The following is a 57,671-nucleotide window of genomic DNA, read 5'->3' as shown; positions in this document are numbered from 1 at the left end:
CAGCCGAACTTCCGACTAATTGCTTGATAGTGTGGATTTGATTCGTGCGTAAGCGGATTCTAGGGTTCACGTTATAGAGCTGGAAATACTTGGTAATGATGGCCTGTATATAGGATGTTTCTTTGTAAAAAATCATAGGGATATTTTTATAATCATTTAAGGTAAGCAGATGATTGGGGCGACTTTCGGCAAGTTGCACCAACGGATCGTCCGGGCCAACATAAAGATGATATTCGGTTTTCAATAATGTAGTAAAGTCTAACAATTGGGCATCTGATTCATTTTCAATGAGGAATGCAATATCTAATTTTTGTTCTTTTAGCATTTGTTTTAAGCGAAGAACGCCGGATTCATAAACTTCAAACTCTATATGGGGATAGGCTTTTTGAAAGTGGTTAAAGATGATCGGAAATATAAAGGGACTCATCATAGGGGCTACGCCTAAGCGAATAAATTGGCGACCTTTCTGTAACAGCTTGATGCGCTCCTCCAAGTTAGCTGTGTGATTTAATAGGGCCGTTACTTCCATATAAAATTGTTTGCCTGTTTCAGTTAAAGTTAGTTGTCGTTTACTTCTATCGAAGAGCGAAAGTTGTAATTCGGCTTCTAAATTTTTTAAAGCCACGGAAAGGCTGGGTTGTGTAATTAATAGTTTTTTGGCCGCTTCGTGGACCGATTTAGAGTTAACGACGGTATAGAAGTAGTTCAGCTGTGTCAGGGTAATCGTATTCAATAAATCCAAAACAGAGCCCTCCTTTAATTGTATGTGCCAAGTAATTGTATTTTATAAATTATGATAGTTTAAAACTATCGAATGATTATTTATTAGTATTTTACACTATATAACTTCAACTGTATACTTTGAGCTATAAGCAAGAAAAGAAAGCAGATTAAGCAGTCCGTTTAGCATACGGACTGTAAGACATTGAAAATTTAGGTATTGGCAATGAAGTACCAGGTAAAATGAGGAGGGTATTATGCACGCTATTGAAAAGTTATTGGCTAAAAAAGCCGGTTTGGATTCGGTTAAGACCGGCCAAATTATTAATTGTGAGATTGACTTAGCCGGTATTAATGATTTGTATTTGCAAACAGTTCGTTCCTTTTTTGAAATGGGGGCAACTAAAGTGAGTCATCCGGATCGCATTGCCATGTTTTTAGACCATTATGCACCGGCATCAACGATTACGCAGGCCGATAATCAACGCCAATTTAGAGAGTTTTGCGAAGAACAACATATTGAAAAACTAATGGATATCGACCAAGGCGTTTGCCATCAGGTTGTGGCGGATAAAGGCTGGTCCAGACCGGGGCGTATCATTGTTATTACCGACTCCCATACAACAACGCATGGTGCCTTTGGTGCTTTTGGTACCGGCGTAGGGGCTACCGATTTAGCGATTATTTTAGCAACCGGCCAATTGTGGTTTCGTGTACCTGAAATTATTAAGATTAATTTTGAAGGGACTTTACCGGAAGGGGTGTATGCGAAAGACATTATTTTGCATGCCATCGGTCAATTAAAAGCAGACTTTGCCGTATACAAAGCGGTTGAATTTGCGGGACCTGTTATTGATGCCTTGAGTGTGTCCGAACGCATGGCATTATGCAATATGACCACTGAAATGGGTGCTAAAACTTCCTACATCCAGCCGGATGCGGTAACCAAAGAATTTTTGGCAAGCAAAGGCTTAGTAGAAGGTAAAGACTATGAAGTTTACACAACTGATGCGGATTTCAAGTATGCCGATGAAATCACTTTTAATGTGAGTGATCTTACACCGCAAGTAGCAGCACCATCCAGTGTAGATAATGTGTTTGATTTGAAAAAATATGAAGGCCAGGCGATTAATCAGGCTTATTTGGGTTCTTGTACCGGCGGCCGCGTAGAAGATTTAAAAGTGGCTGCTGAAATTGTGAAAGGTAAACACATTCCCCGTCTTGTTCGTTTTGTCATTGTACCGGCCTCAAAAGGTGTATTTTTAGAAGCTATGGCTAAAGGCTATGTACAGACCTTGGTTGAAGCGGGGGCTACGTTCGTAACACCGGGCTGTGCGGCATGTTTGGGTACGCACGAAGGTATGATTTCATCCGGTGAATATTGTATTACGACAACCAATCGTAACTTCCCGGGCCGCATGGGCTCTACAGATGCTCATATTTTCTTGGCCTCGCCGGCAACCGTGGCGGCATCGGCTATTAACGGTAAGATTACTGATCCCACACCATACTTATAATTCGTAGGTAATGGTATACAGTGAAAAGAGTAATAGTCAGTGAGGAGAATAGTTATGGACAAAATTATTAAGGGCGAAGTATTTACTTTTGGCAACAATATTGATACAGATCAGATTTATCCGGGGCGCTTTGTAGAACTTACCGATTTGAAAGATATCGTACCGCACACCATGCAGGGCGCTGACCCAACGTTTGCGAGTACATTTAAAGCCGGCGACATTGTTGTGGGCGGTACCAATTTCGGTTGCGGCTCTTCCCGTGAGCATGCGGCGATTTGTTTGAAAGGCATTGGAGCCGGCGCCGTAATTGCGGAATCATTTGCACGAATTTTTTATCGGAACGGCATTAATCTTGGATTGCCACTCGTAGTGTGTCCCGGTATTAGTAAAATGGATTTAAATCATAAAGAAATCTCGCTAGATTTGGAAGCAGGTACGCTCACCGCAGACGGTAAGGTTGTGGCTCAAGTGGAACCTTTCACGCCGTATGTGTTATCTATTCTTGAAGCGGGTGGCATCAAGAATATGATTCGGGCAAAACTGAACGCCTAATATATAGGAGGTATGGGTATGTTGGAAGATAAATACTTTCCGGGATTTAAACAACAATTTATAGAAACCGAGCCCGGTCTTAAAATTAATACTTGGATAGGCGGCCATGGGGATACGGCGGTACTTTTATTGCATGGTCATCCGGAAACGCATTTAATCTGGCGGTTTTTGGCGCCACGCTTGGCTGAGCAATATACGGTGGTTATGACGGATCTTCGTGGTTATGGCGACAGTTCAAAGCCAAAGGGTTTACCTGATCATGCTAATTATTCGAAACGAGTTATGGGGGAAGATCACTTTACGGTGATGAATAAGCTTGGTTTTGAAAAATTCCATCTCATTGGTCATGATCGTGGTGCTCGTGTTTGTCATCGCATGATAGTAGATAAACCGGAGCGCATTTTAACATGCACCATGATGGATATTTTACCGACTTTGGAAATGTATGCCGACACGAATGAAGAATTTGCCACTAAATACTATCATTGGTTTTTCTACATTCAGCCAAACGGTTTTCCGGAAACTTTATTGGGGGCGGCACCGGAATATTTCATTCGTTTTAATTTAGAACGCAAAATCGGACCGACTGCACGGGCTAACTTTCCGGAAGACGTAATGCAGGAATATATTCGTTGTTTTTCAAATCCGGCTACAATTCATGGCATTTCGGAAGATTATAGGGCATCAGCCACGATTGACCGTGAGTTTGACAAAAAAGATATTGACGATAAGGTAATTATAAAGACGCCGTTATTAGTTATGTGGGGTAAAAACGGCGTAGTCGGTAAGCTGTGGGATGTGTTAGCCGGTTGGCAAACCAAAGCGGAACAGGTTGAAGGCTATGGTATCGACAATTGCGGGCACTTTGTACCGGAAGAGCAACCGGATATGGTTAATCAGTATATTTTTGATTTTTTAGCAAAATATAAATCATAACTATTAAGTGTCTTGAATTTAATAGCGTATTTTATCGGTTAAGAAAAGCTGTCAGACCAGGCGGCTTTTCTTTTTTTACCATAATTTTGAGGATAAAACTATTGAGAAGTGGTATCATATACATAGAAACGAAATTATTCAATATAATAGAATGCAATTAATTACAATGTAATAGAATACAATTAATTGCAATATAATAGAAGGTAATTGATATAATATAAATCAGCAAGAATGCTGAACGTGTTTTTAGAATTAAACTCGTAGTATAAGAAATAAGGACACAACATGGATAACGAAAAGAATTTACGCATATTAAGCATTAATCCGTTTGCCTTGGCGCAGATGGATAATCCGACGGACGAGATGAAGTTGACGGCGTTGCGCAAAAACGGCATGGTGCTGCAGTTTATCAAAAATCCGACGCCGGAAATGATAGATATGGCTCTGTCGAACGCACCGCGGGCCATTCAGTACATTGAAAACCCGTCCCATGAAATACTGGAACAAGTGGTAAGCAAGGGCTGGAACAATTTGGGCCTGATTGAAAATCCCGACGAATCGTTGATTCGCTTGGCCTTAGCTGAGTCGGGATGGGCCATTCAATATGTAAAAGATCCGAGCGAAGAACTTCAGATTTTGGCGGTCACGTCGAATTATGATGCTATCAAATTTATTGAGAATCCGTCCAAAGCGGTGCAGCTTGCTGCGGTAGGTCAGAATTATCAGGCTCTCAGCTATATTAAAAATCCGGTACCGGAAGCCATTGATTTGGCGGTCACTTTAGACCCGCAGGCCGTACGCTTGTTGGGTACGGTGACAGTGGATCAAGCACTCCATTTTATCGGCATCAGCAGTTTGATTACGAAGTATTTGCCACCGGATTACATGATTCCGCCGATTTACTTGGAAGAACGGTTGAAAGAAATTTTGGCTGATGAAAACACGAGCGAACAGTATGTGCGTGATTTACTTAATTGCACGTACATCGGTAAGCATAATAAAGGCTTTGAAGCGGATGTGGTCGGTCTTATCGACCAATTTGGTACGCAAAAAGCACGCCGCATTGCGGTGGATGAGCTTTTGAAGTTCTAAAGACTTTTAATACGGCCCATCTCAGTTGATGAGCGTCTAAAATTCTAAACTATTGAGAGCTAAGTAACTGAGATTTTAAAACTGTTCAAATTTTAATAGAGTTCGGACGCTTATGTAAAAGCTGTCCCGGATGAAAATCATAATTTAAAATATATTAAATAAGGGAAAAGGAAACATATATGAACTTTGTAGAAACAATGAGAAGTGTTGAGTTGGTATTATCGGCCGGTCAGGTACCGCTTTTAGTCGGTGAAACGGGGATTGGTAAGACCTCCTTGGCACATCGTTTGGCCGTTAAAAACGGCTGGTCCCTCGTAACCATCGACGGCAACTTATTAAAAGAAGGCGAAATCGGCGGTTTACCGACGGTAGACAGTTTTTCACGCAAAATGAATGACGGCACGACGGTTACGGAAAAAGTGACAGTCTATGCCATTCACTATAAATTAAAACAGATTGCCGACTATATGGCGGCCGGCCAGCAGGTGCTCTTGTTCATCGACGAAATCAACCGCTGTGAACATGCGGTGCAGCAGGAATTGATGAACCTTATTTTGAACCGTGAAATCAACGGTTTTAACCTTGGCCATTCCGTACACATCGTAGCGGCCATGAACCCGACTAACAGTTATGATTACCAGACGGTGGAAATGGACGTGGCCCAGCAGAACCGCTTTGTGTGGCTCCAGATGGAACCGGATTACATGCAGTGGCTCGATTGGGCGGCGGAAGCCAAATTGGAACCGATGGTTATGGAATTCATCAGCACCTATCCGGAATATTTGCACAAGATGAACGAAGACGATATTTATGCAACGCCGCGTAGTTATGAACGTGTATCCGCATTGTATGCCATGTACAAAGCGAATAAAGAAGCTATCGGTAAAGATGTGTTCTTCAACGTTATTCGCGGTAATGTGGGTAAGGTGATTGCGCAGGAATTTGTGAGCTTCGTAGAAGCCGACCATGAACCCTTACTCACTTATGATGATGTATTTAACGGTGAAACTATGGCAGAATCCGTTCTTGAACGTCTCAAAAAGGAAAGCCATACTCGTTTGTATTTGACGGCTAAAAACTTAATGCGCGTTATTGAATTGCGGGCGAACCAGTTGTTTGTAGACGAAGCAGCGGCTCAGGCTGTTATTAATCGCTTTATGGACTTTTTAAAAGCCTATCCGGAAGATTTACAGATGGCTGTGATGAAGGATATTCGTAATACCTATCCGCGTTTTTATAAGGAAGCCATCAAAAGTGATGAGTTCGTCAATAACTTTTTTGATTTACAGCGGAGCTTATAAGCTATGAATGGTGAAATAGATATTGTAACCAGACGCACATTGAAACCTGATTGGCAAGTTAATGCCGAAAAGGATAAGAACGGCGGAGCCAAGCCTGAAGCCGGCAATCTTAGTAATCAGGATCCCCTTGAAGCGGAACGAGTGGCTCTATTGGAGATTACCAAAAAACTGGTAACTGCATGGCAGCAAGAGCGTGATGCGCTCCAACGGGCCCAGGAAATTAAGGATAACGCGTATACGAATTCCATCGGCTATGCCATTACGGAAGCGGCGGCGTTGGCGGCGGGCAAACGTGATTTGACGGCCGGAACGACCGATTTTACCGTCGATAAAGACTATGAAAACCGCTTTTTTAAACTGGTCTCTAAATTAAACTTGCGCCTCATCGAAAGTGACTCCTTCTTCGGCTATTTCTTTTTACAGGTCGGTCAGGAATTACGTTTCGGTATGACCAGCGGCACGGGCATTAATTTTAAAGGCAGTCGCTATGTGATGTACTTTAATCCGCTCATTTTTCTCGACATGACGCCGGCGCAAATGATTAGTTCCATTAAGCATGAAATTCTTCATGTGATTTCGCTCCATTTGGTGCGCGCTAAGCGCCTATATCAGCGGTATTCGCCATTGGCTATTAATTTGGCCATGGACATCGTAGTTAACAACTATATCGACCCGTTGCCGCCCAATGCGATTGACGTAAAGTGGCTCAATAAGAACTTCGGCACCACCGTGGTGGCCTTTAAGCCGTTGGAATACTATGTGGACGAGATTCAGGCACACATCGATATTGCCCGTGAAACGGACGGTGAAACGGAAGTTGAGGATACGTTGAGCGATGCGCCGATGAGTAATTCACCGGATGTGGCCGACACCTTTGATGCGGCTAAGAGCCATGATTTGTGGGGCGAATCGGACCAGGTCGATGGCGATTCACAGCAACAGCTCACGAATAAGATGGTTGAAAACTCTGAAAAAGGAGAATTGGCCGGTTATTTGTCGGGTCTTTTGAGCGATATGAAAAAACACCAAGCCTCGTTGCCGTGGTCGGTGTATTTAAAGCGCCTAGTCGGCTCGGTGGCGTGGGGGCATAAAAAAACGACGACCCGTCGTAGTCGTCGTCAGCCGGAACGTTTGGAATTGCGCGGAACCTTGCGCAAACGGCGTGCTAAAGTAGTAGTGGCCCTTGATTGCAGCGGTAGTATTACGGACGGCGCCTTTCGCCAGGCCATGCTTGAAGTATTGGAAATCACCAAGAGCTATGATTTTGAAATTACTGTCGTGGAATGCGACAGCGTCATTCGCCGGACCTACACGGTAAATGCTCTAAAAGATGTGCAGCCCCGAGTAACCGCCAGAGGCAGCACGCTGTTTACTCCGGTTGTTCAGTATGCCAATCAAATGCAAGCGGACCTGCTTGTTTACTTTACGGACGGTAAAGGTGAAAAGCATTTAAAAGTGGATCCGAAACATTATAAAATCCTTTGGGTTTTGGTGGGCGAAGAAGCTAAACTGTCGCTCAAAAATCCATGGGGCCTTGTGAAACATTTGGCGCAGACCATTAAAGATTATGATATGACGGTCGACTATGAGCGTGTAGACGGCTTCTCCATGAATAACCAGGAAGGTTTCTCCATGGCCAATCAGGAACGAGATTGGGAAAAATAAGATATGTAGGTTACGTTTAAGTGACGCCTTAGCGAGCCGAAACTGAGACATAAAAAATGCCACCGAAAGTCGGTGGCATTTTTTGTGCGTTTTTTTACCCAATCCACAGTCCCACACTTACCAACAGATGATAGAGTGTAACGCTGATAGATGTAAATTTCATGGCTTCGTTCATTTTCACCACATCCACATAGCGTTGTAAGATGGCGGCACTTTTAAAGGCCGGGAAGAGGGCGATGATGGCGAGCAAAGATGCGGACGGCAAACGACCTAAGAATACCCACAAGAATAGCCAAAGTACGCAAAAGATAAATAAGGTTCGCAATAAGCGTATCCCTTCATCTTTGCCTAAGAGAATAACCAAGGTACGCCGTCCGTGCGCTTTATCATTGCTGAAGTCGCGCAAATTATTGGTCATCATAATGTTGCCGATGAGGATGGTGGACGGAATAGCGGGAATTAAGAAATCCCAGTATAAGGTACCCGTCCACGTATAGGCCGTAATATAGACGATGGCAAAACCCATGGCTACGCCGGATGCCAGTTCGCCGAAGGGTGTGCGCGAAATCGGTTTTGGACCGCCGGAGTAGAATAAGCTGATCAGAATGCAAACGGCACCGGCCGGTAATAACCACCAGGATACTTGCGAGGCCAAGAAAATGCCGAGCACAAGCGGTGTCAGGGAAAAAATATAGCCCAGTTTTTTTACCTGCTGCGGCGAAATTCCTTCACGTACGATGGTGCCGCTGTTGCCGGCTGCCTGATTAAGGTCGAGGCCGGATTTGAAGTCGAAATATTCATTCCAAATATTGGCGGCAATCTGTGAACTCATGACACAGATTAGAATTAATAAGGTGTAAAACAGGCTTAGCCCGAAGCTGTGAACCGCCGTGTGCTCAGTTGCTGCGTAGGAAGCGCCGAGAATAACGGGGCTGAACGCGGCCGTAAGGGTACGAGGCCGGGCTAAGCGATAAAGTTGTGAAGCAGTCATACAAAATTAGTCCTTTCGACCGAAAAATGGTCCAATTGATAATTGAGGTGGCGATGGTAGTTGCGCCAGCAAAACGCCAAAGCACATGGCTACGAGTCCCCAGATTTCCTGATAATTAAGCCGTTCATCCAAAATTAAATAGCCTAAAATACCGGTGAATACGATTTCAAGACTCAAAATGAGCGAGGCCTCTGTCGGCGGCAATTTGCGTTGCCCTAAAAGCTGCCCTGTAAAACCGATACCAGCGGATAAAACGCCGCCCCAAACGATGAAAAGCCAAGAGTCGGCGATATTTTGAAAAGTTGTAGTTTCCAAAAATAGGGACGCTATGGCCGAGAATAAGGCACAGCCGAAGAATTGGCCCATGGACAATAAGAACGGATTATACTGTTTGGACACCGTATTTAACAGCAAAATGTGAATGGCCCAGAATAAGGTGGAGATTAAGATGATGCCGTCGCCGTAAGATGGGGTGAAGCTATCTTTTAAGCTCAATAAGCCGGCTCCGATGATGGCACAAATAACCCCGCCTAAGGCGGTCAGGCTGAGGCGCTCACCCACAAATAGACCGAGTAAAGGCACAAGCACTACATATAAAGCGGTTAAAAAGGCGGCTTTTGACGCCGTCGTATAGGCGATGGCATATTGTTGCAAACTGGCACCTAAAAATAGCATAAAGCCAAGGGCCAAGGACGGCCATATGATTGAACAGCGCGGCTTTTTCAGAGGTGCTCCGGTTTTTATAATAAAATAAAACGGACTTACGGTTAATACTCCCAACAAAAAGCGTATCGCATTGTACGCATTGGGACCGATTACATCAGACGCAAGACGCTGGGCTACGAAGGTGGAGCCCCAAACAAACGCAGTGAGTAATAAACATAAGCGAGCTTGTAACATAAAAAGAGGATTCCTTTCTATAAATGTAGAATTATATAAAGATAACCCTTAACAATTGTAACTAAAATAAACTTAGTTGTAAATTGTTACCCCCAAAGGTTTATTAACTTTTGTCTCAAGAAGTGTGGTATTTACTGAAGTTTTACACTTCCCATAAATACTCCATTACCTCTAGTATATCGGGTTAAAAGTTTATGTCAACTTATTTATATATTTATTAGAAGAGATGAGGAATGTACTGTGATTAGTAAAGCTTTATTAACGGATTTGTATCAATTTACCATGATGCAAGGGTTATTTAAGGAAGGTCTGCATCGTACTCCTTGCGTTTTCGACCGTTTTTATCGTAAAAACCCCTTTGATGGTGCGTATACGGTAGTGGCCGGCTTAGAGCACGTCATCGATTATTTAAAAAATCTGTCCTTCAACGAAGATGATATTGCCTATTTACGTGAAACCGGTTTATTTGAAGAAGATTTTCTCGACTATTTAAAAGATTTTCGCTTCACCGGCAGTGTGTATGCCGCACTGGAAGGGACTGTTGCCTTCCCGGGGGAATTGTTGCTTCGCATTGAAGCACCTAAAGACGAAGCGATGCTCATTGAAACGCCTTTATCCATGTATCTCAATCATGAATCGCTGATTGCCACGAAAGCGCGTCGTATCCGTAGTGTGGCCGGCAATGACAGCCTCGCCGAATTCGGTATGCGTCGGGCTCAAGGGACCAATGCCGCCGTTTACGGTGCTCGTGCCTCTATTATCGGCGGTTTTAACGGAACTAGTAATGTGTACTCCGCATCACAATACGGCATCAAACCGGTAGGGACTATGGCTCACAGCTGGATCATGAGTTTCCCCGATGAGTTAACGGCCTTCCGTTCCTATGCGGAACAATACGAAGATATGTTGGTACTCCTCGTAGATACCTATGATACGTTGAAACAAGGTGTGCCAAATGCCATCCAGGTTTTCAAAGAGGTTAAAGAACGTCGCGGCGGTACCATGCCTAAGGGTTACGGCATTCGTCTCGATAGCGGCGACCTGGCTTACTTATCACAGGAAGCTCATCAGATGATGGCCGATGCGGGCTTCCCGGATGCTACGATTTTTGCATCTAACGATTTAGATGAATATACCATCGCTGATTTAAAAAGTCAGGGCAGTACTATTTCTGCTTGGGGCGTAGGCACAAAATTAATCACTGCCGACGGCACCTCCGCATTGGGGGGCGTGTATAAATTAGCCGGTCAATGGAAAACCGACGGCTCCTTCGTACCAACTATGAAGTTTTCAGATAATGTAGAAAAAGTGACGAATCCGGGCCGTAAAAAGGTATTGCGCCTCATCAATCGACGTAACCGCAAGTTAATCGGTGACCTCGTTTGCCTCCTCGATGAAACGATCGATACGACCAAACCGTATACCTTCCAAAATGCCATGTATCCTTGGAAACGAACCCATTTAGCGGCTAATAGCTTCGACGTGGTGGAACTGTTGGTGCCGATTTTTGAAAACGGCAAATTAGTCTACGATGTACCAAGTTTGCCTGAAATCGTAAACTACGCCAATGAACAAATTAAATTACTCTGGCCTGAATATTTCCGCTTGAATCGTCCGCCGATTGTTAAAGTGAATATCAGTCAAAAATTACACGAACTAAAACAGCAATTATTGCTTGAAAAAGTAAAGCATAATAATCCGGAATTTTCGGAAGAACAAGACTAGATACAGTAGCGCACTATCTATGCGATGTATAAAGAATCGGTTATAGCCACAGGAAAAGTCTAAGAGAATAGTAAAGACTAAGGGAATAGAAAGTAGATATAAAGGAGTGAATCAGATGAAACACAAGTATCTGAAAGGGTTGGTATTGGCTGCATTATTGGGGTTGGCCACACCGGCGATTTCGGGCGTTTCGGCAGCGGAAGTTACAAGCAGTACACTGGCGCCGATTAGTTTACCTTACGGTATCGTACAAAGCAGTGATGCGGTGAAAACAAAAGTGTCACCTGATGCGGCCGCTATTAAACCTCAGCTCGTAAGCACGGTGATGACTACCGTTGATAATAAAACGGTTCGTTTGCCGGCGGGCGTTACCGTATTTGACTTAAAACGAATGATGACGCCAATGGGGATGCTTGACGGTACAAAATCTATTTCCGCTAAGGAATTGAATGCGGAATATGTTAAAGACATTCGTGATATGGCCGGTAAGAAAGAGCTTAACATCGACTCTCTGAAAAATTTTGACGGCTCGATTTATCGCGACTGGAACTTATATCAATTGCGCGGGGAAGATGCGGAAGGTGTTCACACGGCCTATGTAGTAGATTTGGCATTGGGACCTGATTATATCAAAGGTGAACGAGCTAATCTTAAAATCAGTAACGCTTTGTGGGATGCGGCGGATAAATCGGTAGCGAATGCTAAAAAGTCTGCTATAAACAGCAGAGACGGTGTACAAGAGCGCGATTCAATGAAGTTTGCCAAAACGGCGGCCATTGCAGCAGCCTATATGTCGCAAGTATCTAATACGGGTGATTCGAACGATCAATTAGGTCATACGTGGCAGGTGGTTCGTGATTTGGGCGACGAACTGACGAAGCAGCAAGAAGCTATGCTTGCGCCGTATCCGGCTGAATATGATGCGGACGCGTTCTATACGGCTATGGTTAAAGGTACCGAGGCTGTACCTGTGATGCGGGATGCAGCATCATTCAATCAGTTTGTTGACAAACATAAGAACAATTTGGTGAAAGCCTTAGTGGCGGATCTGGATAAGGCGGCCGGTGAATTGAAAACAGAAGCTGAGACGAATGATCGTGCCAAAGAAAAATTGGAGCTTAATCGGAGCCTTCGCGACGGTTTGAAAAAATTCTTTGCTACGTCGGACATTAAAGCGGATTATTTAGACCAAATGAAACAGTTGAACTCCATCTTTGGGCCGGTCCTATACTCTCAGGCTCGTGAAGTTTTTACCTTTGACAGCTATGAAATTCCGCTCGGTGGTTTGAATTTAGTTCGTTTTGACAAAGAGGGTCCGGTGATAACGGTATTAACCACGAATGACGGGGATTTCGATTATTGGCAAAAACAGTGGCAACGCATGTATAACTTAGAGCCTCAAGTCAGAGCGTTTACCGCTGATGCGAAAAATGCCGCTATTCCGGCTAAAAAACCGACAACGCATATGAAGGCCTTAGGTCATGACGGAAATATCGTAGTACCGCGTGACTTAACGGTTAAAAAGCTATCTGATACGGTGATTGTACCGGCTTTATGGAATTTCTTTGAAAAAGATATGAAAGAGTCGGTAGCGAAAGGACCGGAACTGCGCGACTGGGTAACGGATAAATTATTGGTTGGTGAAGAACGCTTAGATAGTATTAAGCGTTATGAAATGCAAAAAGAACGCTTGCAGTATTTTGAAGATTATCGCCTCGGCGAAAAGACCGATGTGTACCAGTGGCAAATGAAGGATAGTGAAGGTCGCAAGACGGCCACTGTTTTCGGCTTAGTCTTGACGCCGCAAACGACGAAGGGCTATTCAACGATGCTTCAAAAAGACCTTATCGATTTACAGTTGCCACTCCTTAACTCCTATTGGATGCAAGGTGACGGTCGCTTAGAGAACAACGTCTTGGGCGCTACTATTTTTAGCGGTATATCCGATTATGCGTATACTTCGGTAACGATTAAAGACCAGACGCCTTGGGCTTTATTGCCGCATTATACGCATCCGGCTTATATGGCTTCGGCTCGCGTATTTGTGAATGCGAACGGTTTTGAATTGCCGTACTATTTACAAGGCGCCGTTGTACTGACACAGCCAAATCCGGTAGCCTATGTAATGCTTACGTCCGATTTGGAACGTGATGAGTTTGCGCCGCGCTTTGTGCAGTTTATTCAAGAATTATAGACGACTGTAAACTATTGTAAACCTTTATGCATTCAGAGAAAATTTTATAAACGCACAAAGAACCTGATTATTTATAATCAGGTTCTTTGCATATAATAACTATTAGCTTGTCATATTGGTCCCGTTAGTTTCCGGAACGGTTAGGTATAAAATTAGCTCAGTAGGAAACCGGCTATATAGGGGGGTAAGCATTAAGGGGCTAAGCATTAAAATGTATTTTTCGTGGTTCGTTTCGGCCACTTTAGGGGCTCCATGTCAACGCCTTCCAAGGTAAGGAGTTTAACTTTGACGGCTAGTCCGCCGGTGTAGCCTGTAAGGTTATTGTTGGCACCGATGACGCGGTGGCACGGTACGATGATGGGAATCGGATTATGGCCGACGGCACCGCCGATGGCGCGGGCCCGAATTCCGGTATTGTCATCGTTGGGGTAGAGCTTTTTAGCTAAATCACCATACGTAGTGAGTTCACCGTAAGGAATATCTAAAAGAGCTTCCCAAACCTTTTGGCGAAACGGTGTGCCGACGAAACGGATTGGTGGCAATTGATTTGGCGTTTTACCGGCAAAGTATTTGGTGAGCCATTGTTCCGTCGTTTTAAAAATCGGCAAGTTCTTATCGGTAATTTCGTTTTGTTCGGTAGCTAAGGTGTACTGTTGGCTCGGCATGCTGAGGCCAATCAGGTTTTCACCGTCGCTGTACATAGTGATAATACTAATGTCGGGGAATGTGGTACTATAGCTGTATACCGTGGTACGTGTGTTCATGGCAGGAAGCCTCCTAAGATAAATATGTTAACCAAATGTGTAATATTGTTTTCAAAATGAGTGGATGGCATTTTGAGATAAACATTCTAGGCTATTTTGTCCATTTGATATTGTACATCGTCGTAAACTTAATTTATAATAAGTCTATAAGCAAATTATACAAGTTTACGCGTGTGATTGTCTATGAAAGGAGTTTTTTATGAAACCTGTATTTACTGAAAACGCACCTAAAGCCTTAGGCCCTTACTCTCAAGCTATTAAAGCTAACGGTCTTGTATTCATTTCCGGTCAGGGCGGCATCAATCCTGAAACCGGCAAATTGGTTGAAGGTGGCGTTGAAGCTGAAACTTTACAAGCTATGAAAAATATCGAAGCTATTTTGAAAGAAGCTGGCACTGATTTCTCCAAAGTCGTTAAAACGACTTGCTTCTTGGCTGATATTAACGATTTTGCTAAATTTAACGCTATTTATGCTGAATATTTCGTTAGCAAACCAGCTCGCAGTTGTGTAGCTGTTAAAGAATTACCGGCTAACTTCTCCGTAGAAGTTGAAGTAATTGCTGTTGCTGAATAATCTACTGTAATCCTTAACAAAAAACTCCGGTACATGCGGTGGTGCGTGTATCGGAGTTTTTTTGTCCATGTTAGTTAGCACTGCGTATATTAAGTTTTGAGCGGAGTTTTTGGCAAAATAACCTTGCTACGGCTGAGGTTTTGGATTTAACCATTCGCTCCAACTGAGTTCAAAGCCTGTCTGATAATTCTGCTGTACATAGCGATAGAACTTGTTAATCATAACAGCTTTTTCCTCGTAATAGGGAGCCTTCCAAGTATCTTTATCGGATGTAGCAGCCACATTATTGCCACCAATCAACTGCTGGCGCGCTAAAATATCGGCTAACGGTACATCCGGGTTTTTCATAATGTCATACATAGCCATAAAGGCCGTGGTACGGCCTTTGCCGGCTTCACAGTGGAAGTGGAGCCATGCGTTCTTAGGCAAGGTTTTGTAAAAAGCGATAAACCGATCGATGGAGGCTTCATCCGGCCAGGTGTGATCGGTAGCGGTAAAGCGCACATAGCGTAAGCCCAACTCTTTGGCTACTGTTTCCTCGGTTTTGGCTGATGTAACCGTAATCGTTTGCTCGTTAAAGGCGTTTTTATCAGCATCTAAAGAAGCGATAGGAAGGGCTGTATTTACCAATTTATTGGCGTAGTCCCGTTCTTCATTGATGATAGTTTGATAAGATTTGCCCACATTGCCCCAGTTGCGTTTGCCATAGTGACTCACAGGAATTCCGTTTACAAAAAGGTGGGTTTCCTGACGCAAGTCTACTACATAAATCGGACCGTCGGTCTTGGTGCGCAAGGTATTGGCGATTTGTGCCAATTGTTCTGCTGATGGCTGAGAACTGCCGGAGATATTCAAGGTATCCAGGCCCTTGCGGGTAGGTAAATTGGTATCTGTTTTAAAACGGTCGCGATACGTGCGAAAAGCCGGAGGTAAGGTAGCCGTATTTTCGTTATCTTCGCGCCACATATACGTCGTATAAGGGTTAATCAAACGTTTATCGGCATATAACTGATTGGGATTTATCGCCGCTTGAGTCTGCTTGGCGACAGCTTTTGAAGTTTTTTGATGTTCATTTTTACTCTCTAAGAGCGTTTCCTGTGTCGGCAATTGCAGACGGGGGATGGCTTCTTTTGGCAAAACGGCTTCGCTCGCAAAAGCTGTGCCGTATAGCGTCGTGCCGATGATGGTCATCATGGCGGCGCGTTGCCAAATGGAGTTTGATTTTCTTTTCATAGGCTTATTCTTTCTAAGATGTAAATTCTAAGATGTAAATTTTTAGGATTTGAAATAAATAGCGCATTCTGAGAAATAGCTCAGAGTGTTTTAAGTATAGCACATCTTACAATTTTGTATATATCGAATATGGTGAAATTCGGGAAGGCTACGGAATAAAGCAAAAAAGCCTGCAAATCTGATTTCACAGGCTTTCTTGTGTGTTGTGTGTGTTGTGTGTTGTGTGTTGTGTGTTTGTGTGTTTGTGTTTTATGTGTTTGGTTTTTAAGTGTGTTGTGTTAGAGAGGTATTAAAAGCGGGAATAGCTTTTAAAAGTTAACATCCGTGTAGGATGTAGGAGCATTGTGCTCGTATTGACGGTTAGCGTCATATTTTTTCATAGGTTTTTGGCCCTTGTGGTGTTCACCGGGATGATGTTTTTGACCATCCATCATAGGAGGTTGACTCATAGGAGGCATACCTTGCGGACCACCTTGGCCGCCCATCATAGGAGGCTGACCCATAGGAGGCATACCTTGCGGACCACCTTGGCCGCTCATCATAGGAGGTTGCCCCATAGGAGGCATACCCTGTGGACCACCTTGGCCGCCCATCATAGGAGGTTGCCCCATAGGCGGCTGACCTTGACGACCATCTGGGCCATTCATCATAGGAGGTTGCCCCATAGGCGGCTGACCTTGACGACCATCTTGGCCATTCATCATAGGAGGTTGGCCCATAGGGGGCTGACCTTGACGCCCATTTTGCCCATTCATCATAGGTGGTTGGCTGTGGCGTTCCATGCGTTGACCTTGCTCGGAACGCTGTTCATTAGCTTGCGGTTGCATTCTGTTGTCGCCATTTGGCTGATACTGGCGTTCCTGACCACGATGGAATTGGCGGTCATAGGCATTTGGCATTTGACCGGCATCGGTGCGGTTAGCGCCGTAGTTAGCTTCCGGCATTAAGAAGATTGCGGTATTAGCTTCTACCTGGTTACGAGCCATGGAACGGGCGCGTAACATTCTGTCATAAATGGTAGGGCTATTGGAACCGTCATCTTGTACGGTGGCCGTTTGAGGGTCCTCTATACCGGCACTTGCGGTTGTTACGTGAGTTGTGGTTACTTGTTGTGTTGCAGCCGGCTCAGTAGCCATTGAGGTACCCCAAAGGGTGCCGCCTAGAACACCTAGCAAAGCAACCTTTCTCAATAAATTCTGAGTCGATTTTTTCATACTAAGACTCCTTTGCTATATTAACGAGAGATAGTGTAGCAGAACTTTTTGTAACTCAATCATGGAATAACGAAATCTTTTTAGTAACTTTACCGATTTCGTCTTCATCTAATTTTGAAAACTCAGATTGAACTTTTAGTTTTCTGCTATGGGTATAGCATACAGGGGAATTATGAAATTTGTATGTAAAATTCGTGAAATTACGGTGAAAATTGGATGTATAGGAAATGAACCGAAATATAAGATGTTATTTATATATATAAGAAAAAATTTTTCCGTATAACAGCAGGAAGTTTTTATTTAATAAACGTAAAAACCATGATACAATAGATACGGTTCAAATTTGGTAACCTGTTGGAACCCCATAATCGGGTAAAATTATAATAATGATTATGCGAGGTACTAAGTTGTGAGTTAAGCTTAAGGAGGTAGGTTATGACGGATGCAGAATATATGCAGGAAGCGTTAAAAGAAGCCAAAAAAGCCTATGACCTTGGCGAAATTCCCATCGGTGCCGTTATTGTTAAAGATGGCGAGATTATTTCACGTCATCATAATCGCCGTGAATTAGATCACGATGCCACGGCCCATGCGGAGATTTTAGTCATTCGCGAGGCTTGTGAAATACTTGACCGTTGGCAGTTGACCGGTTGCACGCTTTATGTTACTATAGAACCGTGTCCGATGTGCGCCGGAGCCATTATTAACAGCCGAATTGACCGCGTTGTGTATGGCAGTAGCGATTACAAAGGTGGCGCTGTAGAATCTTTATTTAATGTACTGACCCATCCGGGCTTGAATCATGAGCCTGAGATTTTAAGCGGTGTTATGGCCGACGAATGCAGTCAGATAATGAAAGACTTTTTTAAAGAGCGTCGTAAAAACAAGGAGAAGTACCCAAGAGGCTGAAGGGACCGCACTCGAAATGCGGCAGACCGGCAACGGTGCGAGGGTTCAAATCCCTCCTTCTCCGCCATTAGTTTTAATTAATAACTAAACATATAAAAGAACCCTATAAACAATGTTAAAAATACATGTTTATAGGGTTTTTATATATATTTATAAGATTCTTAATATCTTAATTTTGCTTAATTGAATTTTGGGTTATGCCGTAGTAAACTTATAAGTAAATAGTTTATTTTATAAATATCGAGGAATTTAAGGGCTGGGGGCGAAAGATATGATAGAAAAATATATGGGGAGAATTGTAAACATTGAAAAATTTCAGAGCCGTGGTATTTATTTAGAGCAAGGAGTGAAAGGCTTTAATCAATATAAATACGCTAACTATCCAGGTGGCAATGGTACTTATGTGGTAGGAGGGGAATATTACGGCGTAGTTTTAAATGTTAAAATTTATATATTTGACTTAAAAAAATCCATTACTTTTAACGTATATAACAATATTCTTGAATTTACTGGTAAAAAAAGAATTTCTTCACAACTTTTCGGTAAAATAAAGTCTAAAGAAGGGAATAAGGTTAATGTATATGTCGAGAATGGAGAGTATTCTTTTGACTTTCGTAAATTGTTGGATTTGTAGAATTGGTTATCCTGTTAAATTATCATAAGTATATAAATATAATTATTATTCTGTTAAATGTTTTATTCGTTTAGAGAATTATAATAGAGCTAACAAGTCTATATAGTAAAATTATTTAAAATAATAGTTGTTATTTTGAACATAATTTTAAACTATATTAAACTGATTAAATAAGAAGGAAGTTCAGGATATAGGTTGACGTTTAGATTATGTTGTCAGAAAATTTATCGAATAGAGATATCGGGAGGCATACACATGAACGATAAGTGGCTTGATTTTGCAATTCGAATCCAAAGTATAGCGCAGGCAGGGCTGGAATATGGCAAGGACAAATACGATTTGGAACGCTACCGGGAACTTCGCCAAATTGCTGCTGAAATGGTGGCTGTTAAAACGGATATTCCGGTGGGCAAGGTGTATGATATCTTTTGCAATGAAGAAGGGTACCAGACGCCGAAGATTGATACCAGGGCTGCGGTGTTCGTTGATGGTAAGATTCTCCTCGTTCGAGAAAATACCGGTAAGTGGTCACTCCCGGGCGGCGGGTGCGATGTAGATCAAACAATTGCCTCCAATACGGAAAAAGAAGTGAAAGAAGAATCCGGCTATGACGTAAAAGCTAAGCGCCTTATTGCAATTCAGGATTGGCGCAAGCATAATGTAACGAACTTAATCTATGGGGTTTTCAAAGTGTTTGTTATGTGTGAATTTGAGGGCGGTCATTTTGAAGAGAACATCGAAACAACGGCAACGGGATTTTTCAGCAAAGACGAAATTCCGGATAATATGGCCGTTGAAAAGTGCTCAAAGGAGCAGGTTTTGATGTGCTTTAAAGCCTATGAAAATCCGGAAGCACCGGCTTTGTTTGATTAATTGATAGTAATCGTAATTAAGATATTAGTTAATAATAAAACCTCTACGTGAACGGTGATTACCACGCGTAGAGGTTTTGTATATTATTTTATCTTCTGAATCCAACTCTGAATTTCTTTCGTTGAGGTACGTAAGGTAAATTCGTCAAAACGTACATTCAAGCCGTTTTTCACATCAGCACCTTGGCAGCTATCTTTTATATCTTCAAAAGTATGGCCAAGCCAGCCGCCATTGGTGGCAAACGGATAAATAGTTTTGCCCGTAAAGTTGTGATTTTTCAAAAACGTATGCATGGCCGGAGCGAAGGTGTACCACCATACGGGTGTGCCCAAAATAATAGTGTCATATTGGTCAAGATTAACAGTAATCGGTTTGAGTTCCGGACAATAGCCGGCTTTTACTTCGTCATTGCCTTGAGCTACTACTTGGTTATAGCTTCCTGTATACGGTGTATTTGTGTCAATACGTAGCGTATCAAAACCGGTTTCTTTAGAAATAATATCAGTAATATGCTTTGTATTGCCACGATAGGAATAGTAAATTATTAATGCTTTCATTATATTCGCCTCTAATCTTTTTAATACTAGCTTTAAGTTTAAAAAAGTATAATCCTTGAAGTCGACTCTAAGTCAAGTGTAAGAAGGAATTTACATTTTGAAAAAGAGGAATTATCATCTCGCATATTGAATATTATTTAGATAAGAGACTATTTTGGAAGAAAGGAGGAGGCTGATGATAACCTATTTAGTAATCGGTGGTATTGTGCTTCTGGGGATTGAAGCAGTAGTTCCGGGGACCTGTGTATTCGGTGTAGCCGGTATGATTGCCTTATTGGCGGCACTTTATTTATTTTTAGGGGCCGGTGCCATGGCATCGATAGTAGTGGCCTTTGTAGCCGTAATTTCGCTCATTATAGGCATTGTGTTGATTAGAGAAGTGCCGAATAGCTGGATAGGTAGACGCTTGACCTTATCGCTGGAGTCCACGAAGGATCGCGGTTACAGCGGTAATGATGAACGAGTAGATTTATTAGGTCAAGAAGGTGTAACACAGTCAGTATTACGACCGGCTGGACGGGCTCTTTTCGGTGAAAACATTATTGATGTAATTACGGACGGTGAGTTTTACGAACCGGGTACTAAAGTCGTGGTAGTCGCTGTTACCGGTGGCCGTGTAGTAGTTCGCAAAGTTGAGTCTGAAGTTAAATAATCTTAAATTTTTATATAAATAAATGAGGAGGTCCTATGGAAGCGTTAGTTAATTTTAGTTTTATGTTTATTGTTGTTTCCGTCGTCATAGTCGCAGCCCTGTTTTTCCACTTTGTACCGTTAGGACTGTGGATTTCAGCTTTGGCGGCCGGGGTTAATGTAGGTATTTTTACTTTGATTGGGATGCGCTTACGTCGTGTATCGCCGTCGAAGATTGTTTTGCCATTGGTAAAAGCCAATAAAGCGGGCCTTTCCGTTAATGTAAATCAGTTGGAAGCTCACTATTTGGCCGGCGGTGATGTAGACCGCGTTGTTGACGCTTTAATTGCGGCTGAACGGGCGTCCATTCCGTTGACTTTTGAACGTGCTGCCGCCATTGACTTGGCCGGTCGTGATGTGCTTGAAGCGGTTCAAATGAGTGTTAATCCTAAAGTTATTGAAACCCCGACGATTTCCGCCGTTGCGAAAAACGGTATCGAACTTAAAGTTCGCGCCCGTGTAACGGTGCGTGCCAATATTGATCGCTTGGTCGGCGGTGCCGGTGAAGCGACGATTATTGCTCGTGTCGGCGAAGGTATCGTAACGACTGTAGGTTCTTCGGAAGAACATACGGATGTACTTGAAAATCCGGATCACATTTCCCGTACCGTATTGAATAAGGGCCTTGATGCGGGTTCGGCTTTTGAAATCTTGTCCATCGATATTGCCGACGTTGATGTAGGACGTAATATCGGGGCTCAGCTTATGACGGATCAGGCGGAAGCGGATAAGAATATCGCTCAGGCGAAAGCCGAAGAACGTCGTGCCATGGCTGTTGCAAAAGAACAGGAAATGAGAGCTTACACGCAGGAAATGCAGGCGAAAGTTGTGGAAGCGCAGGCCGAAGTACCACAGGCTTTATCGCAAGCATTGCGTGATGGTCATATGGGTGTTATGGATTATTACAATATGAACAATATTATGGCAGATACCAAAATGCGTGAGACTATCGCTGAAGGGGAAACCACTGAACTGACAACTCAGCCAAATCCGCGCAATAAATAGCGGAGGTAAGCTATGGATTTGGGTTTATTAGTCGTATTGATTATATTGGGGAATGTTATTTTGAGTACTCGTAAAAAGAAGCGTAATCCTCAAGATGGTAATCCTAATGAAGACAATACGAATGTAGAAAATAGGACTGATTACGATTGGTCAAATCCGGGTGAGCAGAACCGTCCGGGACCGCGGTCACAGCAACCGACGAATCCTATGCCGCCAAGTGAAGGGCAGCGTAATCGTACAACGGGAGGCATGGGGCCTGCAGGCAATACGCGAACCGGTAACGCTAAGGCGAGCAGTCGCAGCGAAGAGGCTATGACCTGGGAAGAAATGGAGCGGCATTACGGCATTAAAATGGAACGTAAGACGCCAACGGCGCCACGGCCGACAACCATCTCTAACGAAGCACCGCGTCCTCAAGAAGCGGCGTTACCGCGTGAAGCCTCACTGCCACAAGAAGCTTCGAGACCGGAATCTGTGCCTGTGCCGAACGATGTAAGACGGGAAGAACCGGTTATCGTGGTGGCCAGACAGCGTGTAGAGCCAACTGTAGAACCGGCGCGCCGGGATTCGGCGCGTCAACAAACGACGACAACGGCAGCTACGCGTCAAACTGCGACTCGCCAGGCGCCGAAGACGGCTACGATTTCGCCGAATCGTACAACCATACCATCGGCACAACCGGCTAAAACGGTGCCGGCTCCGAATGTATGGCAACCGACTGCGTCTATGACGGGGCGCCATGTTTTTCACGGTGGCAATCATCGCCTGCCGCCGGGCGGCTTAAAAGCAGGGATTATGTGGTCTATGATTTTGCAACCGCCTAGAGCTAAACAGGGAGGCTATCATCGGTAATAAAAGCTGACAATTGTCATGCGGCCGATTGTAACAGATGTGACAATTTTTACAAGTGTGACAATTGTCACAACTCCCTTATTACATTAGATTTATACTGATTATTGGTTTGATTTGTATGCGCATTGCTTAATGCTATTAAATCAAATAGAGACATATTTCGTCCCTCGAGTCGTGTTCAATATTGACGCGGTTCGGGGGACGTGTTACGATTGAACTAGTTGTATTTGAAGTTGATATAAGTATGTCATTATAAAGAAACGAGAGGGATATAAGATGACATTTTTAACAGAAGAGGTGAAAGCACGCCTCATCAAAGATTTACCGAAGTTCGCTAAAGTAAGCGAACAATTCTTTAACAAAGAAATTTCAGTTAACGACTACAAAGGCTTGTCCGGCCCGTTCGGTACCTATGCAGAACGCGGCGCTAATACGGGCATGTTCCGTTTGCGTTTACCGGGGGGACGTATTACGCAAAAGCAACTAGCCTTCTTAGCTGATTTATTCACACGCAATGATTTGCCACATTTACATTTTACGACCGGTCAATCTATTCAGATTCATAGCCTTCAGGGTCCGCAAATTATTGAAATGTTTAAAGAATGCCATGCGCAGGGCATTTATTCCCGTGGTGGCGGCGGTGACCATCCGCGTAATATTGCGGCCAGCCCATTACGTGGTGTAACACCGGGCGAACCGTTTGACATTACACCATATGTACAAGTGGCCAGCGAATATATTTTGACGTTAATTCCTGATTTTAAAATGCCGCGTAAACTTAAAATTGCGTTTACGAACGGTCTTGAAAATGCTACCCACGTAACCTTCAAAGACTTAGGTTTCTGGGCTCAAGCTGACGGCACGTTTACGGTATATGCAGCGGGCGGTCTCGGCGGCAATCCGCGTAAAGGCATTTTATTGGCTGAAAAAGTAGATCCATCCGAAATGTTATACTACATTAAAGCTATGGTTCGTACGTTTATTGAAAATGCGGATTATAAGACTCGCAGCAAAAACCGTACTCGTTACATGGTTGCTGAAATGGGCGAAGATAAATTCCGTGAAACATTCAACAAATTCTTGTTGTTCACTAAACGCGTGGAAGATTTGGACTTCACTTTGCCTGATACTAAAATCACTAAAACCGGTTCCGGTAAATTATCTCAAGAAGAATTGGCGAAAGCTAACGGCTTAATCGGTGAACAGGTTCAAGACGGTTTATACTATGTATACTATCATCCGGTAGGAGGCCATGCGCAGCCGGTAGTGGCTCGTGACGTATTCCAATACGTAGGTTCCTTGGAAGGCACCGAAGCTCGTATGACCGGTGAAGAAGGCACGTATTTCATTAACTTGACGGCTGATGAAGCACGCAAAGTGTATGACTTAATCAAAGATGACAGCTCTACTTCCAACTTCTCTGCCAGCGTATGCTGCGTAGGCGCTTCTAAATGTCAGGTAGGTTTCCAGAACTCTCAGGCCGCGTACAAAGATATTTTGGCGCACTTAAAAGCGGAAGGTATTGATGACAGCTTATTGCCAAAAATCCACATTTCCGGTTGCCCATCTTCTTGTGGTACTCATCAAATCGGTACATTAGGTTTACACGGTTTTGTAAAACAAGTAGACGGCAAACCGCAACCGGCCTTCAATTTATTTAAAGGCGGTAGTGATGAATTGGGCGTTGTAACGTTCGGTGAACCTTTGGGTGCCATTACAACCGCTGATTTACCGGCTTTCTTTGCTGAATTGGCTAAGACTTTAAATGATGCCGGCGTGGCCTATGATATTTGGATTCAGGATCATGAAGCCGATTTTGAAGCGTTGGCTAAAAAATATATCTAATAAAACTCGGTTAATTTAGGTGCTTAGGGAAGATTATATCCCTAAGCGATACCAAAGTAACTGCATATAACAAAAGCCCTCTCACGACTTGTGAGAGGGCTTTTTGCATGCCTGGTTTAGAGGCTGCCTTTAAGAGCGAAAGCTGTAGGCAAGCAAAACGCCTTCACGGTATGCGAAGGCGTTTCTAATTTATTTTTCTTAATTTTTCAATTCATCCAAGAAATCGGCAATACGTTTTAACGCTTCTTTAATATTCGCTAAGGAATTAGCGTAGGCAACGCGCACGAAGCCTTCACCGCAATCACCGAAGGCATTGCCCGGCACGACGGCTACGTGTTTGGCGTAAAGTAATTTTTCACAGAAGGTTTCCGAATCGAGGCCGGTGGAGCGGATGTCCGGAAACACATAGAAGGCACCTTCCGGTTCGAAGCAAGTGAGGCCCAATTGGTTAAAGGTTTTAACCAAGAGGCGACGACGAATATCGTACTGATCGCGCATGTATTCAATATCTTTATCCCCGTGTTTCAACGCTTCAATGGCAGCATATTGAGCAACCGATGGGGCGCTCATGATGCCGTATTGATGAAGTTTTGTCATTTGGGTGATAATTTCTTTTGGACCGAGCGCCATGCCGAGACGCCATCCCGTCATAGCGAAGGCTTTGGAGAAGCCGTTAATGACGATGGTTCGTTCTTTCATGCCCGGAACTGATGCGATGGTTACATGTTGTTCGGATCCGTAGGTCAACTCGCTGTAGAGTTCATCGGAAATAACGAGCAAGTCATGTTCTTCGATGACTTTGGCGATTTCCTCCAAATGTTCACGGCGCATAGTCGCACCGGTTGGATTATTAGGGAATGGCAAAACGAGCAATTTGGTTTTAGGTGTAATGTGGGAGCGAATATCTTCGGCCGTAAGGCGGAAGTTATTTTCCGCTTTGGTTTCCACCGGTACGGACACACCTTTGGCTACTTCCGTAAGTGGCGTGTAGCAAACAAAGCTAGGCACCGGAATGAGTACTTCGTCACCTTCGTTAATGAGGGCACGAAGAGCTAAATCGATGGCTTCAGAACCGCCAACAGTGACCAGAATGTCAGTAGCGGGATCATACGTTACATCGTATTTACGAGTGAACCAACGGCTGATTTCTTCGCGTAAGTCCGCAAAACCGCGATTTGGTGAGTACCAGGTCTTACCTTTTTCTAAGGTATCGATACCGGTTTCACGAATATGCCATGGTGTGGTGAAATCCGGTTCGCCGATGCTGAGGGAAATAACATCATCAATTTCGCTGGCAATGTCGAAGAATCGGCGAATACCGGACGGTTTTACATTGGACAGCTCACGATTTAAAAATTTATCATAATTAATCATAGAACACATTACTCCTTGTTTCTTTTTGTTCTTCGTCATGGTAGATTACATTACGGTCTTTGTAGCGACTCAAGATAAAGTGCGTCCCCGTGCCTTGTACACCTTCCAAAGTGGAAAGACGACGTGCTACAAAGAGGGCGATATCGCGCATGCTTTGACCCTGAATGATAACGGTCAAATCATAACCGCCGGACATGAGATAGACACCTTCCACCTCTTCGAATTGCATGATGCGGTGGGCGAGTTTATCGAAGCCTTGATCAGGTTCCGGTGTAACTTTTAGTTGAATGAGGGCAGTTGCCTTATTGGCATCGATGGCTTCCCAGTCAATTACGGCTTGATAGCCTTTGATAATGCCTTCCGCTTCGAGCGCGGCGATACGTTCAGATACCTCAGCTTCGGCTACACCTAACATGGCCGCCAATTGGTCATGGGTTAATTTCGCGTCTGTCGCCAAAAGGTCGAGCAGCTTTTTGTCAGTAGCAGTTACAGTAAAATTACTCATAATTAATATCTCCTTTCAAAGGTCGGAATCGAAGCATCCGAGGTATCAGACAAAAAGTATATGTTCTGCTTATAATAGCGTCTTTGTCTGAGAATTTAGCGATTTTGTCTGACGAGATTATGTCTGTCGGGCAATTTCGTATACAATTTATTGTACCACTCTTTAGTGTTGAATTAAATAGAAAAATCATTATTAATGCATTTTATGTATGAGATGAATGCGTTATAATCAAAATGAGAGGTGGACTATTTTAATTAGAAATATAAAAAGCTGTGTACAGATACCCAACGAACTGTACACAGCTTTTGTTCTATCAATGTTTCTATCAACGTATCAAAGCATATGTTTTATTTAGTTACTACTTTAAGTTCTACAGGAATCTTGCTTTCTACTGTTTCACCTTTGATAACTTTGGAAGCAGTATCTACAGCAATTTTACCCATCAATTCAGGTTGTTGTGCGATAGTAGCCGCTAAGGTGCCGTCTTGAACAGCTTTTTCAGCATCGGCAGTACCGTCAAAACCTACGATGAAAACTTGTTTGCCTGCCGATTTAGCAGCTTGGATAGCACCAAGCGCCATTTCGTCATTGTGAGCAAAAATAGCTTTTACATCTGGGTTAGCTTGAAGAATGTTAGTGGAAACGTTTAAGCCTTTAGTGCGGTCAAAATCAGCACTCTGTTTAGCTACCACGTCTAAAGATTTGTCGGCTACATTGTGGAAGCCTTGACCACGTTCGCGCGTAGCGGAAGCGCCCGGGATACCTTCGATTTCAGCAACTTTAGTGCCATTGCCGAGTTTGTCGACGATTAACTGGGCTGCCATTTCGCCGCCTTTTACGTTATCGGACGCGATGTGAGCGACAACTTTACCTTTGTCGGTAGAGCGGTCAACAGTGATAACCGGAATATTTTTAGCATTGGCTGCTTCAACGGAAGTAGCAATCGCTGCGGAGTCAACCGGGTTAACAATCAATACGGATACGCCGCTTTCTAATAAATCGGCAACGTCATTAGCCTGTTTTGCAGGGTCGTTTTGAGCGTCAACGATTTTAACTTTAAGGCCTAATTCTTTAGCCTGTTTTTCAACACCGTCTTTTAAAGATACGAAGAACGGATTGTTTAAGGTGGATACGGAGAAACCGATAGTACCTTGTTTTTTATCGCCACCACCATTGTTGGAAGAGCCGCAACCGGCTACGAGACCGATAACTAAGATTACGGCAGCGATGACTGTTAATAATTTTTTCATTCCTAACCTCCTACGCTTTTTTGCGGTCCCCGAGGACTGCAAGTAGAATTACAATACCTTTGACGATTTGTTGATAGAAACTGGAAACGTCGAGAATATTTAAACCATTGTTGAGGGTGCCGATGATGAGGGCACCGATTAAGGTACCTACGATGTGACCACGACCGCCGGCAAGACTGGTACCGCCCAATACTACAGCGGCGATGGCGTCAAGTTCATAGCCCATACCGGCTGTCGGCTGCGCTGAATTGAGGCGGGATGTAATGATGGCGCCCGCAATGGCACTGAGCATACCGGTTAAGGCATAAGCAAAGATTTTAACGCGGTTAATTTTAATACCCGCGATATAACTTACCTTTTCACTGCCGCCGATAGCATAGGTCTGACGGCCAAGGGATGTTTTTTGCAAAACAAACCATAAAATAAGGAAGGATACAAACATGGTAATGGCCGGTACGGGCAGGCCTGCAATGTCGCCTTGGCCAAAACCGTGGAACAAAGGATCACTGGTCAAACCGCTGATAGGGTTGCCGTCTGTAAATACTAAGGTGGCCCCGCGATAAATGGTCATGGTAGCCAAGGTGGCGATAAATGGTGCCACTTTGCCGTAGGCAATGACAATACCGTTGATACCGCCGAGGATAATGCCCACGCCGGCGGAGGCGAGAATTGCCACTTCCGGATTCATGCCGCCAACAATGAAGTTGGCCATGATGGCACTGGATAAGGCAAGAATGGAGCCTACGGATAAGTCGATACCGCTCGTCAAAATAACGAAGGTCATACCGAAGGCGATGATGGCGTTAATGGAAACTTGGCGCAATAAGTTGCGCAAGTTGGAGAATTCCAAGAAACTGTCGTTAAGAAATGCGATGATAATAAATAAGGCAATCAGGCCGATGAGCGGGCCTAATTTTTTGAGTGTTTCCGTAATATTCTGGTTCATTATTGTCCTCCTGTTGCTAGGTTCATGATGGCTTCCGGTGTGGCGTCGTTGTGGTTTAGTATACCTGCAACGGCTCCTTCGTGAATAACCATGACCCGATCACTCATCCCCAATACTTCAGGGAGTTCCGAGGAGACCATAATAATGGAAACCCCTTGGCTCGTTAATTCATTCATTAAATCGTAAATATCGCGTTTGGCACCAATGTCGATACCGCGAGTCGGTTCGTCCATGATGATGATGGAAGGGGATAGACCAATCCATTTGGCGATGACTACTTTTTGCTGATTACCACCGGATAACGAGGAGGCCGGTAAGTGAACCGATTGAGTTTTGACGCCTAAGCGTTTGGATAAGTTGTCCGCAAAATCCACCAATTTATTGCTGTTGAGCACATGATTTGGACATACTTGGCCAAGATTAGGCAAGGTAATATTTTTGCCGATGGAAAAATCAAGAATCAGGCCTTCTCCTTTGCGGTCTTCCGTGATGAAGGCAATCCCGGCTTTAATCGCATCTTCCGGTTTTTTGAAATGGAGATGTTCGCCGTTCAAGGTAATTTCACCACCATCATGTTTGTCGATGCCGAAGATGGCGCGCATGATTTCCGTGCGCCCGGCCCCCATGAGGCCGGCTACGCCCAATATTTCGCCTTTACGTAAATCAAAGGAAATGGTGCTGTTGAAATCTTTCGGTTTTAAGCCGTTAACGGTGAGAACCACGTCTCCCGGTGCCGTGGTTCTATCGGGATAAAATTCATCGATGGAACGACCTACCATGTGACGAACCACTTCATCAACCGATGTTTCTTGAACAGGCTTGGTGCTGATGGTGTGGCCATCGCGCATAACGGTAATAACATCACATTCACTGAACACTTCTTCCATGCGGTGGGAGATGTACACAATGGCTACGCCTTGGGCTTTTAATTGGCGCATCATGCGGAACAAGGTTTCCGTTTCGCGTTCGGTGAGTGCAGCGGATGGTTCGTCCATAATAACGACCTTCGCATCGAGCATGAGTACACGCAAAATTTCCGCCATCTGCTGTTGACCGACTGAGCATTGTCCCGCTTCTTTCGTGAGCGGTAATTCAATATTTAATTCCTTGCATTTGGCCTGTGCTTCAGCGAGCATGGATTTTTTATCGAGCATGCCGAGACCATTGCGTTTCGGTTGCATGAGATACAGATTTTCCAAGAGGCTTAGATTAGGCCAAATGTTTAATTCTTGATGGATAAAGGCAATCCCGTTTTTCTCTGCTTCACGCGGATTGGCGAAGATCGTGGCGACGCCATCGACCGTAATAACACCGGCATCCGCTTTATGTAAGCCTGTAAGAATGTTCATCAAGGTAGATTTACCCGCCCCGTTTTCCCCCATGAGGGCGTGAACTTCACCGGCTTTTAGGGTGATGGCCACGTCTTTGAGAACTTGGTTGGTTCCAAAGGCTTTGGCAATCCCTGTCATTTTGATTTCCATTGAAAACTCCTAATCGTTTATTTTTCGTCGTTAAAAATGCAATCCGCCTGTAAGATTACATTGGCATACGGTGTGGTTTCACCGGTGCGAATAATGCATTTACACTGTTTCGTTGCTTCTTTAAAGGCTTCGTGGTCGGTTCTGACCCATTCGTAGCGATCTTGCGGATATAATTCCTGAAGAACGGCATAGTTATGGGGATTCATTTCTTCCATAGGGGAGGCAATATGAATCGATTCGGCCTGCATATTGGCTTTCAAGACACGCACTACGGCTTCAAAACTTGGTGTTCCGAAGGTGAGGGCTAAGTCAATTTTCTGCACGCCGGCCGGTACGGGCAAACCGCAATCGCCGATGCAAATTGTATCGGTATGACCTAGATCGGCTAATACTTTAGCAATGTGACTGTTTAAGATTCCACCTTTTTGCATGATTAACTCCTTTTGGCTAAGAAGGCGGCCACTTCATCAGCCGTAGGCATACCTTCCTGAGCACCTAATTTTAAAATGGAAAGAGCGGCGGCTGCATTGCCGTATTGAAGCGCTTCATCCATGGTTTTATTATTGGCGATGGCTGTGGCGAAGGCCCCGTTGAAGGTGTCGCCGGCGCCGGTTGTATCTACGGGCGTTACGGTAAAACCGGGAACGGTGTGAACCTTACCGTCTTTGGCATAGGCCACGCCTTGTTTACCGAGAGTTACGATAATTTTTCCTTCATTGGCAAGCATGGTGCCTTCTGTTGCTTGATCCGGATATAGTGCAGCCAATTCGTGTTCATTAGGTGTAATATATGTGGCTGCTTCAAGCCAAGCCGAATCTAAATCGGCGGCCGGAGCGGGGTTTAAGAGGACTTTAATGCCGTTTTTAGAGCATTTTTCCGTAATATAGCCAATTGTCGATAAAGGGATTTCGTTTTGAACGAGCACTAAATCTGCTTTTTGGATAGCGTCCCACGCGTTGTCTACAACGTTTTTGTCGACTTTAGCATTGGCGCCGGCAATAACGATAATGCTGTTATCGCCTTCCGCTAAGGTAATGTGCGCGGTACCGCTGTTTTCACCTTCGATTACGGTGAGGTAATCAGTATTGATGTTATATTTATGGAGATTGTCCAAGACCATGCGGCCATAAGCATCATCACCGATGCATCCGACCATGGTAACCTGAGCCCCCAACTTGGCGGCCGCTACCGCTTGGTTAGCCCCTTTGCCGCCCGGCGAAATATTAAGCCCCGAGCCCATAATCGTTTCACCGGCTGCGGGACGTTTATCGGCCATGACGGTAATGTCCATGTTGCAACTGCCGATAACTACGATGTTATTCATTGTAGCCTCCTTAGTATTTAATAACGATTTCTCTAGTATACACTAAATTTCGTTAATTTAACAGATAGTAAAAGTCTTAATTTAGTATATACTAAATAATCGTATTTGCCTACTCTAAAAATACAAAAAAAGGGACCATTTGATTGATGGCGGGACAAAATGTAACCATATAGTGTAGCTTAATTAATTTTAAATACAGGATTATTTTTCTAAAGCTGTGTAAAGCGACGATTAAGGTTTTTTATTGTTTTAAAATATGTGTAAATCTATAAAATTAGGCTTATGTACGTATTTTTGATATAATATAGTAGTAAATGCTATGTAGTGAATTTGAAGAGGAAGGGTTGACGTCATTATGAGTGGAAATGGACAGGCGCGAATTGGTGAGGTGAATTTGGCTAATTCGGCTGATTCGGTAAAAGCGCCTCATTTGATGACTCTCGAAGCAGCTATCGGGGCACGGCGCAGTATTCGCCGTTATGAAGCAGTTCCTGTACCGCGAGCTCATATTGAGCATATGATTGACATGGCTAAAATGTCGCCGTCACCTAAGAATCGTCAGGCCTGGCGCGTACGCATATTGGATGGGGCTTCAAAGGAGGCTTTTGTTGAAATGGGCTATGCTTGTTTACAACGGCTCAAAGAAGCGGGGCAACGCTTCGGCAGTTTAGAAATCAGTCTGCATGCCATGAAAACAGCGGGAGCCGTACTTATCGTGTATAATCCGTTTGACGATGATATCGATTATGAACGCATCTGGGCTAAAAGTGATTTACAAGCCTTAGGGGCGTTTATCAATACAATTCTCTTAATGGCGACCGAATACGGTTTAGGCTCTTTGTGGATTAATGATATTTATTTTATTCAGGAAGAAGCGAAAGCATGGCTTAATTTAAGTCATGAAATTGCAGCGGTTGTAACGATTGGCGTGCCGGCTGAGCATCCATTTGCCAGACCGCGTAAATCCGTGGCGGAAATTGTGGATTAAGAGTATATAGTTATATTTTGTAATGTAAAGGAGACTATCAATGAGTGAATTACCTAATTGCCCAAAATGCGGCGAATCGTATACCTATGAGGATGGCCATCTTTATGTATGTCCTATGTGTGCCCACGAATGGTCGGCCGCCGATGCTGAAACCGCCGAAGGTGGTTTAGTTGTGCGTGATGCGAACGGCAATCTCTTGCAAGACGGCGATTCCGTAACTATTATTAAGGATTTGAAAGTAAAAGGGGCCTCCGTGTTAAAACAGGGGACTCGCGTTAAGAATATTCGCCTCGTTGAAGGTGATCATAATATTGATTGCAAAATCGACGGCTTCGGTGCCATGGCTTTGAAGTCGGAGTTCGTGAAAAAGCTGTAAGAACGAATAATTTATAAATCCATATTAGTAAGCTAAGAAGGGATCATAATAGAAATATGAGTTAAAAACTCAATGCTATTATGGTCCCTTTTGTTTCAGCAATAATGGTTAGATGCAGATTTAACACTTCATTCAAACAGGGCTCCCTAAAGGAGCCCTGTTTTTAGCATATAATTTTTTATTGTGATTTCAGTATGTGTTAAAGTTAGAGTACTCTGCATAATTAGCAATGTTATTTTATAACCGTTGGGTCTACAATATAGCTATGGAAAAAAGAATTGAAGGTACTCGAGACCATAGAATTGACGACAGTTCTTAGCTGTCAGAAAGGAACATATTATGAATATTTTATTTATTAATGGAAGTCCGAATAAAGAAGGAAATACGGCCCGATTGGCTACTGAATTACTTAAAAATGAGTCCTATGAGACACTGAACCTTATCGACTATAGAATTAATGTTTATGGGCAGGATTTGCCGGGTGACCGGTTGGATGATGTTCTTGAACATATTGAATCAGCCGATGTGATTGTCATAGGTTCCCCTGTATATTGGCATAATATCTGTGGCTCGGTACGAAATTTATTGGACCGCTTTTACGGGAAAGTTGAGCAAGGATCTTTATCAGGGAAAAAGCTTTACTTCATATTCCAAGGGGCGGCTCCGGAAAAATGGATGATTGAAGCGGGCGAATATACAATGAAACGCTTTGCCAAATTATACGGCCTGACCTATATGGGCATGGCCAAGAATGCTAAAGAGGCAGTAACATTAGCTGCTTCCTTATGATATGCAGTATAATTAAATAAGAAAACTAAAAAGGACAGGTTCGTCGTGAACCTGTCCTTTTGTTATAAGCGCTAAGGCTTATTGAATTATATGTTTATTATAAGCTGAACGTTTTGATTTCTGTTTCGTTGATGGAAGCTACGATATCATCCGCCAATTTTGCAAATAATTTTAATTGGTTTTGATGTAAAGCACCGCGAATATCGAGTGGGGTACCTACAATTTCCATGTCCTTAATTTCATTGGTGAAGTATTCCACCATGCGTTTCATAGCGGCGGAAGCCCAAGAATGGTTGCCTACAATGGACACCTTATGGTTATGGAAGTTGAGCGCTTTCAATTCATATAAAAGGTTTTCCATGGTAAGATATAAGGCTAAGTTATAAGTAGGGGCCATACAAACAAGATGGCTATATTTCCAAGCATCCGCAATGATATAAGACGGATTGGTCTTTGATACGTCGTAGATTTTAATATCCGTAATGCCGCGGAAGGATAACAAGCGCGCTAATTGCTGTGCCATTTCGGCAGTGTTGCCGTACATGGATCCGAAAGCGATAACTACGCCTTTCTTTTCGGCGGAGTAAGTGCTCCAGTGCATGTATTTTTCAACCATGTACTTAATGCTTTCCGGTGTACGCCAGATTGGACCGTGAAGCGGAGCAATCATTTTGATGCCTAAAGGAAGAACTTTTTTAATCGCGTTTTGTACCTGAACACCGTATTTACCAACGATATTGGTGTAGTAACGACGTGCTTCATCTTCATACACGCGTTCAAAGTCGAGCTGATCGGCGAAGATGTTGCCGTTGATGGTACCGAAGGTACCGAACGCATCGGCGGAGAAGAGGATGCCGTTGCTGGATTCAAACGTACAAGTTACTTCAGGCCAGTGAACCATCGGCATGGTATAGGAATGTAAGGTGTGTTTACCTAAGCAAATGCTGTCGCCTTCTTTAACTTCATAATAGTTTTCAGGGTGTGGACGGCCGTAGAATTGTTCAAACAAGCGGAATGTAGTGCGGTTACCTACGAGTTTAACATTCGGATAACGTTCAATGAGCTCAACCAAGGTGGAGCAGTGATCCGGTTCCATATGGTTAACAACTACATAATCGAGCTCGCGACCACGTAATAAAAATTCCACATTGTCAAAAAATTCCTGACGAATGCTGTCATCAACGGAGTCTACGATACAAGTTTTTTCATCATCGATAAAATATGAGTTATAGCTTACGCCCAACGGAATGGGAAACAAATTTTCAAAGCGTTCCGTATCCCAGTCGTTGCTGCCTATCCAATAGATATTATCTGTTAATTTCTGTGCGCATTGCATGTGCTTACATCCTTTCACTTAAGAATAACAAGAGCTGGTTATGTCTCTAAACTTATTCACCATCTTTTATGATACAAGGAATCAGGTAGATATGCAACTTATACTGAAGAAAAAAACGACATTTGTCATGCCGTTTTTTTCTTTTTGTATGCATTTTTTGAAATAATAGGTGATGTGAAACAGCTGATTTGTAAAACTAATAAATTAGCCGGTTAAACCGGTCAGTTAAACCGGCTAACTAGATCAATCAGCTACATCAGTCGTAAATATGAGCATTATTTGAAGTACGCTACGCCGGAAGCGAATACAGGCATACCCTGTTTGCCCGGTACGTTTTTGGAAATGCCGTGGCCCGTACGTTCGATGTGGCCCATTTTGCCGAAGACACGGCCGTCAGGACTGAAGAGACCTTCGATGGCGGCAACGGATTGGTTCGGATTGTAACGAGCGTCGTAAGAAGCAATGCCGTCCAAATCTACATACTGGGTAGCAATCTGGCCTTTGCGGTTAAATTCAACCACTTGAGCCGGGGAAGCAATGAAGCGACCTTCGCCGTGAGAAATCGGAATCGTGTAGATTTCGCCGGCTTTAGTGAGGCTCATCCAAGGTGATTTCGTGGAAATTACTTTGGTGCGAACCATACCGGAAATGTGACGGCCAATGGTGTTGTACGTCAAGGTAGGGCTGTCTGCCGTCATAGGGGCGATTTCACCGTATGGCAAGAGGCCTAACTTAATCAACGCTTGGAAGCCGTTACAGATACCGAGGGCTAAGCCGTCACGGTTGTTTAATAAGTTATGTAAGGATTCGCTTAAATACGGATTGCGGAACAAGGTAGCCATGAACTTACCGGAACCGTCCGGTTCGTCACCGGCACTGAAACCGCCCGGGAAGAAGACGATTTGAGCTTCGTCCAATTTGCGTTTCATTTCCTGAATGGATTCTTCCAATTCCGCTACGGTGCGGTTGCGGATAATAACGATGTCCGCTTCACCACCGGCCCGTTCAAAGGCAAGGGCTGAATCGTATTCGCAGTTCGTGCCAGGGAACACCGGAATAACAACACGCGGTTTGGCAATGGCAGGCGCCTGACGCGGTTTCGCTTTTTGATCGTGAATGTATGCGACCGCTTCGCCTTGACCGGATTTTGCCGTCAATGGGAAGATTGGTGCCAACGTGCTTTCATAAGCTGCTTCAAGGTCCGCTAAGGCAAGTTCGGTGCCGGCCACTTTGATGGCCGGTTCCTTGGTAAGCGTACCGAGCACTGTTACATATTCTTCCTTAGCCCAGGCAGCAGCTGTAGTTTCGTCGGTTTCGATAATCCAGGAACCGCTGTGCGGCGCGAATAACATGTCTTTTACGTCATCGTTAAGTTCTACGCCGATGCGGTCGCCAAGAGCCATTTTAGTGATGGCTGCAGCAATACCGCCTGCTTCTACTACATAAGCAGCTGCCACTTTGCCGTCACGCGCTTCTTTGGTGATGCGGTCGGCTTGAGCTTTAAATACATCAAAGTCAGGGGTATCGTCGGCTTTGCGTGGGAAGTCCACATGTAATACTTTGTGACCCGCTTCTTTGAAGTGCGGTGTCAAAATATTATCCACATGAGCCGTTGTTACGGCAAAGGCTACGAGGGTAGGCGGTACGGTTAAGTCCATAAAAGTACCGGACATGGAATCTTTACCACCGATGGCACCGATGCCCAATTCTTTTTGTGCTTTATAAGCACCGAGTAAAGCGGCTACCGGTTTGCCCCAAGCCGTTTCATCCTGATTTAAACGTTCGAAATATTCTTGTAAGGTTAAGTACGCTGTAGAGCGGTCACCGCCGAGGGCTACGATTTTGGCAACGGCCAACAGAATAGCCTGCTGCGCACCGTGGAACGGACTCCATTCGGATAAGAATGGATCAAAGCCGTGGGTCATGAGGCTGGCCGTGGTTGTTTCCGCATGAAGTACCGGCAATTTAGCAGCCATACCTTGTACCGGTGTTTTCTGATAGAGACCACTAAACGGCATGAGAACAGTACCGGCACCGATGGTGCTGTCGAAACGTTCGCCCAGACCCTGCTGCGACGTTACGGCTAAATCTTTCATGGTGTCGAGCCAATGCGCTTTAAGGTCCGTTACGGCCGGTGTGTTGTAATAGCCGGCAACCGGGGAAGCTACATGGGCTTTTTGATGCTGTTCAGCACCGTTAGTATTTAAGAAATCGCGGGAGATGTCGACAATGTTCACGCCCTGCCAAGTCATAGTGAGGCGGTTGCTGTCGGTTACATCCGCTACGATGGTAGCTTCGAGATTTTCTTCGTCGCAGTATTTCTGGAAAGCGTCCCAGTCTTTTTTTGCAATGACGCAAGCCATACGTTCCTGCGATTCGGAAATGGCAAGTTCCGTACCATCGAGGCCTTCATATTTCTTAGGCACGGTATCAAGGTTGATTAAAAGACCGTCCGTTAATTCGCCGATGGCTACGGATACGCCGCCCGCACCGAAGTCGTTACAACGCTTGATTAACGTGGTAACTTCCGGACGACGGAATAAACGCTGGATTTTGCGTTCTGTAAGGGGATTACCTTTTTGTACTTCTGCACCGCAGGAGGCGAGGGAAGATAAATCATGTTCTTTGGAGGAACCCGTAGCACCGCCGCAGCCGTCACGGCCGGTTTGACCGCCGAGCAGGACAACGATGTCGCCCGGTACCGGTTCTTCACGACGTACGTTAGTGCGAGGGGCAGCCCCGATAACGGCGCCGATTTCCATGCGTTTAGCTACATAGCCCGGATGATAGTATTCACGAACTTCGCCGGTGGCAAGACCGATTTGGTTACCGTAAGAGCTGTAACCGCGAGCGGCACCGGTCGTAATCTGTACCTGCGGTAATTTACCTTCTAAGGTTTCATCAAGCGGGGTGAGCGGATTGCCGGAACCGGTAACGCGCATAGCCTGATATACATAGGCACGACCGCTCAACGGGTCGCGGATACAACCGCCGAGACAAGTGGCGGCACCGCCGTAAGGTTCGATTTCCGTCGGGTGATTGTGCGTTTCGTTTTTGAATAATAAGAGCCATTCTTCGGTTTTACCGTTCACATCAACGGGCACAACGATGGTGCAGGCGTTGATTTCTTCGGATTCGTCGATTTCTTTGAGACCGCCTTGCGCACGCAACTCTTTAACGGCTAAGGTGGCCATATCCATCAAGGTGCGGGCTTTTTTACGGCTCGTATAGAGAACACCGCGGCCGGCCATGTATTCATCCAAAGCGGCACGAATCGGTGCTGTTGCCGGTGTATCATCGATGGTGATATCTGTAAGTTCCGTCATAAAGGTTGTGTGACGGCAGTGGTCGGACCAGTAGGTATCGAGCACGCGAATTTCCGTAATGGTGGGATTGCGTTTTTCCGTATTGGCGAAGTAATCTTGGATGAGCGCTAAGTCGGCATCGCTCATGGCAAGGCCCAAATCTTGACGAAGTGCTTTTAAAGCCGTTTCATCGGCGGTGATAAAGTTTTCAAGACTTTCAACCGGCTTCGGCGGCTGCACATCGAGGGCTAACGATGTTGGAAGTTCGAGCGATGCTTCGCGGGAATCGACGGGATTAATATAATAATGTTTTATACGTGCCAAATCATCGGCGCTGAGATCGCCTTCCAAGGCAAACACGCGAGCCGTGCGCACGGTGGCACCCGATTTGAGGGTTAACATGGCAAGACACTGTTCGGCCGAATCAGCTCTTTGGTCATATTGCCCCGGCACGTATTCGGTGGCAATAATATGTGTATTTTCGGTTTGTGGGAGGGTGTCAAAAAGCTCATCAACCGGTGGTTCGGAGAAAATAAGCTGTTTGGCATTGGCTAAATCTTCGTCAGATACGCCTTCAATGTCATAGCGTTCGTAAATAGTGACAGCTTTGACAGGAATATTCAGTTCCGTACGAATAGTTTGATACATGGAAGTAGCTTCGTGAGCAAAGCCTTCGCGTTTGCGGACGAAAATGCGATGAATTGACATAATAAGCCTCCTCTTAACATTGTCATTGGTGTACTGGCTATTGTGCAGTTGTTTAATAATAGATATAATATACCTATATTGACAATTCTAGTATATACGGTTTAGACTTATTAGTAAAGAAAAATTTGATTAGGAGGAATTAATAATTTCTTTCTTATAATTACATTGACTTATTAATAGATAAGCGATTAACAAGTATGTTAAAAATACTGTTATATAGTTTTGAAATTACTATTACACGTTACGTGGTTATGGTATTATAATAATAGTTAAGACTTATTAATAAGGTATTAATTGTAAGAGACTAAGCAGTTTGAACAATAAGTTGGGGTTTGAGTGATAGTTGTTGCTGTAAAGGAGAGAAGATTACAATGAGTATTTCTACTGATTTATATCGTACTTTTTTAGGGGTGGGCTTACACCTGTCTTTTTCAAAAGCAGCGAAAGAGATAGGTGTATCGCAATCGGCCATCAGCCAAAGTATTAAACAATTGGAAAAAGAGCTCAATATGGTGCTGTTCGAACGTACGACCAAATCGGTTTCGTTTACGCCGGAAGGTAAGGAATTGTTTGACACAGTGGCGAAAGCATTTTCCATTCTTGATAATGGCGTGACTCAATTACAGGATCGGTTGACTCATGAACAGGAAAGCGTTAAACTCGCTGCTACCGATACATTGTGTCGTCACTTCTTGTTGCCGTATTTTAAGAAATGGCAGGAACAGGAACAGGAGACAGGGCTTCAGATTACGAACCGTCCATCCCCTGATTGCGTGACTATGGTGGAAAACCGTGAAGTACAGCTCGCTATTGTCAACACGTATGAAGGCTTGGAATCTAATCCACAACTGGAAGTTATTGAGCTGCAAACGATGCAGGACATCTTCGTAGGCGGCCCGTTTTATAAAGGTATGGGCACAGTTGATGTGAATCGTCTCTTACAGGAGCCCTTATTACTGTTGACGCAGGGCGCCGCCAGCCGTGTGTTTTTTGACAAACTAACTAATAAAGCATTCAAAAAACCATCCTTCGAGCTCGGCAGCCTCGACGTGCTGATGGATTTAGTAGAAATTAACATGGGCATATCGCTCGTACCGGATATTTTGGTAAAACAGAAAATCAAAGAAGGTCGTGTGGTGGAAATTAAAACGGACATCGTAGTACCGCCGCGCAAGATTGCTTTGGTTCGTTCTCGTTTGTTGCCGATATCCCAAGGAGCCGCCAAATTTATTGACCTTCTGCTTAAGAAGTGATATTGTAGAATAATCAAGAAGAATAATTAAGGAGACTTTCGCATGGAATTATTAAAACAACGCATTATGGAGGAAGGCATTGTTCTGAACAATCGCGTCCTAAAAGTTGACAGCTTTTTGAATCATCAAATCGATCCAAAATTGTTTGTCGCTATGGGTAAGGAAATTGCGGCGCGCTTCAAAGATAAGGGCATTCAACGTATTGTGACCATCGAAGCTTCCGGGATTGCCGTAGCCTTGCCGGTGGCGATTGAAATGGATGTGCCATTGGTATTTGCGCGTAAGAAAAAATCGATTCTTATGACAGATGACGTGTATCATTCTGTTGTATATTCCTATACTAAAGAGGAAAATTATGATGTAACTATCTCCAAACGCTTCTTGCCGGAAGGTGAAAAAGTGTTGATTGTCGACGACTTTTTGGCCAGCGGTGAAGCAGCTATGGGGCTTTGCAAGTTAGTGGAAAGCGCCGGGGATACGGTAGAGGGGATTGCTATTGTTATTGAGAAATCCTTCCAACCGGGCCGTGAACGCTTAGAGCGGGCAGGCTACGATGTACAGTCTTTAGTACGCATTAAGGCGTTTGAAAACGATCGTTGCGTATTTATTGAAGAATAATATTTATTAGTTAAGGGGTGTAAGTTATGAACAGTAAAGCGGAAAAATTCGATCAGTTTTTGGCGGAACAAAACATAACCGGTTGGTTTGTTAAAGAAGAACATCAAGATGATGCCAATTCTGTAGTATATCGCGGTCACTTCGATGTAGCCGCACAACAATTGCCGTTGTTTGTGGTGCTCGATGATACGGTGTTCAATTTGATGCGCTTAATCGTGACTACCGGTGCGGTACCTGAAGATCGTCGTCAGGCGGTTGGCAGATACTTAAACGAATTAAACGGTCAGTTCAAAATTTTCAAATATTATTTAGGTGCCGAAGACCATGTGATTTATATGGATATCAGCGTTCCGTCTGCTGAAAATAACTTCAATCCTGAATTGTTGGTGCGTCTTTTGGCTGAAGTATTGGAACCGCATTTGGAAGAATTCTATCCTACTATTTTAGGTAAAGTTTTGGGAACCGAAACCGATCCTGCCGAAAAAGTAAACTAAGAGGTGCATTGTGGCAAACGCTAAGAATGAGAAAAGTGCAGTTTTTGAAAAGTTTTTGATTTCAGAAGATATTACCTGCTTCGACAAACGTAATATTGAAGATGAAGAAGATACAGTTGTATATCGTTCCTATATGCAAACTGATATGGGCGATATGCCTATCTTTGTGTTGCTCGATGCGACGATTTATAGCGTTATTCGCGTTGTAGTTAGCGCCAATGTAGTGACTTCCGAGAATTATCAGGCTATTACCGATTTTATTAATCGTGAAAACAGCATCTACAAAAACTTCAAATATTATGTTGAACAAGATGATAACAGTGTGTATTTAGACTGCATTTATATCAGTTCCAATACGGCGTTTGAGCCTGAGCTCTTATATGTGTTAATGAATCAAATCGTTCAATATATGCCTAAGGCTGTGCCGGCTTTGAAAGAAGCCATGGGGATCGAACAATTACCGGATCCTTTTGCGCAACATGCCCATGAACATTAATAATCAAGGTGTTCTCTTATGCAAATAAGGGAACATCTTTTTTTATAAAAATATCGATATTAATGTTCGGATAGTATCGAACGTTAAGAAAAAATAATCTTTATATATTCGGATATTATGTTGACTAATAAGAGGGCTTTTGTTAGAATTTAGATAGAAAGTCTAATTCTGACCGCAGGGTAGTTTTTATTCTACAGCTAGGAGGTATACACATGAAAGTTGGCATCGTAATGGGTAGTGACTCTGATTTGGGAGTTATGAAAAAAGCCGCCGACGTATTAAAGGAATTCGGCATTGACTATGAAATGGTTATTGCATCCGCTCATCGTACGCCGGAAGAAGTTAAGAAATTTGTAACACGTTTGGAAGCAGAAGGGGCTATTGCGTTTATCGCAGGCGCCGGCGCTGCCGCTCACTTACCGGGTGTAATCGCCAGTTTCACCGTATTGCCGGTAATCGGCGTACCGCTTAATGCGACTGCATTAAAAGGCATTGATGCTTTATTGGCCATCGTTCAGATGCCATCGGGCATGCCGGTAGCCACTATGGCCGTAGACGGCGCTAAAAATGCGGCTTTATTTGCCGTTCAAATCGGTGCCGCACAAAACGCTAAATTGAAAGAACAATACAAGACATATCGTGACGACATGGCAAAAGCTGTTATTGCCAAAAACGAAAAACTACAAGCGGAATTAAATAAATAATACACTTGAATTTTACTGTATATGGTTAACCGTAGTTTAACCGTTGATTGTATACGATTTACATTGCAGGAATTTTTTACAAGAAGTCTGAGACCACAGGAGGCCACATTATGAAAATGTTATATGAAGGTAAAGCTAAACAAGTATTTGAAACTGAAAACGCTAACGAATATTTAGTACATTACAAAGATGATGCTACCGCTTTTAACGGTGAGAAAAAAGGCACTATTCATGACAAAGGTGTTTTGAACAACAAAATTTCCGCTTTCTTCTTTGAATTGTTGACTAAAGAAGGCGTTCCTAACCATTTTGTTAAACGTCTTAACGATCGCGACCAATTAGTTAAGAAATTACAGATTTTACCATTGGAAGTTATTGTTCGTAACATCGTAGCCGGCTCTTTGTCCAAACGCCTCGGCATCGAAGAAGGTACGCCTTGCAAACGCCCTATCTTGGAATTCTGCTACAAAAATGATGATTTAGGCGATCCATTCGTTAACGAAGACCAAATCCTTGCTTTGGATTGGGCTACGGAAGAACAGATTGCTTTAATCCGTAAATATGCTATGAAAGTTAACGAAGTTCTTAAAAAATTCTTAGCTGACAAAAAAGTAACCTTGGTTGACTTTAAATTGGAATTCGGCGTTCATAACGGTGAAGTATTGTTAGGCGACGAAATTTCCCCTGATACTTGCCGTTTCTGGGATAGCGAAACTAACGAAAAACTCGACAAAGACCGTTTCCGTCGCGACCTCGGCAATGTAGAAGATGCTTACAAAGAAATGTTATTCCGCCTTACCGGCGAACGCGCTTAATAGGAGAGAGCAATGCATTACGACTCTGTATTTGACAAGTGGCATGAAGAGTGTGGCGTATTCGGTATTTACGACCGTCATTTGAATATAGGTAATTTTACCTACTGGGGCTTATTTGCGCTCCAACATCGCGGCCAGGAAAGTGCCGGTATCGCCATCAGTAATGGCAAAGATATTGAAGTAACCAAGGGCATGGGCTTGTTGACGGAAGCGATTAAAACGTTACCGGATGTAGAAGGCGGCTTCATTTCTTCCGGTCACGTTCGTTATTCTACGACGGGCTCTAATAATCCTAAAAATATTCAGCCTTTAGTGATTCATTATCAGGGCGGTGACATGGCCGTAGCGCATAACGGCAACCTTACCAATGCGTTGGCTCTTCGCCGTGAGTTGGAAGATAACGGATCTATTTTCCAGACTACGATGGATTCGGAAGTTATCGTAAACTTGATTGCCCGCTCTAAAGCAGCCAATACGGAAGACCGTATTATTGAAGCGGTGCGTCGCATTGAAGGGGCCTTTTCCCTCGTTATCAGCACGAACGACAAATTAATCGGCGTCCGTGATGCCAACGGTTTCCGCCCGCTTTGTCTCGGTAAAACCGAACACGGCTATGTGCTTTCATCCGAAACCTGTGCCTTGGATGCGATTAAAGCGGAATTTATCCGTCACATCGAGCCGGGTGAAATGGTTATCATCGATGATAACGGTGTGCGCAGTCGCTTGTTTGTAGAATCGGAAAAAGAAATTAATAAAGCACTTTGTGTGTTTGAATATATTTATTTTGCTCGTTCCGACAGTGAAATTGACGGCCAGAGTGTGTATCAGGCCCGCCTTAACATGGGCCGTGAACTTGCTCGTGAAACAAAATATGATGCAGATCTTGTCATGTCCATTCCGGACTCCGGTACGACGGCCGCTTTAGGCTATGCTCGTGAATCGGGGATTCCGTTCGGCGAAGGTCTTATCAAAAACCGTTATATGGGTCGAACCTTTATTAAACCTGACCAGGCACAACGTGAATTGGCGGTGCGCATGAAACTCAATGCGGTAGCCGATGTGGTTAAGGGTAAACGTATCGTTCTCATTGACGACTCCATTGTACGCGGTACTACCAGCGGTATCATTGTGCGCATGCTCAAAGAAGCGGGCGCTAAAGAAGTATACATGTGCGTCAGCTCGCCGGCTATTGAATATCCTTGCCATTATGGTATCGATACGTCGGTCCGTAAAGAGTTGATTGCAGCGACACATACGATTGAAGAAATCAGAGATTATATTAAAGCGGATAAACTCCACTATTTAAGCCGTGAAGGCTTGTGCCGTGCAGTCAGCGGTGTTCCGGAAGCGGAACTGTGCTTTGCCTGCTTCGACGGTGATTATGCAGTAAGTGTTCCTATGGACGAAGATGAGGGAGGCAAATATGTGCTCGAATAAAGGTGGAATTACCTACCGCGATGCCGGTGTTGATATTGATGCCGGCAATAAAGCGGTCGAACTTATGAAAGCGGCGGTAAGACGTACGTATACACCGGGCGTTGTCGGTGATATCGGCGGTTTTGGCGGTTTATTCTCGTTGGCCGGTTTTGATATGAAAGAGCCTATGCTCGTATCCGGTACTGACGGCGTAGGGACTAAATTACGCCTTGCCATCATGATGGACAAACATGATACCATCGGCCAGGACTGTGTTGCCATGAGTGTCAATGATATTTTGGTACAAGGGGCTACACCGCTCTTTTTCTTGGATTACATTGCGGTGGGCAAATTAATTCCTGAACAAGTGGCGACTATCGTGCGCGGCGTTGCGGAAGCTTGTGAAGAATCCGGTTGTGCTTTGCTCGGCGGCGAAACGGCTGAAATGGCCGGTTTCTATGGCGACGGTGACTATGATGTGGCCGGTTTTGCCGTGGGGATCGTGGATAAACCGCGTCTTTTGACCGGTGAAAACATTAAAGCCGGTGACGTACTCTTAGGATTACCTTCCAGCGGTGTACATTCCAACGGTTTCTCCTTAGTCCGTAAGATTGTATTCGATCATAAAAATATGTCCTTGCAGGATGAAATTCCTGAATTCGGTAAAACCTTGGGCGAAGAACTTTTAACGCCGACTCGTTTATATCCGAAAGCCGTATTGCCATCCATTCGCAAAGGTCTCTTAAAAGGCATGGTTCACGTTACAGGTGGCGGTTTCTACGATAATATTCCGCGCATCTTGCCGGAAGGCACAACGGCTCGTGTAAATGCAGATGCATGGCCTAAACTCCCTGTATTTGCCAAATTGCAGGAATGGGGCAATGTAGATATTAAAGAAATGTACCGTACTTTTAACATGGGTATCGGTATGATTTTAGTTGTTGATCCTGAAAATTTAGCGGCTGTAAAAGCACAGCTTGCTAAACAAAACGAAGCTGTTTATGAAATCGGTCGCATTGAAGAAGCCGGTGCGGAACGTGTAATTATGGAAGGTCGTGAATTCATTGGCTAAGCGAATTGCCGTATTTGCCAGTGGTCGCGGATCCAATGCTGCCGCTTTATATGAAGCGATTAAGCAAGGTGAAATCAACGCAGCGGTTGTGGTCGTACTTAGCGACCACGCCGATGCGCCGGTGTTGGCGCGCGCCAAAGAATGGGGTGTACCCACCGTCGTAGTAGAACGCAAAGGCTTTGATTCTAAAGAGTCTTTTGAAAAAGCCATGCTTGACGCTATTGCACCATATGAGCCGGAAGCCATCGTGTTGGCCGGTTATATGCGTCTTTTAGGACCAACGTTCATTAAACCGTACGAGTACAAAATTTTAAACATTCATCCGGCTTTATTGCCGTCGTTCCCGGGCCTTCATGCGCAGGGACAGGCCGTAGCGGCAGGGGTGAAAGTGAGCGGCTGTACCGTTCATTTTGTAGATACGGGAATGGATTCCGGTCCCATTATTATGCAAGCCGTGGTGCCTGTCTATGCAGATGATACGGAAGATACCTTGGCGGCCCGCATTTTACCGGAAGAACATAAAACGTATAAAAAAGCACTGGCCCTCTTCTGTGAGGACAAATTATCGATTAAGAATCATATTGTACACATCGAGGACTAGCCTTTGGGCGGTCCTTTTGTGCCCATTTGGGGCAATTTTGTTGGCTTGGTCAGTTGTAGGAGGTCTTGTATGATTAAAAATGCACTCATCAGTGTATCCGATAAAACCGGCATTGTAGATTTTGCCAAATCCTTGGCGGAATTAGGTGTTACCATTTATTCCACAGGCGGTACTTTCCGCGCTATCGCTGATGCCGGCGTTACGGTACATCAAGTGGATGAATTGACTAAATTCCCAGAAATGATGGATGGCCGTGTGAAAACGTTGCATCCTATGGTGCATGGCGGTATTTTGGCGGTTCGCGACAATGAAGAACATGTAAAAGCTATGGAAGAACATGGTATTCAACCGATTGATTTGGTAGTTGTTAACTTATACCCGTTCCGTGAAACCATTGCCAAACCGAATGTGGCTCTTGAAGAAGCTATTGAAAACATTGATATCGGCGGTCCTACCATGGTTCGTTCCGCTGCTAAAAATAATGCCTTCGTAGGCATCGTAGTAAATCCGGAACGTTATGACGAAGTTATTACCCGTTTAAAAGCTGACGGCGACTTGGGGCGTGATTTCCGCTTTGCCTTGGCTAAAGAAGCGTTTGCGCATACAGCGGCTTACGATACGGCCATTGCCAACTATTTCAGCGAACAGCTCGGTCAGACGCCGTTCCCGCCTGAATATTTACAGGCGTATGAAAAAGTTACCGACCTTCGCTATGGTGAAAACCCGCATCAAAAAGCGGCTTTTTATAAAGAAATCGGCGAAGCATCCGGTATGGGGGCCATGAAACAGCTTCACGGCAAAGAGTTATCCTACAATAATATCGTCGATATGGAAGCGGCTTGGAATATGGTTTGGGAATTTGAAGAACCGGCTGCTTGTATCATTAAACACACTAATCCTTGCGGCGCTGCCATCGGTAAGGATTTGCACGAAGCTTACGTCAAAGCATACGAAGCTGATTCCGTATCGGCTTTCGGCGGCATCGTAGCCTTAAATCGCGAAGTGGATGAAGCAACGGCTACGGAAATGAGCAAACTCTTCTTGGAAGTTATTATGGCGCCTAAATTCTCGGCGAAAGCCCTCAGCATTTTGACGGCGAAGAAAAATATTCGTCTCGTTGAATTGGCTCAGCCGAAAGCCGACCAAGTAGTAGTGAAAAAAGTATCCGGCGGTTTATTGGTACAGACAGAAGATGATTTGAAAGAAGATGAAGCATCTTACACCGTAGTAACGAAAGTTCAACCGACCGAAGTGCAGTGGGAAGAACTTCGCTTTGCCTGGAAGATGGTAAAACATGTAAAATCCAATGCTATTTTAATTGCTAAAGATAAGCAGACCTTAGGCGTTGGCGCCGGTCAGATGAACCGTGTGGGCGCCGCTAAAATTGCCCTCGAAGAAGCGGGCGATAAAGCGAAGGGCGCAGTCCTCGCATCGGATGCATTCTTCCCATTCGGCGATACCGTAGCGACGGCAGCAGAACACGGCATCACAGCCATTATCCAACCGGGTGGATCGATTCGTGATGAAGAATCCATTGCTAAAGCCGATGAAGCGGGCATTGCCATGGTATTCACTCATGTTCGTCATTTTAAACATTAATGAGGAGGCTTTATGAAAGTTTGTGTAATTGGTGGTGGCGGTCGTGAGCATACCTTAGCGTGGAAATTGGCTCAAAGTGATTCGGTTGAAAAAGTATATGCCATTCCGGGCAGCAAAGCCATGGAAGATGTGGCAGAGTGCGTAGCTATTGATTGGCAGGATTTTGGTGCCGTAACTGAGTTTTTGACAAAAGAAAATATCGACTTGGTGGCAATCGGACCGGAAGCACCGCTCGTAGCGGGCCTTGCCGATGCGGTGCGTGAAGCGGGCATTGCCGTATTCGGCCCTTCAAAAGCAGCGGCTCAATTGGAAGGGTCCAAGGTATTTGCCAAAGACTTGATGAAAAAATACAACATTCCTACAGCAGCTTACGGTGTCTTTGATGATGTAGCGAAAGCAGAAGCCTTCATCGATGAAACCGGTGCGCCTATCGTTATTAAAGCGGACGGCCTCGCTGCCGGTAAAGGTGTTGTTGTAGCTATGACAGTAGAGGAAGCGAAAGCTGCCGTAGTGGACATGCTTTCCGCTAATCGCTTCGGCGATGCCGGTCATACGGTAGTTATTGAAGAATTTATGAGCGGCGAAGAAGCGTCTTTATTGGCTTTTGTAGATGGCACAACGGTCGTGCCGATGATTGCTTCGCAAGATCATAAACGTATTTTTGACGGTGACAAAGGCCCGAATACGGGTGGCATGGGGACCTATGCACCGGCTCCGGTAATGACGGACGCATTGCTTAAAGAAGCGTACGATAAGGTGTTGGTACCTATGGTGGTAGCGATGAAACAAGAAGGCATGCCCTATGTAGGTTGCTTATATGCAGGCCTTATGATTACCCCGCAAGGACCTAAAGTAGTAGAATTTAATGCCCGTTTCGGCGATCCGGAAACACAGGTTGTCTTGCCTTTATTGGACGGCGATTTAGGCGAGATTATGATGGCTTGTGCTAAAGGGACTTTAACCGAAGATATAGTGGCATGGAAAAAAGGTAGCGCAGCTTGCGTTATTTTGGCCTCTGCCGGTTATCCGGAAACATCCCATAAAGATGATGTAATTGACGGCGACTTGAACTTTACTGATAATACCTTAATATTCCATTCGGGAACCGCTTATAAAGATGGACATTTTGTGACTGCCGGTGGTCGTGTACTCGGTATTGTAGGTCTTGGTGCCGATTTGCAGGCGGCTCTGGATGTAGCGTACGAAAGAGTAGCCAAAGTAGGCTTTGAAGGGCGTCAGTATCGCAAAGACATTGGTCAAAAAGCATTTGCTCATTTGAGATAAAATTCATCAATTTGTGAAGTTTTAAATCAACTTATTTACGCCTATTGAAAAATAGGTGTATAATAATAACAGAATTTGTCTATTTTGAGTAGTATATGATAGGCCAATGAAGCGGAGCGTGATAGTATGGCGTTATACAAAAATCTTAAACGAGTTCGGACGAGGACCGGCAAAAGCCAGTTGGAAGTAGCACATAGTGTAGGGATTAGCAATGCAGCCCTTTCCAACTATGAAACCGGTTATCGCGAGCCTGATTTAGAAACTTTGAAGCAATTAGCCGTATATTATGGTGTATCCTTAGATGAATTGGCTGAGGTTAAGCCTAGTGCACCTTCGGTTTACGACTTATGGGCTGTTATTAAAAACAAGGAAGTAGCTTTTAATGGCAAACGATACGCCTTGAAGCCGTCACAGCGTCAACAACTGCGCAAGCAGTTGGCCGCTTTTTTTGAAAAATACGACCCGGTAGTCGATAAAGTCGAGAAATAAGGTGCCCCATAAGGTAATCGAATTGATATGAATGACTATAGTAGTTGTAGCTATATTTAGCCTATTCATAATACAGTAATGAATACATCGAATTGATTTTTAGTTGTGAGTAATGGTATGTATGCATTAAAATAGACGAAGCACTAAAAAGGAGTTCGGTCTCAATGTTCTACGTTGAGATCAGCTCCTTTTCGGCTTTTGAGAGACTATAGTCCATGGTCTGTAGATTGATATTTTTGATTTATAGATATGTTTGATATAAAAAATCGGCGTTTTGGCACGTGGTGAAATTATATTGAAAAAAGTGATTGTAAAATAAAAATGGCAGCACCTATTACGATGAAATAATAGGTGCTGCCATGATGTTTAATTAGCGACTGATTTATGTCGGGCTGTTTTACAGTGTAATCGTCGAACCGGGTTCAACTACGAGGCCTTTTTGATTGTGCTTAGCTTTTAGTTCCGCTACAAAGGCATCCGGATCTTCGTCGATAACCGGCCAGGTTTTGTAGTGAATCGGAATGGTTACGTCTGCTTTGATGAGGGACGCTGCGAGTAGTGCATCTTCCGGTCCCATGGTAAAATTATCACCAATTGGTAATAATGCGTAATCCAATTGACCAAAGCGATTTAAGTACTGCATATCGCTGAAGAAAGCAGTATCGCCGGCAAAGTAAAGTGTTTTACCGTAGAAAGTAACGATAACGCCTGCTGCATGACCGCCCGGAATACCGGCACCGTGGAAGGCAGGGGTAAGGCGGATGGAACCGAATTCAAAGTCGTGTTTGCCGCCCAAATGCATGGCGTGAGCTTTAAGACCGGCCTCTTCGGCTTTGTGAGCCACTTCGGCGGTAGATATTACGAGGGCATCATTGGCTTTGCCGATAAGGTCCGCATCGCCGTAATGGTCGCCGTGACCATGGCTGATAAAAATATATTGGCATTTAATATCTTCCGGTTTGGCTTTTTCCCAAGTATTGCCGTTGAAGAACGGATCAAATACGATAGATGTTTCGCCGTTGGATAACATAAAGGTAGAATGACCGTAATACGTTAATTTGACTTCCATAAAAGACGCCTCCTTGTGATTTAAATATTAGACTACTGTTATAATTAATGATACCATAGAAATAGATTGAATTACATAAATTTTACATATTTCAAACAACGTTAATCAGCAGAAACGTTAGTGCTGTATAATATTTACGATTTAATGGCGGTGCGTGATGTATATTCCATCATTGCCGTAGATTGAATGAGTAGGGGATAAACTATGGAATTAACACATTTTGATGAAGCCGGTAACGCCCGCATGGTGGACGTCAGTGAGAAGGCCGTTACTTCGCGGACTGCTGTGGCTGAAGGCTATATATCGGTTAATGCGGAGATTTATGAACGCATTAAGGCGGGGACTATGAAAAAAGGCGATGTTTTGGCGGTGGCTCAACTGGCGGCGATTATGGGCGCCAAGAAAACATCGGATTTAATTCCTTTGTGTCACCCTTTGATGCTCAGCAAGGTGGCTGTTATTTGTGAGCTTGATGAAAAGCGCCGGGCCGTGCGTATTGAAGCGACTGTTAAGACATCAGGTCAAACCGGGGTTGAAATGGAAGCGTTAACCGCTGTACAAGTGGGGCTCCTTACGGTATACGATATGTGTAAAGCCATCGATAAGAGCATGGTTATGGGACCGGTTTATTTAGTGGAAAAAGCGGGTGGCAAGAGCGGTCATTTTGTTAATAATAATCGGCCGGCTAAGTAAATTTTAGAATGAAATATACTAAGTGGTGTTTTCAAACATAAAGCACCCTATCCTCAATAAAGACTTGAACCATACTCCATAATTAGGTAAAATAAGATGTTAGACTAAATAGATTCAATGACAGAAAAGAGTGTATTATGGAAATTGTATTGGTAGAACCGGAAATTCCCGGTAATACAGGAAATATTGCCCGCCTTTGCGCGGCCAATCACATGACCTTACATTTGGTAAAACCGTTGGGTTTTAAGTTGGAAGATAAATACTTGAAACGAGCCGGCCTCGATTACTGGGATCTGGTGGATGTACAGGTTCATGAAAACTTACAAGAAGTATATGATAAATATCCCGACCGTCGTTATTTCTATGCAACGACTAAAGCGAAACATACCTATGCCGAAGTAGAGTATCAGATTGGTGATATGCTCGTGTTCGGTAAGGAAACGAAAGGGTTACCGGAAGACTTGTTGGCGGCGAATTATGACCACACAATTCGCATCCCCATGATAGCGGAAGCCCGATCCTTGAATTTATCCAATTCGGTGGCGATTATCGCCTATGAAGCGATGCGCCAGTTGAATTTTCCGGATTTAAAAAACTTTGGTCATTTAACAATGAAAGGTGGAATTTAAAAAATGAATTACGATAAGGCCTACGAATTACAAAAAGCAATGCGTGAGAGTGAAGAATATAAAGCGTTGATGACGGCGCAGGAAGCTGTTGAAGGTGACAGCACTGCTAAAGGTTTAATTGAACAATTCTTGATGCAACAGATGCAATGGGAGTACGCTAAAATGGCAGAAGCACCTGAAGCGGAAGAAATCGGTAAAAAATTGGAAGAATTAATGCCTATGATTCAGGCTAACTCCGGCGCGCAGGCTTACTTGCAGGCGCATGTACGTTGGACTCAAGTTTCCAACGACATTTATCGTATTATCAGTGAACCTATTACAGAAGGAATGAAAATTCTTGAAAAAGCTAAACAGTAATTTACAAGCTCTTTATACTGATTTACAGCAAATTGTATCGTCCGGTTCACTCCGTTGTCATGAGCCTTTGGCGGCGCACACGACGTTTAAAATCGGCGGGCCGGCCGATATTTTTGTGACGCCTCAAACCATGGGCCAATTGAGTCAGGTCTTGGCGGCGATTCATAAAGCGGACGTACCGCTTACCGTTTTGGGCAGCGGATCCAATGTTTTGGTCCTCGACGGCGGTATTCGCGGCGTCGTATTGTCGCTTAGCGATATGCGTGAAACCATGGCCGCCATTGACGGAGTAATGACTGTCAGTGCGGGGTATATGTTAAAAGATGCATCGGAATTCGCTTACGCAGCCGGTCTTACGGGCATGGAATTTGCCATTGGCATCCCGGGTACTTTAGGCGGTGCCGTATTTATGAATGCCGGTGCCTATGGCGGTGAAATGTGTCAGGTGGTAACCAAGGTTCGTGCCGTTGATATGGCCGGCCATGTGGCGGAATACAATGCGGATGAATTGGCATTTGCCTATCGTCATAGCCGTTTCCATGAAAGCCATGAAATTATCGGCGAAGTGGATATTCGCTTAAAAGAAGGCGATAAGGATGAAATCTTGGCGCTCATGGAAGATTTAACGCAGCGCCGTGAAAGTAAGCAGCCACTGGAATATGCCAGTGCCGGATCCACTTTTAAAAGGCCACCGGGCTATTTTGCAGGCACCTTAATTGAGCAGACCGGCCTTAAAGGCCTTGCCGTAGGTGATGCTGAAGTATCGCAGAAACACGCCGGTTTTGTCATTAATAAAGGGCAGGCATCGGCTAAAGATGTGTTAAATTTAATCCATAGCGTGCAGGCTCGCGTAGCGGAAGCGCATGGTGTAAATTTAGAAACCGAAGTTCGCATTATCGGTGAAGAAGCACACAATTAAAAACAAGCACATAATAAGCAGTATTTAATTTGTGCCTTCGCAACAAATTTTTATATAAGGTTTGGCTCGAATGGGAAGAAACCTACATTTAGGTTTTTCTATTTGAGCCAAAAATTATTATATCGGGAAATGTTAAAATGTGGTTGACATCACTCTGTCAAACCATGTATAATATTTCGGTAAGCATTTGAATCTTATTCCATTAGCCCCGGAAAGAGAGCAGGATGCTTTTTGGTAAAGTTAGTCGTTATGAGGAGGAATTAGCAGCATGAAAACCACATATATGGCCAATCCGAACACTATCGAACGGAAATGGTATGTTGTTGACGCTGAAGGTAAAACTTTAGGACGCCTTGCTGCCGAAGTAGCTAAAGTTCTTCGGGGCAAAAATAAACCAACTTTCACACCACATGTTGACACCGGTGACCACGTTATCGTAATCAACGCTGAGAAAGTTCGTTTCACAGGTAAAAAATTAGAACAGAAAACGTATTTCCGTCATTCCGGTTATCCGGGCGGTTCCACATTCGTTACTCTTGGTAACATGTTGGCAAAACACCCTGAACGTGTTGTGGAAATGGCAGTTCGCGGGATGCTTCCTAAGAACAAATTAGGCGCTCAAATTTATCGTAAATTGAACGTTTATGCAGGTCCTGAACATCCACATGCAGCTCAGAAACCTGAAGTTTTGGAATTTGATATTCGGTAATTTCCGGGAGGAGGAACATACACATGGCAGTAGCTCAGTACTACGGTACAGGCCGTAGAAAATCTTCCGTTGCCAGAGTTCGTCTGGTACCGGGCACAGGTAAAATCACGATTAACAAACGTGAATTAAACGAATACTTCGGTCGTAAGACTTTGGAATTGATCGTAAAACAACCGCTTAACCTTACCGGTACGGTTGAACAATATGATGTAATCGCCAGCGTTGAAGGTGGCGGTCCATCCGGTCAAGCAGGCGCAATCCGTCACGGTATTTCCCGTGCGTTGCTCGGCGTTGACGAAGAACTTCGTCAGTCCCTTAAAAAAGCCGGCTTCTTGACTCGTGACCCACGTATGAAAGAACGTAAAAAATACGGTCTCAAAAAAGCTCGTAAAGCATCCCAGTTCTCGAAACGTTAATTTTCGATTACAAATGGAAAACCCCACAAACCTCGGTTTGTGGGGTTTCTTTTTTTTATCTGAAGCTTTTATTAAATTATCGTAATATTATATTTTCGCTTTAATACTTTATTCACTAAAATCCTATTGATTTTATATCGAAAAAAATCTATAATAAACTTATAAATGTAATATTTAAAAATATTGCGAAAGTTTTAGAAAAGAGGAGATATTATGAAAAAACGTGCATTATTATTAGCTGTTGTAGCAGCTACTGTAACATCCGCAGCTTTTGCTACACCACAAACTCAATGGCAAGAAGGTCAATGGCAGGTAGATTTGGGGGCTTGGAATGTGGAAGCCGGCGTTGATGCCAACAAACTTATCGGTGAAGGTGGCGATGTGACTACCGGTGATAAATGGAACTTAAACGGTGGTGTAACTTACGGTTTGAATGACCGCTGGGCAGTTCAATACAATTACTATGGTTTAGAAACTAAGGGCAACAGTGAAACTGCCGGTATTGGCACTGATGGCAACAGCCAGGAAGTAAATGCACTTTATTCTATTAATAAAAATTTTGCCGCTTATGCAGGTTATAACCGCATTAAAAATAAATTAACTTATGAAGGCGACAGCTTATCTAAAACTAATAACGTAGCTCAAATCGGTATTATCGGTAAAGCACCTATTACCGATAAATTGGATGTATACGGTAAAGCCGCTATCGGTACTAAAAATACTACCATTTGGGAAGCGGGCCTCGGCTACAGCATTACCCCTGATTTAGATGTGAGTGCCGGTTATCGTTATGTAAATACTAAATTGGTTGATAAAGGTGATTTTGATGCGGCTGATGATGCTAATATCAGCTACAAAGGTTTCATTGCCGGTCTTTCTTATCGTTTTGGCGGTGACCGTGATGAAGCTCCGGCTCCACAACCGGCAGCACCTGCTTACCGTCCACAGCCACAGCCTCAAGCTACACCGGTAGTGCAACAAGCTCCGGTACGCAATGATTATTACTTAGAAAGTGTTCACTTCGGTTTTGACGAAGATCAACCGCTTAGCACTGAACAGTCTAAATTAGATCATTTTGTACAGGTAGCTAAAGCTAACCCTACGCATACCTTCAAATTGGTAGGTAATACTGATTCCCGCGGTACTGATGGTTACAACAATGCATTGTCCCAACGTCGTGTTGATAATGTAGCTGCTTATGCTCAGAGCCAAGGTGTACCGGCATCCCAGTTAGTACTTAACTACAAAGGTGAAAATGATCCGGTAGCTTCTAATGACTCCGACCAAGGTCGCGCCGACAACCGTCGTGTAGATATTTGGGAAAATAAATAATTGAATCACTGAAAAATTGGTTTATAATTTGTGTAATTTGTGTTACACTGATTATGTTAGCAGTTAACATATGTCCTATGAACATATACAGGGGGTCCTCAAAGAGGACTCCCTTTTGGGTTGAGTTATACGGATACACATATTTTTATGCGGATGAGCTTAACTGCTAACCGGAATAACCGAAATTGAGAGGTAATTATTTATGAATACATTTGTTATCGTTTTAATTGCATTCATGGCGGCTATCGGTCCGCTCAGTACGGATATTTATTTGCCGGGGCTACCGGCGATTGCTCGTGATTTGGGGACTACCGCATCGGGTGGGCAGCTCAGCTTGACGACCTGCTTAATCGGCTTGGCCTTGGGGCAAATTCTAATCGGCCCTTGGAGCGATGGCGTGGGACGCCGTAAGCCGGTTATGGTATCCTTCGTGGGTTTTGCCATTGCCTCATTTTTATGCGGCACCGCTACAACGCTTACGGAATTTCTTGTATGGCGTTTTGTGCAAGGTGTGGCCGGCGCCGGTTGTATTGTATTGAGTCGTTCCATTGCCAGTGATACCCATTCAGGTAATGAGTTAACTCGTTTTATTTCGCTGTTGGTACTCATTACATCGGTCGTGCCGATTGCGGGGCCTGTTATTGGTGGGCTGTTACTGCAATATTGGAATTGGGAGGCCATTTTCTTGTTATTAACGGCGTGCGGTATTATCGGCGCTGTATGGTCCATGACAACTTTGCCGGAAACATTGCCCGCAGAGAAACGCTTGCAAGGCGGTTTAACAGAATCGCTTCGCAATATGGTAGCCTTGTGGAATAATAAAAACTATCGCGGCTACTTTTTGGTGCAGGGCTTTGCCTCCATGGGGCTTTTTGGCTATATCGGGGCATCCCCGTTTATTATGCAGGGTTTGTACGGTTTTACGCCTACCGAGTTCAGTATTTTCTTTGGCGTCGGATCCGGGTGTTTAGCCTTGGGGGCCCAGATCTTCGGTCGTCTCAGTAAGAGTCTCGGCGAACGCACTGTGTTATGGTGGGGCAATGTAGGGGGCGCCCTTATTGGCGTAATCTTATTGCTTATAGCGGCTGTGGAACCTGCGAGCCCGTTGTTTATTATGATTGCCTTGGCACTTGTTATTTTCAGTTGCGGCTGTACCTTACCGCTCAGTTTTTCCAGCGGTATGAATGCTCATAAAGGGATGGCCGGCAGTGCTTCCGGTTGGCTCGGTGTTATTTCTTTCGTAGCCGGCGCCGTAGCGTCACCGCTCGTAGGTATCGGTGGCGGTAATAGCATGTGGCCTATAGCTGTCTTGGTGGTAGTTGAGCACATGGCATCCTTAATGAGTATGAAAGTGTTAATTAACGAAATGGACTAGTTGTTGACATAGACCTATAATTCGAGATTTGTCGGTCTTTTTATTCATACTTTATTGACAGGAATTGCATTAAAGAGTAAAATGTAATAGACACACATACATGTTGTGTGTGTCTATTTTTTAAAAATTAATCCTATATAAAAAGAAGGATTTAGAAGTTTATAATTTGAAGAGGAGAGAGATTATGATTAAAGATAAATCTATTG

At 44.0% G+C, this 57,671-nt stretch carries 57 protein-coding genes and 1 tRNA gene (2 of these 58 cut by a window edge); 41 read left to right on the top strand and 17 right to left on the bottom strand.

Features of this window, described 5'->3' with window-relative positions:
* Positions 1–742 carry the 5' portion of a LysR family transcriptional regulator gene (locus EO124_RS03655; protein WP_127058381.1) on the bottom strand. The gene continues 173 nt to the left of window position 1, outside the view, so the window shows 742 of its 915 coding nt (coding positions 1–742); its start codon is at positions 740–742; its stop codon lies off the left edge, out of view.
* Positions 743–977: 235 nt separating this feature from the next.
* On the opposite strand from EO124_RS03655, the gene EO124_RS03650 reads away from it, so the two are divergent.
* From EO124_RS03650 to EO124_RS03625, 6 genes are all read left to right on the top strand, one after another.
* Entirely contained in the window at positions 978–2,237 is a 1,260-nt protein-coding gene (locus EO124_RS03650) for a 3-isopropylmalate dehydratase large subunit (RefSeq protein WP_127058380.1), read from the top strand.
* A gap of 54 nt (positions 2,238–2,291) precedes the next feature.
* Entirely contained in the window at positions 2,292–2,789 is a 498-nt protein-coding gene (locus EO124_RS03645; RefSeq protein WP_127058379.1) for a LeuD/DmdB family oxidoreductase small subunit, read from the top strand.
* 18 nt (positions 2,790–2,807) lie between these two features.
* The gene (locus tag EO124_RS03640) at positions 2,808–3,725 is read left to right on the top strand and encodes an alpha/beta fold hydrolase (protein WP_127058378.1); all 918 of its coding nucleotides are present in this window, start codon (positions 2,808–2,810) and stop codon (positions 3,723–3,725) included.
* A 285-nt stretch (positions 3,726–4,010) separates the two neighbouring features.
* The gene (locus EO124_RS03635) at positions 4,011–4,817 is read left to right on the top strand and encodes a hypothetical protein (RefSeq protein WP_127058377.1); all 807 of its coding nucleotides are present in this window, start codon (positions 4,011–4,013) and stop codon (positions 4,815–4,817) included.
* A 179-nt stretch (positions 4,818–4,996) separates the two neighbouring features.
* Positions 4,997–6,118 carry an AAA family ATPase gene (locus EO124_RS03630; RefSeq protein ID WP_127058376.1) on the top strand — a complete coding sequence of 374 codons (1,122 nt, stop codon included), beginning with the start codon at positions 4,997–4,999 and terminating at the stop codon, positions 6,116–6,118.
* Positions 6,119–6,121: 3 nt separating this feature from the next.
* Positions 6,122–7,783 (top strand): vWA domain-containing protein, encoded by a 1,662-nt coding sequence (locus EO124_RS03625; RefSeq protein WP_127058375.1) that lies wholly within the window; start codon positions 6,122–6,124, stop codon positions 7,781–7,783.
* A 94-nt stretch (positions 7,784–7,877) separates the two neighbouring features.
* On the opposite strand, the gene menA is transcribed toward EO124_RS03625, so the two are convergent.
* The gene (menA, locus tag EO124_RS03620; RefSeq protein WP_127058374.1) at positions 7,878–8,774 is read right to left on the bottom strand and encodes a 1,4-dihydroxy-2-naphthoate octaprenyltransferase; all 897 of its coding nucleotides are present in this window, start codon (positions 8,772–8,774) and stop codon (positions 7,878–7,880) included.
* A gap of 6 nt (positions 8,775–8,780) precedes the next feature.
* On the bottom strand, positions 8,781–9,674 hold the full coding sequence (locus EO124_RS03615) for a DMT family transporter (protein ID WP_127058373.1): 894 nt from the start codon (positions 9,672–9,674) through the stop codon (positions 8,781–8,783).
* A 240-nt stretch (positions 9,675–9,914) separates the two neighbouring features.
* Between EO124_RS03615 and EO124_RS03610 the strand changes: the two genes are divergently transcribed.
* Together EO124_RS03610 and EO124_RS03605 are read left to right on the top strand one after the other, a co-directional pair.
* Entirely contained in the window at positions 9,915–11,399 is a 1,485-nt protein-coding gene (locus EO124_RS03610; RefSeq protein WP_127058372.1) for a nicotinate phosphoribosyltransferase, read from the top strand.
* A gap of 115 nt (positions 11,400–11,514) precedes the next feature.
* Positions 11,515–13,593 carry a hypothetical protein gene (locus tag EO124_RS03605; protein ID WP_127058371.1) on the top strand — a complete coding sequence of 693 codons (2,079 nt, stop codon included), beginning with the start codon at positions 11,515–11,517 and terminating at the stop codon, positions 13,591–13,593.
* 206 nt (positions 13,594–13,799) lie between these two features.
* On the opposite strand, the gene EO124_RS10375 is transcribed toward EO124_RS03605, so the two are convergent.
* Positions 13,800–14,357: a methylated-DNA--[protein]-cysteine S-methyltransferase gene (locus EO124_RS10375; protein WP_127058370.1), complete on the bottom strand. Its 558-nt coding sequence runs from the start codon at positions 14,355–14,357 to the stop codon at positions 13,800–13,802.
* Positions 14,358–14,556: 199 nt separating this feature from the next.
* Between EO124_RS10375 and EO124_RS03595 the strand changes: the two genes are divergently transcribed.
* On the top strand, positions 14,557–14,931 hold the full coding sequence (locus EO124_RS03595) for a RidA family protein (protein ID WP_127058369.1): 375 nt from the start codon (positions 14,557–14,559) through the stop codon (positions 14,929–14,931).
* Between the two features lie 126 nt (positions 14,932–15,057).
* Here the strand turns inward: EO124_RS03595 and EO124_RS03590 are convergent, their stop codons facing one another.
* Positions 15,058–16,164 (bottom strand): phosphatase domain-containing putative toxin, encoded by a 1,107-nt coding sequence (locus tag EO124_RS03590; RefSeq protein WP_127058368.1) that lies wholly within the window; start codon positions 16,162–16,164, stop codon positions 15,058–15,060.
* Between the two features lie 308 nt (positions 16,165–16,472).
* On the bottom strand, positions 16,473–17,378 hold the full coding sequence (locus EO124_RS03585) for a hypothetical protein (protein ID WP_127058367.1): 906 nt from the start codon (positions 17,376–17,378) through the stop codon (positions 16,473–16,475).
* Positions 17,379–17,813: 435 nt separating this feature from the next.
* Here EO124_RS03585 and tadA point away from each other — a divergent pair, with 435 nt between their 5' ends.
* The 4 genes from tadA (at position 17,814) to EO124_RS03565 (ending at position 19,794) form a co-directional block, all read left to right on the top strand.
* The gene (gene tadA, locus EO124_RS03580; protein WP_127058366.1) at positions 17,814–18,287 is read left to right on the top strand and encodes a tRNA adenosine(34) deaminase TadA; all 474 of its coding nucleotides are present in this window, start codon (positions 17,814–17,816) and stop codon (positions 18,285–18,287) included.
* Positions 18,266–18,354, top strand: a tRNA-Ser gene (locus tag EO124_RS03575). The genes tadA and EO124_RS03575 overlap by 22 nt, the downstream gene beginning before the upstream one ends.
* Positions 18,355–18,558: 204 nt before the next feature.
* Positions 18,559–18,921 carry a hypothetical protein gene (locus tag EO124_RS03570; protein WP_127058365.1) on the top strand — a complete coding sequence of 121 codons (363 nt, stop codon included), beginning with the start codon at positions 18,559–18,561 and terminating at the stop codon, positions 18,919–18,921.
* A gap of 255 nt (positions 18,922–19,176) precedes the next feature.
* Entirely contained in the window at positions 19,177–19,794 is a 618-nt protein-coding gene (locus tag EO124_RS03565; RefSeq protein ID WP_127058364.1) for an NUDIX hydrolase, read from the top strand.
* An 83-nt stretch (positions 19,795–19,877) separates the two neighbouring features.
* Here EO124_RS03565 and EO124_RS03560 read toward each other — a convergent pair whose 3' ends face one another.
* Positions 19,878–20,351, bottom strand: coding sequence for a flavodoxin (locus tag EO124_RS03560; protein WP_127058363.1), 474 nt, complete (start codon positions 20,349–20,351; stop codon positions 19,878–19,880).
* A gap of 175 nt (positions 20,352–20,526) precedes the next feature.
* On the opposite strand from EO124_RS03560, the gene EO124_RS03555 reads away from it, so the two are divergent.
* From EO124_RS03555 to EO124_RS03540, 4 genes are all read left to right on the top strand, one after another.
* Positions 20,527–21,003 carry an NfeD family protein gene (locus EO124_RS03555; protein WP_127058362.1) on the top strand — a complete coding sequence of 159 codons (477 nt, stop codon included), beginning with the start codon at positions 20,527–20,529 and terminating at the stop codon, positions 21,001–21,003.
* Between the two features lie 62 nt (positions 21,004–21,065).
* The gene (floA, locus tag EO124_RS03550) at positions 21,066–22,046 is read left to right on the top strand and encodes a flotillin-like protein FloA (RefSeq protein ID WP_206512531.1); all 981 of its coding nucleotides are present in this window, start codon (positions 21,066–21,068) and stop codon (positions 22,044–22,046) included.
* A gap of 12 nt (positions 22,047–22,058) precedes the next feature.
* The gene (locus EO124_RS03545; RefSeq protein ID WP_127058361.1) at positions 22,059–22,898 is read left to right on the top strand and encodes a hypothetical protein; all 840 of its coding nucleotides are present in this window, start codon (positions 22,059–22,061) and stop codon (positions 22,896–22,898) included.
* Between the two features lie 276 nt (positions 22,899–23,174).
* A complete protein-coding gene (locus EO124_RS03540) occupies positions 23,175–24,743 on the top strand; it encodes a nitrite/sulfite reductase (protein WP_127058360.1) in 1,569 nt (522 codons plus the stop codon).
* A gap of 198 nt (positions 24,744–24,941) precedes the next feature.
* On the opposite strand, the gene EO124_RS03535 is transcribed toward EO124_RS03540, so the two are convergent.
* The 7 genes from EO124_RS03535 to rbsK all read right to left on the bottom strand — a co-directional run bounded on the left by EO124_RS03535 (position 24,942) and on the right by rbsK (position 31,623).
* Positions 24,942–26,117, bottom strand: coding sequence for an aminotransferase class I/II-fold pyridoxal phosphate-dependent enzyme (locus EO124_RS03535; protein WP_127058359.1), 1,176 nt, complete (start codon positions 26,115–26,117; stop codon positions 24,942–24,944).
* Positions 26,110–26,622 carry an Lrp/AsnC family transcriptional regulator gene (locus EO124_RS03530; protein WP_127058358.1) on the bottom strand — a complete coding sequence of 171 codons (513 nt, stop codon included), beginning with the start codon at positions 26,620–26,622 and terminating at the stop codon, positions 26,110–26,112. Before EO124_RS03530 ends, EO124_RS03535 begins: the two co-directional genes overlap by 8 nt.
* A 347-nt stretch (positions 26,623–26,969) precedes the next feature.
* Complete coding sequence (gene rbsB / locus EO124_RS03525; protein WP_127058357.1) at positions 26,970–27,872, bottom strand: ribose ABC transporter substrate-binding protein RbsB; 903 nt, start codon at positions 27,870–27,872, stop codon at positions 26,970–26,972.
* A gap of 10 nt (positions 27,873–27,882) precedes the next feature.
* Positions 27,883–28,818 (bottom strand): ABC transporter permease subunit, encoded by a 936-nt coding sequence (locus tag EO124_RS03520; RefSeq protein WP_127058356.1) that lies wholly within the window; start codon positions 28,816–28,818, stop codon positions 27,883–27,885.
* Positions 28,818–30,299, bottom strand: coding sequence for a sugar ABC transporter ATP-binding protein (locus tag EO124_RS03515; protein WP_127058355.1), 1,482 nt, complete (start codon positions 30,297–30,299; stop codon positions 28,818–28,820). Before EO124_RS03515 ends, EO124_RS03520 begins: the two co-directional genes overlap by 1 nt.
* A 17-nt stretch (positions 30,300–30,316) precedes the next feature.
* On the bottom strand, positions 30,317–30,730 hold the full coding sequence (gene rbsD / locus EO124_RS03510) for a D-ribose pyranase (protein ID WP_021841912.1): 414 nt from the start codon (positions 30,728–30,730) through the stop codon (positions 30,317–30,319).
* A 2-nt stretch (positions 30,731–30,732) separates the two neighbouring features.
* On the bottom strand, positions 30,733–31,623 hold the full coding sequence (gene rbsK, locus EO124_RS03505) for a ribokinase (protein WP_127058354.1): 891 nt from the start codon (positions 31,621–31,623) through the stop codon (positions 30,733–30,735).
* Positions 31,624–31,978: 355 nt separating this feature from the next.
* On the opposite strand from rbsK, the gene EO124_RS03500 reads away from it, so the two are divergent.
* The 3 genes from EO124_RS03500 to EO124_RS03490 all read left to right on the top strand — a co-directional run bounded on the left by EO124_RS03500 (position 31,979) and on the right by EO124_RS03490 (position 33,776).
* Positions 31,979–32,611, top strand: a complete 633-nt coding sequence (locus EO124_RS03500) for a nitroreductase family protein (RefSeq protein ID WP_127058353.1) — start codon at positions 31,979–31,981, stop codon at positions 32,609–32,611.
* Positions 32,612–32,651: 40 nt separating this feature from the next.
* Positions 32,652–32,987 carry a zinc ribbon domain-containing protein YjdM gene (locus tag EO124_RS03495; RefSeq protein ID WP_127058352.1) on the top strand — a complete coding sequence of 112 codons (336 nt, stop codon included), beginning with the start codon at positions 32,652–32,654 and terminating at the stop codon, positions 32,985–32,987.
* Positions 32,988–33,326: 339 nt separating this feature from the next.
* Complete coding sequence (locus EO124_RS03490; RefSeq protein ID WP_127058351.1) at positions 33,327–33,776, top strand: flavodoxin family protein; 450 nt, start codon at positions 33,327–33,329, stop codon at positions 33,774–33,776.
* Positions 33,777–33,873: 97 nt separating this feature from the next.
* Here EO124_RS03490 and EO124_RS03485 read toward each other — a convergent pair whose 3' ends face one another.
* Together EO124_RS03485 and EO124_RS03480 are read right to left on the bottom strand one after the other, a co-directional pair.
* Entirely contained in the window at positions 33,874–35,112 is a 1,239-nt protein-coding gene (locus tag EO124_RS03485; RefSeq protein ID WP_127058350.1) for an FprA family A-type flavoprotein, read from the bottom strand.
* 275 nt (positions 35,113–35,387) lie between these two features.
* Entirely contained in the window at positions 35,388–39,125 is a 3,738-nt protein-coding gene (locus EO124_RS03480) for a phosphoribosylformylglycinamidine synthase (RefSeq protein ID WP_127058349.1), read from the bottom strand.
* A 371-nt stretch (positions 39,126–39,496) separates the two neighbouring features.
* On the opposite strand from EO124_RS03480, the gene EO124_RS03475 reads away from it, so the two are divergent.
* From EO124_RS03475 to EO124_RS03420, 12 genes are all read left to right on the top strand, one after another.
* Positions 39,497–40,378, top strand: coding sequence for a LysR family transcriptional regulator (locus EO124_RS03475; RefSeq protein WP_127058348.1), 882 nt, complete (start codon positions 39,497–39,499; stop codon positions 40,376–40,378).
* Between the two features lie 42 nt (positions 40,379–40,420).
* On the top strand, positions 40,421–40,996 hold the full coding sequence (locus EO124_RS03470; RefSeq protein WP_127058347.1) for a xanthine phosphoribosyltransferase: 576 nt from the start codon (positions 40,421–40,423) through the stop codon (positions 40,994–40,996).
* 26 nt (positions 40,997–41,022) lie between these two features.
* Complete coding sequence (locus EO124_RS03465; protein WP_127058346.1) at positions 41,023–41,490, top strand: YbjN domain-containing protein; 468 nt, start codon at positions 41,023–41,025, stop codon at positions 41,488–41,490.
* Positions 41,491–41,500: 10 nt separating this feature from the next.
* Complete coding sequence (locus EO124_RS03460; RefSeq protein WP_127058345.1) at positions 41,501–41,986, top strand: hypothetical protein; 486 nt, start codon at positions 41,501–41,503, stop codon at positions 41,984–41,986.
* A 212-nt stretch (positions 41,987–42,198) separates the two neighbouring features.
* On the top strand, positions 42,199–42,690 hold the full coding sequence (gene purE / locus EO124_RS03455) for a 5-(carboxyamino)imidazole ribonucleotide mutase (RefSeq protein ID WP_127058344.1): 492 nt from the start codon (positions 42,199–42,201) through the stop codon (positions 42,688–42,690).
* Positions 42,691–42,800: 110 nt separating this feature from the next.
* Complete coding sequence (gene purC / locus EO124_RS03450; RefSeq protein WP_127058343.1) at positions 42,801–43,505, top strand: phosphoribosylaminoimidazolesuccinocarboxamide synthase; 705 nt, start codon at positions 42,801–42,803, stop codon at positions 43,503–43,505.
* Between the two features lie 12 nt (positions 43,506–43,517).
* Entirely contained in the window at positions 43,518–44,942 is a 1,425-nt protein-coding gene (gene purF, locus EO124_RS03445) for an amidophosphoribosyltransferase (protein ID WP_127058342.1), read from the top strand.
* Positions 44,929–45,993 (top strand): phosphoribosylformylglycinamidine cyclo-ligase, encoded by a 1,065-nt coding sequence (purM, locus tag EO124_RS03440; protein WP_127058341.1) that lies wholly within the window; start codon positions 44,929–44,931, stop codon positions 45,991–45,993. The genes purF and purM overlap by 14 nt, the downstream gene beginning before the upstream one ends.
* Positions 45,977–46,594, top strand: coding sequence for a phosphoribosylglycinamide formyltransferase (gene purN / locus EO124_RS03435; protein WP_127058340.1), 618 nt, complete (start codon positions 45,977–45,979; stop codon positions 46,592–46,594). Before purM ends, purN begins: the two co-directional genes overlap by 17 nt.
* A gap of 69 nt (positions 46,595–46,663) precedes the next feature.
* Complete coding sequence (gene purH, locus EO124_RS03430; protein WP_127058339.1) at positions 46,664–48,193, top strand: bifunctional phosphoribosylaminoimidazolecarboxamide formyltransferase/IMP cyclohydrolase; 1,530 nt, start codon at positions 46,664–46,666, stop codon at positions 48,191–48,193.
* A 12-nt stretch (positions 48,194–48,205) separates the two neighbouring features.
* Positions 48,206–49,477, top strand: coding sequence for a phosphoribosylamine--glycine ligase (gene purD, locus EO124_RS03425; RefSeq protein WP_127058338.1), 1,272 nt, complete (start codon positions 48,206–48,208; stop codon positions 49,475–49,477).
* Between the two features lie 126 nt (positions 49,478–49,603).
* Positions 49,604–49,966, top strand: a complete 363-nt coding sequence (locus tag EO124_RS03420; protein WP_127058337.1) for a helix-turn-helix domain-containing protein — start codon at positions 49,604–49,606, stop codon at positions 49,964–49,966.
* Between the two features lie 397 nt (positions 49,967–50,363).
* Here the strand turns inward: EO124_RS03420 and EO124_RS03415 are convergent, their stop codons facing one another.
* Complete coding sequence (locus EO124_RS03415; RefSeq protein ID WP_127058336.1) at positions 50,364–51,035, bottom strand: metal-dependent hydrolase; 672 nt, start codon at positions 51,033–51,035, stop codon at positions 50,364–50,366.
* Positions 51,036–51,239: 204 nt separating this feature from the next.
* On the opposite strand from EO124_RS03415, the gene moaC reads away from it, so the two are divergent.
* The 9 genes from moaC to EO124_RS03370 form a co-directional block, all read left to right on the top strand.
* Positions 51,240–51,728 carry a cyclic pyranopterin monophosphate synthase MoaC gene (gene moaC / locus EO124_RS03410; RefSeq protein WP_127058335.1) on the top strand — a complete coding sequence of 163 codons (489 nt, stop codon included), beginning with the start codon at positions 51,240–51,242 and terminating at the stop codon, positions 51,726–51,728.
* A gap of 137 nt (positions 51,729–51,865) precedes the next feature.
* The gene (gene trmL, locus EO124_RS03405) at positions 51,866–52,357 is read left to right on the top strand and encodes a tRNA (uridine(34)/cytosine(34)/5-carboxymethylaminomethyluridine(34)-2'-O)-methyltransferase TrmL (RefSeq protein ID WP_127058334.1); all 492 of its coding nucleotides are present in this window, start codon (positions 51,866–51,868) and stop codon (positions 52,355–52,357) included.
* A 3-nt stretch (positions 52,358–52,360) separates the two neighbouring features.
* A complete protein-coding gene (locus tag EO124_RS03400; RefSeq protein WP_127058333.1) occupies positions 52,361–52,714 on the top strand; it encodes a YlbF/YmcA family competence regulator in 354 nt (117 codons plus the stop codon).
* On the top strand, positions 52,695–53,633 hold the full coding sequence (murB, locus tag EO124_RS03395) for a UDP-N-acetylmuramate dehydrogenase (protein ID WP_127058332.1): 939 nt from the start codon (positions 52,695–52,697) through the stop codon (positions 53,631–53,633). The genes EO124_RS03400 and murB overlap by 20 nt, the downstream gene beginning before the upstream one ends.
* A gap of 268 nt (positions 53,634–53,901) precedes the next feature.
* A complete protein-coding gene (gene rplM / locus EO124_RS03390) occupies positions 53,902–54,342 on the top strand; it encodes a 50S ribosomal protein L13 (RefSeq protein WP_127058331.1) in 441 nt (146 codons plus the stop codon).
* A gap of 23 nt (positions 54,343–54,365) precedes the next feature.
* Positions 54,366–54,758 carry a 30S ribosomal protein S9 gene (rpsI, locus tag EO124_RS03385; protein ID WP_006555777.1) on the top strand — a complete coding sequence of 131 codons (393 nt, stop codon included), beginning with the start codon at positions 54,366–54,368 and terminating at the stop codon, positions 54,756–54,758.
* Between the two features lie 213 nt (positions 54,759–54,971).
* Complete coding sequence (locus EO124_RS03380) at positions 54,972–56,090, top strand: outer membrane beta-barrel protein (RefSeq protein WP_206512530.1); 1,119 nt, start codon at positions 54,972–54,974, stop codon at positions 56,088–56,090.
* Positions 56,091–56,292: 202 nt separating this feature from the next.
* Positions 56,293–57,465, top strand: a complete 1,173-nt coding sequence (locus EO124_RS03375; RefSeq protein WP_127058329.1) for a multidrug effflux MFS transporter — start codon at positions 56,293–56,295, stop codon at positions 57,463–57,465.
* Between the two features lie 184 nt (positions 57,466–57,649).
* Positions 57,650–57,671, top strand: partial view of a glutathione S-transferase C-terminal domain-containing protein gene (locus EO124_RS03370; RefSeq protein ID WP_241230656.1) — the beginning only. The gene runs 1,070 nt beyond the window's last position; only the first 22 of its 1,092 coding nucleotides appear in the window; its start codon is at positions 57,650–57,652; its stop codon lies beyond the right edge, outside the window.

It is taken from the genome of Veillonella ratti (genome assembly GCF_003992115.1).
Taxonomy (GTDB): domain Bacteria; phylum Bacillota; class Negativicutes; order Veillonellales; family Veillonellaceae; genus Veillonella_A; species Veillonella_A ratti.
This window is presented reverse-complemented; position numbering and strand designations above follow the sequence as displayed.

Excerpts from the sequence above, each read along its gene's own strand:
- EO124_RS03650 (WP_127058380.1), top strand. The coding sequence starts at position 978 with ATGCACGCTATTGAAAAGTTATTGGCTAAAAAAGCCGGTTTGGATTCG.
- EO124_RS03645 (WP_127058379.1), top strand. The coding sequence starts at position 2,292 with ATGGACAAAATTATTAAGGGCGAAGTATTTACTTTTGGCAACAATATT.
- EO124_RS03640 (WP_127058378.1), top strand. The coding sequence starts at position 2,808 with ATGTTGGAAGATAAATACTTTCCGGGATTTAAACAACAATTTATAGAA.
- EO124_RS03635 (WP_127058377.1), top strand. The coding sequence starts at position 4,011 with ATGGATAACGAAAAGAATTTACGCATATTAAGCATTAATCCGTTTGCC.
- EO124_RS03630 (WP_127058376.1), top strand. The coding sequence starts at position 4,997 with ATGAACTTTGTAGAAACAATGAGAAGTGTTGAGTTGGTATTATCGGCC.
- EO124_RS03625 (WP_127058375.1), top strand. The coding sequence starts at position 6,122 with ATGAATGGTGAAATAGATATTGTAACCAGACGCACATTGAAACCTGAT.
- menA (WP_127058374.1), bottom strand. The coding sequence starts at position 8,774 with ATGACTGCTTCACAACTTTATCGCTTAGCCCGGCCTCGTACCCTTACG.
- EO124_RS03615 (WP_127058373.1), bottom strand. The coding sequence starts at position 9,674 with ATGTTACAAGCTCGCTTATGTTTATTACTCACTGCGTTTGTTTGGGGC.
- EO124_RS03605 (WP_127058371.1), top strand. The coding sequence starts at position 11,515 with ATGAAACACAAGTATCTGAAAGGGTTGGTATTGGCTGCATTATTGGGG.
- EO124_RS10375 (WP_127058370.1), bottom strand. The coding sequence starts at position 14,357 with ATGAACACACGTACCACGGTATACAGCTATAGTACCACATTCCCCGAC.
- EO124_RS03595 (WP_127058369.1), top strand. The coding sequence starts at position 14,557 with ATGAAACCTGTATTTACTGAAAACGCACCTAAAGCCTTAGGCCCTTAC.
- EO124_RS03590 (WP_127058368.1), bottom strand. The coding sequence starts at position 16,164 with ATGAAAAGAAAATCAAACTCCATTTGGCAACGCGCCGCCATGATGACC.
- EO124_RS03585 (WP_127058367.1), bottom strand. The coding sequence starts at position 17,378 with ATGAAAAAATCGACTCAGAATTTATTGAGAAAGGTTGCTTTGCTAGGT.
- tadA (WP_127058366.1), top strand. The coding sequence starts at position 17,814 with ATGACGGATGCAGAATATATGCAGGAAGCGTTAAAAGAAGCCAAAAAA.
- EO124_RS03570 (WP_127058365.1), top strand. The coding sequence starts at position 18,559 with ATGATAGAAAAATATATGGGGAGAATTGTAAACATTGAAAAATTTCAG.
- EO124_RS03565 (WP_127058364.1), top strand. The coding sequence starts at position 19,177 with ATGAACGATAAGTGGCTTGATTTTGCAATTCGAATCCAAAGTATAGCG.
- EO124_RS03560 (WP_127058363.1), bottom strand. The coding sequence starts at position 20,351 with ATGAAAGCATTAATAATTTACTATTCCTATCGTGGCAATACAAAGCAT.
- EO124_RS03555 (WP_127058362.1), top strand. The coding sequence starts at position 20,527 with ATGATAACCTATTTAGTAATCGGTGGTATTGTGCTTCTGGGGATTGAA.
- floA (WP_206512531.1), top strand. The coding sequence starts at position 21,066 with ATGTTTATTGTTGTTTCCGTCGTCATAGTCGCAGCCCTGTTTTTCCAC.
- EO124_RS03545 (WP_127058361.1), top strand. The coding sequence starts at position 22,059 with ATGGATTTGGGTTTATTAGTCGTATTGATTATATTGGGGAATGTTATT.
- EO124_RS03540 (WP_127058360.1), top strand. The coding sequence starts at position 23,175 with ATGACATTTTTAACAGAAGAGGTGAAAGCACGCCTCATCAAAGATTTA.
- EO124_RS03535 (WP_127058359.1), bottom strand. The coding sequence starts at position 26,117 with ATGATTAATTATGATAAATTTTTAAATCGTGAGCTGTCCAATGTAAAA.
- EO124_RS03530 (WP_127058358.1), bottom strand. The coding sequence starts at position 26,622 with ATGAGTAATTTTACTGTAACTGCTACTGACAAAAAGCTGCTCGACCTT.
- rbsB (WP_127058357.1), bottom strand. The coding sequence starts at position 27,872 with ATGAAAAAATTATTAACAGTCATCGCTGCCGTAATCTTAGTTATCGGT.
- EO124_RS03520 (WP_127058356.1), bottom strand. The coding sequence starts at position 28,818 with ATGAACCAGAATATTACGGAAACACTCAAAAAATTAGGCCCGCTCATC.
- EO124_RS03515 (WP_127058355.1), bottom strand. The coding sequence starts at position 30,299 with ATGGAAATCAAAATGACAGGGATTGCCAAAGCCTTTGGAACCAACCAA.
- rbsD (WP_021841912.1), bottom strand. The coding sequence starts at position 30,730 with ATGCAAAAAGGTGGAATCTTAAACAGTCACATTGCTAAAGTATTAGCC.
- rbsK (WP_127058354.1), bottom strand. The coding sequence starts at position 31,623 with ATGAATAACATCGTAGTTATCGGCAGTTGCAACATGGACATTACCGTC.
- EO124_RS03500 (WP_127058353.1), top strand. The coding sequence starts at position 31,979 with ATGAGTGGAAATGGACAGGCGCGAATTGGTGAGGTGAATTTGGCTAAT.
- EO124_RS03495 (WP_127058352.1), top strand. The coding sequence starts at position 32,652 with ATGAGTGAATTACCTAATTGCCCAAAATGCGGCGAATCGTATACCTAT.
- EO124_RS03490 (WP_127058351.1), top strand. The coding sequence starts at position 33,327 with ATGAATATTTTATTTATTAATGGAAGTCCGAATAAAGAAGGAAATACG.
- EO124_RS03485 (WP_127058350.1), bottom strand. The coding sequence starts at position 35,112 with ATGCAATGCGCACAGAAATTAACAGATAATATCTATTGGATAGGCAGC.
- EO124_RS03480 (WP_127058349.1), bottom strand. The coding sequence starts at position 39,125 with ATGTCAATTCATCGCATTTTCGTCCGCAAACGCGAAGGCTTTGCTCAC.
- EO124_RS03475 (WP_127058348.1), top strand. The coding sequence starts at position 39,497 with ATGAGTATTTCTACTGATTTATATCGTACTTTTTTAGGGGTGGGCTTA.
- EO124_RS03470 (WP_127058347.1), top strand. The coding sequence starts at position 40,421 with ATGGAATTATTAAAACAACGCATTATGGAGGAAGGCATTGTTCTGAAC.
- EO124_RS03465 (WP_127058346.1), top strand. The coding sequence starts at position 41,023 with ATGAACAGTAAAGCGGAAAAATTCGATCAGTTTTTGGCGGAACAAAAC.
- purE (WP_127058344.1), top strand. The coding sequence starts at position 42,199 with ATGAAAGTTGGCATCGTAATGGGTAGTGACTCTGATTTGGGAGTTATG.
- purC (WP_127058343.1), top strand. The coding sequence starts at position 42,801 with ATGAAAATGTTATATGAAGGTAAAGCTAAACAAGTATTTGAAACTGAA.
- purF (WP_127058342.1), top strand. The coding sequence starts at position 43,518 with ATGCATTACGACTCTGTATTTGACAAGTGGCATGAAGAGTGTGGCGTA.
- purM (WP_127058341.1), top strand. The coding sequence starts at position 44,929 with ATGTGCTCGAATAAAGGTGGAATTACCTACCGCGATGCCGGTGTTGAT.
- purH (WP_127058339.1), top strand. The coding sequence starts at position 46,664 with ATGATTAAAAATGCACTCATCAGTGTATCCGATAAAACCGGCATTGTA.
- purD (WP_127058338.1), top strand. The coding sequence starts at position 48,206 with ATGAAAGTTTGTGTAATTGGTGGTGGCGGTCGTGAGCATACCTTAGCG.
- EO124_RS03420 (WP_127058337.1), top strand. The coding sequence starts at position 49,604 with ATGGCGTTATACAAAAATCTTAAACGAGTTCGGACGAGGACCGGCAAA.
- EO124_RS03415 (WP_127058336.1), bottom strand. The coding sequence starts at position 51,035 with ATGGAAGTCAAATTAACGTATTACGGTCATTCTACCTTTATGTTATCC.
- moaC (WP_127058335.1), top strand. The coding sequence starts at position 51,240 with ATGGAATTAACACATTTTGATGAAGCCGGTAACGCCCGCATGGTGGAC.
- trmL (WP_127058334.1), top strand. The coding sequence starts at position 51,866 with ATGGAAATTGTATTGGTAGAACCGGAAATTCCCGGTAATACAGGAAAT.
- EO124_RS03400 (WP_127058333.1), top strand. The coding sequence starts at position 52,361 with ATGAATTACGATAAGGCCTACGAATTACAAAAAGCAATGCGTGAGAGT.
- rplM (WP_127058331.1), top strand. The coding sequence starts at position 53,902 with ATGAAAACCACATATATGGCCAATCCGAACACTATCGAACGGAAATGG.
- rpsI (WP_006555777.1), top strand. The coding sequence starts at position 54,366 with ATGGCAGTAGCTCAGTACTACGGTACAGGCCGTAGAAAATCTTCCGTT.
- EO124_RS03380 (WP_206512530.1), top strand. The coding sequence starts at position 54,972 with ATGAAAAAACGTGCATTATTATTAGCTGTTGTAGCAGCTACTGTAACA.
- EO124_RS03375 (WP_127058329.1), top strand. The coding sequence starts at position 56,293 with ATGAATACATTTGTTATCGTTTTAATTGCATTCATGGCGGCTATCGGT.